General features: G+C 59.5%; 47 protein-coding genes. 21 read left to right on the top strand and 26 right to left on the bottom strand.

The genetic code is table 11. The features are described 5' to 3' along the window. The 3 genes from gmhB to glyQ all read right to left on the bottom strand — a co-directional run. On the bottom strand, positions 1–399 hold a 399-nt coding region (gene gmhB, locus VF672_RS12030), incomplete at its 3' end, for a D-glycero-beta-D-manno-heptose 1,7-bisphosphate 7-phosphatase (protein WP_331104817.1). Positions 400–410: 11 nt separating this feature from the next. Continuing rightward, positions 411–2,465 carry a glycine--tRNA ligase subunit beta gene (gene glyS, locus VF672_RS12025; protein ID WP_331104816.1) on the bottom strand — a complete coding sequence of 685 codons (2,055 nt, stop codon included), beginning with the start codon at positions 2,463–2,465 and terminating at the stop codon, positions 411–413. Then, positions 2,462–3,409 (bottom strand): glycine--tRNA ligase subunit alpha, encoded by a 948-nt coding sequence (glyQ, locus tag VF672_RS12020; RefSeq protein ID WP_331104815.1) that lies wholly within the window; start codon positions 3,407–3,409, stop codon positions 2,462–2,464. Before glyQ ends, glyS begins: the two co-directional genes overlap by 4 nt. 82 nt (positions 3,410–3,491) lie before the next feature. On the opposite strand from glyQ, the gene VF672_RS12015 reads away from it, so the two are divergent. Both VF672_RS12015 and VF672_RS12010 read left to right on the top strand, forming a co-directional pair. Further along, entirely contained in the window at positions 3,492–4,064 is a 573-nt protein-coding gene (locus VF672_RS12015; protein ID WP_331104814.1) for a DNA-3-methyladenine glycosylase I, read from the top strand. A 39-nt stretch (positions 4,065–4,103) separates the two neighbouring features. Next, the gene (locus VF672_RS12010) at positions 4,104–4,991 is read left to right on the top strand and encodes a lysophospholipid acyltransferase (protein ID WP_331104813.1); all 888 of its coding nucleotides are present in this window, start codon (positions 4,104–4,106) and stop codon (positions 4,989–4,991) included. Between the two features lie 4 nt (positions 4,992–4,995). Here the strand turns inward: VF672_RS12010 and trkA are convergent, their stop codons facing one another. The 4 genes from trkA to def form a co-directional block, all read right to left on the bottom strand. Beyond that, positions 4,996–6,369 carry a Trk system potassium transporter TrkA gene (gene trkA / locus VF672_RS12005; RefSeq protein WP_331104812.1) on the bottom strand — a complete coding sequence of 458 codons (1,374 nt, stop codon included), beginning with the start codon at positions 6,367–6,369 and terminating at the stop codon, positions 4,996–4,998. 47 nt (positions 6,370–6,416) lie between these two features. Then, entirely contained in the window at positions 6,417–7,736 is a 1,320-nt protein-coding gene (rsmB, locus tag VF672_RS12000) for a 16S rRNA (cytosine(967)-C(5))-methyltransferase RsmB (RefSeq protein WP_331104811.1), read from the bottom strand. After that, positions 7,733–8,692, bottom strand: coding sequence for a methionyl-tRNA formyltransferase (fmt, locus tag VF672_RS11995; RefSeq protein WP_331104810.1), 960 nt, complete (start codon positions 8,690–8,692; stop codon positions 7,733–7,735). The genes rsmB and fmt overlap by 4 nt, the downstream gene beginning before the upstream one ends. A gap of 130 nt (positions 8,693–8,822) precedes the next feature. After that, positions 8,823–9,329: a peptide deformylase gene (def, locus tag VF672_RS11990; RefSeq protein ID WP_331104809.1), complete on the bottom strand. Its 507-nt coding sequence runs from the start codon at positions 9,327–9,329 to the stop codon at positions 8,823–8,825. Positions 9,330–9,470: 141 nt separating this feature from the next. On the opposite strand from def, the gene VF672_RS11985 reads away from it, so the two are divergent. From VF672_RS11985 to VF672_RS11975, 3 genes are all read left to right on the top strand, one after another. Further along, positions 9,471–10,496, top strand: a complete 1,026-nt coding sequence (locus VF672_RS11985; protein WP_331104808.1) for a LysM domain-containing protein — start codon at positions 9,471–9,473, stop codon at positions 10,494–10,496. 124 nt (positions 10,497–10,620) lie between these two features. Next, positions 10,621–11,733: a DNA-processing protein DprA gene (gene dprA / locus VF672_RS11980; protein WP_331104807.1), complete on the top strand. Its 1,113-nt coding sequence runs from the start codon at positions 10,621–10,623 to the stop codon at positions 11,731–11,733. A gap of 41 nt (positions 11,734–11,774) precedes the next feature. After that, positions 11,775–12,332: an L-threonylcarbamoyladenylate synthase gene (locus VF672_RS11975; RefSeq protein WP_331104806.1), complete on the top strand. Its 558-nt coding sequence runs from the start codon at positions 11,775–11,777 to the stop codon at positions 12,330–12,332. A 28-nt stretch (positions 12,333–12,360) separates the two neighbouring features. Here VF672_RS11975 and VF672_RS11970 read toward each other — a convergent pair whose 3' ends face one another. Next, positions 12,361–13,338: an NADPH:quinone reductase gene (locus VF672_RS11970; RefSeq protein ID WP_331104805.1), complete on the bottom strand. Its 978-nt coding sequence runs from the start codon at positions 13,336–13,338 to the stop codon at positions 12,361–12,363. A gap of 225 nt (positions 13,339–13,563) precedes the next feature. Here VF672_RS11970 and hemF point away from each other — a divergent pair, with 225 nt between their 5' ends. Both hemF and aroE read left to right on the top strand, forming a co-directional pair. Then, on the top strand, positions 13,564–14,484 hold the full coding sequence (hemF, locus tag VF672_RS11965) for an oxygen-dependent coproporphyrinogen oxidase (RefSeq protein WP_331104804.1): 921 nt from the start codon (positions 13,564–13,566) through the stop codon (positions 14,482–14,484). After that, positions 14,484–15,314, top strand: a complete 831-nt coding sequence (gene aroE, locus VF672_RS11960) for a shikimate dehydrogenase (protein WP_331104803.1) — start codon at positions 14,484–14,486, stop codon at positions 15,312–15,314. Before hemF ends, aroE begins: the two co-directional genes overlap by 1 nt. A 222-nt stretch (positions 15,315–15,536) precedes the next feature. Here the strand turns inward: aroE and choX are convergent, their stop codons facing one another. Both choX and betC read right to left on the bottom strand, forming a co-directional pair. Further along, positions 15,537–16,463, bottom strand: coding sequence for a choline ABC transporter substrate-binding protein (choX, locus tag VF672_RS11955; protein ID WP_331104802.1), 927 nt, complete (start codon positions 16,461–16,463; stop codon positions 15,537–15,539). Positions 16,464–16,502: 39 nt separating this feature from the next. Continuing rightward, positions 16,503–18,008 carry a choline-sulfatase gene (betC, locus tag VF672_RS11950; RefSeq protein ID WP_331104801.1) on the bottom strand — a complete coding sequence of 502 codons (1,506 nt, stop codon included), beginning with the start codon at positions 18,006–18,008 and terminating at the stop codon, positions 16,503–16,505. A gap of 114 nt (positions 18,009–18,122) precedes the next feature. On the opposite strand from betC, the gene VF672_RS11945 reads away from it, so the two are divergent. Further along, on the top strand, positions 18,123–19,073 hold the full coding sequence (locus VF672_RS11945) for a choline sulfate utilization transcriptional regulator (RefSeq protein WP_331104800.1): 951 nt from the start codon (positions 18,123–18,125) through the stop codon (positions 19,071–19,073). A gap of 223 nt (positions 19,074–19,296) precedes the next feature. Here VF672_RS11945 and VF672_RS11940 read toward each other — a convergent pair whose 3' ends face one another. The 3 genes from VF672_RS11940 to trpB form a co-directional block, all read right to left on the bottom strand. After that, on the bottom strand, positions 19,297–19,803 hold the full coding sequence (locus VF672_RS11940; protein ID WP_331104799.1) for an anti-virulence regulator CigR family protein: 507 nt from the start codon (positions 19,801–19,803) through the stop codon (positions 19,297–19,299). Positions 19,804–19,878: 75 nt separating this feature from the next. Continuing rightward, a complete protein-coding gene (gene trpA / locus VF672_RS11935; protein ID WP_331104798.1) occupies positions 19,879–20,739 on the bottom strand; it encodes a tryptophan synthase subunit alpha in 861 nt (286 codons plus the stop codon). Beyond that, entirely contained in the window at positions 20,739–21,965 is a 1,227-nt protein-coding gene (gene trpB, locus VF672_RS11930) for a tryptophan synthase subunit beta (protein WP_331104797.1), read from the bottom strand. The genes trpA and trpB overlap by 1 nt, the downstream gene beginning before the upstream one ends. Positions 21,966–22,083: 118 nt before the next feature. On the opposite strand from trpB, the gene VF672_RS11925 reads away from it, so the two are divergent. Further along, positions 22,084–22,983 carry a LysR family transcriptional regulator gene (locus VF672_RS11925; protein WP_331104796.1) on the top strand — a complete coding sequence of 300 codons (900 nt, stop codon included), beginning with the start codon at positions 22,084–22,086 and terminating at the stop codon, positions 22,981–22,983. Here VF672_RS11925 and VF672_RS11920 read toward each other — a convergent pair whose 3' ends face one another. Further along, the gene (locus VF672_RS11920; RefSeq protein ID WP_037017008.1) at positions 22,984–23,307 is read right to left on the bottom strand and encodes a DUF883 family protein; all 324 of its coding nucleotides are present in this window, start codon (positions 23,305–23,307) and stop codon (positions 22,984–22,986) included. A gap of 193 nt (positions 23,308–23,500) precedes the next feature. On the opposite strand from VF672_RS11920, the gene VF672_RS11915 reads away from it, so the two are divergent. Continuing rightward, positions 23,501–23,716, top strand: coding sequence for a dodecin (locus VF672_RS11915; protein ID WP_331104795.1), 216 nt, complete (start codon positions 23,501–23,503; stop codon positions 23,714–23,716). 161 nt (positions 23,717–23,877) lie between these two features. Continuing rightward, entirely contained in the window at positions 23,878–24,102 is a 225-nt protein-coding gene (locus VF672_RS11910; protein WP_331104794.1) for a DUF1161 domain-containing protein, read from the top strand. An 86-nt stretch (positions 24,103–24,188) separates the two neighbouring features. Here the strand turns inward: VF672_RS11910 and VF672_RS11905 are convergent, their stop codons facing one another. Next, positions 24,189–25,190, bottom strand: coding sequence for an LLM class flavin-dependent oxidoreductase (locus tag VF672_RS11905; protein WP_331104793.1), 1,002 nt, complete (start codon positions 25,188–25,190; stop codon positions 24,189–24,191). Between the two features lie 283 nt (positions 25,191–25,473). Between VF672_RS11905 and VF672_RS11900 the strand changes: the two genes are divergently transcribed. Together VF672_RS11900 and VF672_RS11895 are read left to right on the top strand one after the other, a co-directional pair. Then, positions 25,474–25,905: an OsmC family protein gene (locus VF672_RS11900; RefSeq protein ID WP_331104792.1), complete on the top strand. Its 432-nt coding sequence runs from the start codon at positions 25,474–25,476 to the stop codon at positions 25,903–25,905. A 132-nt stretch (positions 25,906–26,037) separates the two neighbouring features. After that, entirely contained in the window at positions 26,038–26,271 is a 234-nt protein-coding gene (locus tag VF672_RS11895; RefSeq protein WP_331104791.1) for a DUF1161 domain-containing protein, read from the top strand. A 66-nt stretch (positions 26,272–26,337) separates the two neighbouring features. Here the strand turns inward: VF672_RS11895 and VF672_RS11890 are convergent, their stop codons facing one another. Further along, positions 26,338–26,754, bottom strand: a complete 417-nt coding sequence (locus VF672_RS11890; RefSeq protein ID WP_331104790.1) for a hypothetical protein — start codon at positions 26,752–26,754, stop codon at positions 26,338–26,340. A 103-nt stretch (positions 26,755–26,857) separates the two neighbouring features. Here VF672_RS11890 and VF672_RS11885 point away from each other — a divergent pair, with 103 nt between their 5' ends. Continuing rightward, a complete protein-coding gene (locus tag VF672_RS11885; protein ID WP_331104789.1) occupies positions 26,858–27,925 on the top strand; it encodes an aminopeptidase in 1,068 nt (355 codons plus the stop codon). 41 nt (positions 27,926–27,966) lie between these two features. On the opposite strand, the gene VF672_RS11880 is transcribed toward VF672_RS11885, so the two are convergent. Both VF672_RS11880 and VF672_RS11875 read right to left on the bottom strand, forming a co-directional pair. After that, positions 27,967–28,638 carry an HAD family hydrolase gene (locus VF672_RS11880; RefSeq protein ID WP_331104788.1) on the bottom strand — a complete coding sequence of 224 codons (672 nt, stop codon included), beginning with the start codon at positions 28,636–28,638 and terminating at the stop codon, positions 27,967–27,969. An 8-nt stretch (positions 28,639–28,646) separates the two neighbouring features. Beyond that, positions 28,647–29,195 carry a gamma carbonic anhydrase family protein gene (locus VF672_RS11875; RefSeq protein ID WP_331104787.1) on the bottom strand — a complete coding sequence of 183 codons (549 nt, stop codon included), beginning with the start codon at positions 29,193–29,195 and terminating at the stop codon, positions 28,647–28,649. A gap of 90 nt (positions 29,196–29,285) precedes the next feature. Between VF672_RS11875 and prlC the strand changes: the two genes are divergently transcribed. Both prlC and VF672_RS11865 read left to right on the top strand, forming a co-directional pair. Next, the gene (gene prlC, locus VF672_RS11870; protein ID WP_331104786.1) at positions 29,286–31,337 is read left to right on the top strand and encodes an oligopeptidase A; all 2,052 of its coding nucleotides are present in this window, start codon (positions 29,286–29,288) and stop codon (positions 31,335–31,337) included. Further along, positions 31,334–31,621 (top strand): YheV family putative zinc ribbon protein, encoded by a 288-nt coding sequence (locus tag VF672_RS11865; RefSeq protein WP_331104785.1) that lies wholly within the window; start codon positions 31,334–31,336, stop codon positions 31,619–31,621. The genes prlC and VF672_RS11865 overlap by 4 nt, the downstream gene beginning before the upstream one ends. Positions 31,622–31,684: 63 nt before the next feature. Here VF672_RS11865 and VF672_RS11860 read toward each other — a convergent pair whose 3' ends face one another. Further along, on the bottom strand, positions 31,685–33,325 hold the full coding sequence (locus tag VF672_RS11860; protein WP_331104784.1) for a hypothetical protein: 1,641 nt from the start codon (positions 33,323–33,325) through the stop codon (positions 31,685–31,687). Positions 33,326–33,533: 208 nt separating this feature from the next. After that, positions 33,534–34,175, bottom strand: coding sequence for a dual specificity protein phosphatase family protein (locus VF672_RS11855; RefSeq protein WP_331104783.1), 642 nt, complete (start codon positions 34,173–34,175; stop codon positions 33,534–33,536). A 193-nt stretch (positions 34,176–34,368) separates the two neighbouring features. On the opposite strand from VF672_RS11855, the gene VF672_RS11850 reads away from it, so the two are divergent. The 3 genes from VF672_RS11850 to VF672_RS11840 all read left to right on the top strand — a co-directional run bounded on the left by VF672_RS11850 (position 34,369) and on the right by VF672_RS11840 (position 38,059). Further along, positions 34,369–35,427 (top strand): PA0069 family radical SAM protein, encoded by a 1,059-nt coding sequence (locus tag VF672_RS11850; protein WP_331104782.1) that lies wholly within the window; start codon positions 34,369–34,371, stop codon positions 35,425–35,427. A gap of 305 nt (positions 35,428–35,732) precedes the next feature. Continuing rightward, positions 35,733–36,398 carry a carbonic anhydrase gene (locus VF672_RS11845; RefSeq protein WP_414705598.1) on the top strand — a complete coding sequence of 222 codons (666 nt, stop codon included), beginning with the start codon at positions 35,733–35,735 and terminating at the stop codon, positions 36,396–36,398. A gap of 131 nt (positions 36,399–36,529) precedes the next feature. Beyond that, positions 36,530–38,059, top strand: a complete 1,530-nt coding sequence (locus tag VF672_RS11840) for a SulP family inorganic anion transporter (protein WP_331104780.1) — start codon at positions 36,530–36,532, stop codon at positions 38,057–38,059. 24 nt (positions 38,060–38,083) lie between these two features. Here the strand turns inward: VF672_RS11840 and VF672_RS11835 are convergent, their stop codons facing one another. Continuing rightward, positions 38,084–38,734 (bottom strand): hypothetical protein, encoded by a 651-nt coding sequence (locus VF672_RS11835; RefSeq protein ID WP_331104779.1) that lies wholly within the window; start codon positions 38,732–38,734, stop codon positions 38,084–38,086. 208 nt (positions 38,735–38,942) lie between these two features. On the opposite strand from VF672_RS11835, the gene VF672_RS11830 reads away from it, so the two are divergent. After that, on the top strand, positions 38,943–39,575 hold the full coding sequence (locus VF672_RS11830) for an SCO family protein (RefSeq protein WP_331104778.1): 633 nt from the start codon (positions 38,943–38,945) through the stop codon (positions 39,573–39,575). Positions 39,576–39,669: 94 nt separating this feature from the next. Here the strand turns inward: VF672_RS11830 and VF672_RS11825 are convergent, their stop codons facing one another. From VF672_RS11825 to VF672_RS11815, 3 genes are all read right to left on the bottom strand, one after another. Continuing rightward, complete coding sequence (locus tag VF672_RS11825) at positions 39,670–40,443, bottom strand: MetQ/NlpA family ABC transporter substrate-binding protein (RefSeq protein WP_331104777.1); 774 nt, start codon at positions 40,441–40,443, stop codon at positions 39,670–39,672. Between the two features lie 65 nt (positions 40,444–40,508). Next, entirely contained in the window at positions 40,509–41,183 is a 675-nt protein-coding gene (locus VF672_RS11820; RefSeq protein ID WP_331104776.1) for a methionine ABC transporter permease, read from the bottom strand. Further along, complete coding sequence (locus VF672_RS11815; protein WP_331104775.1) at positions 41,183–42,190, bottom strand: methionine ABC transporter ATP-binding protein; 1,008 nt, start codon at positions 42,188–42,190, stop codon at positions 41,183–41,185. The genes VF672_RS11820 and VF672_RS11815 overlap by 1 nt, the downstream gene beginning before the upstream one ends. A gap of 382 nt (positions 42,191–42,572) precedes the next feature. Here VF672_RS11815 and katE point away from each other — a divergent pair, with 382 nt between their 5' ends. After that, positions 42,573–44,732 (top strand): catalase HPII, encoded by a 2,160-nt coding sequence (gene katE / locus VF672_RS11810; protein ID WP_331104774.1) that lies wholly within the window; start codon positions 42,573–42,575, stop codon positions 44,730–44,732. Positions 44,733–45,191: 459 nt separating this feature from the next. Here the strand turns inward: katE and VF672_RS11805 are convergent, their stop codons facing one another. Further along, positions 45,192–45,623 carry a hypothetical protein gene (locus tag VF672_RS11805; protein ID WP_331104773.1) on the bottom strand — a complete coding sequence of 144 codons (432 nt, stop codon included), beginning with the start codon at positions 45,621–45,623 and terminating at the stop codon, positions 45,192–45,194. After that, positions 45,620–46,798 (bottom strand): RHS repeat-associated core domain-containing protein (locus VF672_RS11800; protein WP_331104772.1); only part of this gene is annotated, 1,179 nt, incomplete at its 5' end. The genes VF672_RS11800 and VF672_RS11805, both read right to left, overlap by 4 nt.

Below are 46,798 nucleotides of genomic sequence, written 5' to 3'. Positions count from 1 at the left end.
CAGGTCACCCTTGCTGTCGCCCACAAACCACACGCCGCGCAAATCGACGCCGTAATGGCGGGCAATTGTCTTCAGCATGCCCGGCCTTGGTTTGCGGCAATCGCATCCCGCGTCCGGCCCGTGAGGACAATAAACAACAAGCCCGACTTCGCCGCCCTCCCCCGCCACACGTTCACGAAGGCGCGCGTGCATGGCATCAAGGGTCGCAAGATCGTAGTAACCGCGAGCGATGCCGGACTGGTTAGTGGCCACGGCCACCGTCCAGCCGGCTTTGCTTAGTTGCGCAATGGCCTCGATAGAGCCGGGAATCGGAACCCACTCGTCAACCGACTTGATGTAAGCGTCGGAATCCTGATTGATTACCCCGTCCCGATCGAGAATCAGCAACTTCACTGGCATGCGCTCCGCGGTTAGCTCAACAGGGAAATGTCGGCGACGCCGAGGAACAGATTGCGCAAACGGGCGAGCAAGGCGTAACGGTTGGCGCGTACGCTGGCGTCTTCCGCGTTGACCATCACGGCTTCGAAAAACGCATCAACAGGCTCGCGAAGCGCCGCAAGGCGTGTCAACGCTTCGTTGTACTGACGGCTGGCAGACATGGGCGCTACCGCCTGATCCGCCTGCTGAATCGCGGAGTACAGCGAAAACTCGTTGGCATTGTCGAAGTACTTCGGCTCGACGGTCTGGGCGATGTTGCCGTCCGCTTTGCTTAGGAGGTTGGAGACGCGCTTGTTCACGGCAGCCAGTGCCGCAGCCTCCGGCAACTTGCGGAAAGCCTGAACAGCTTGAACACGCTGGTCAAAGTCCAGTGCCGACGCGGGCTGCAACGCGCGAACCGACAGGTAAACCGAAACGTCGACGCCTTCGTCTTCATAACGGGCGCGCAGACGATCAAAGATGAACTCGAGGACCTGCTCTGGCAGACCGGCGGGTTTGATCTTCACACCGAACTGAGCGACGGCGAACTGCACGGTTTTGACCAGGTCAAGATCCAGCTTCTTCTCGATCAGGATGCGCAGGATGCCGAGCGCGGCGCGGCGCAAGGCGTACGGGTCTTTGCTGCCGGTCGGCAGCATGCCGATGCCGAAAATGCCCACAAGTGTGTCGAGCTTGTCGGCCATGGCAACAGCGGCGCCGGTCAACGTGGCGGGCAGTTCAGCACCAGCGCCGCGCGGCATGTACTGCTCGTTCAGTGCCAGTGCAACATCTTCAGGCTCCCCGTCGGCCAAGGCGTAGTAGTAGCCTGCTACGCCCTGCATCTCAGGGAACTCGCCGACCATCTCGGTCGCCAGGTCGCACTTGGACAACAAGCCTGCACGTGACGCGCGCTGAGCGTCGCCACCAATGCGCGGCGCGATGAACGCGGCCAGCTTGGACACGCGCTCCGCCTTGTCGAACACAGTGCCCAGTTGCGCCTGGAATACCACGTTCTGCAGGCGCTGGTTGAACGTCTCGAGCTTTTGCTTCTTGTCTTGCTTGAAGAAGAATTCGGCATCGGTCAGGCGTGGGCGAACGACTTTCTCGTTACCCTGGACAATCTGGGAAGGGTCCTTGCTGTCGATGTTCGCGACCGTGATGAAACGCGGCAGCAACTTGCCCTCCGCATCCAGCAGGCAGAAATACTTCTGGTTGTCCTGCATTGTGGTGATGAGGGCTTCCTGTGGGACTTCAAGGAAACGCTCCTCGAACGAGCACACCAGCGGCACTGGCCATTCGACCAGCGCGGTCACTTCATCCAGCAACGCCGGTGGCACGATGGCTGCGCCTTCGTGTTGTGCGGCAAGCTCTTCGACGCGCTTGCTGATCAACTGACGACGCTCGTTGAAGTCCGCAAGCACATGGGCCGCACGCAGGTCGCTGGCGTAGTTGGCTGGCGAGGTGATGCGCACATTTTCCGGATGATGGAAACGATGGCCGCGAGATTCACGGCCAGACGTTTGCGCGAGGATGGTGCAGTCCACCACTTGGTCGCCAAACAACATCACCAGCCATTGAGTCGGACGTACGAATTCTTCTTTGCGCGCGCCCCAGCGCATGCGCTTCGGAATCGGCAAATCGTTTAGCGAATCTTCGACAATGGTCGGCAGCAAACTCAGAGTAGGCTTGCCGGCAATGCTCTGGCTGTAACGCAGCTTGGGGCCGCTTTGATCGATCTCGCTCAGGTCAACGCCGCATTTCTTGGCGAACCCCAAAGCAGCCTGGGTCGGATTGCCCTCGGCATCGAATGCCGCCTGACGTGGCGGACCATCCAGGTTGACGCTGCGATCCGGCTGCTCGGTGGCGAGCTGAGTGATCAGCACCGCCAGCCGACGTGGTGCGGCATAGACTTGCTTGGCGCTGTAGGTCAGCCCGGCCGCCTGCAGGCCTTTTTCAATACCGGCCAGAAACGCATCGGCCAGTGTGTTCAATGCTTTGGGTGGCAGTTCTTCGGTGCCCAGTTCAACCAGAAAATCTTGAGCACTCATTGTGCAGCCTCCAGCTTGGCCAATACTTCATCGCGAATATCAGGCGCGGCCATCGGGAAGCCGAGCTTGGCCCGGGCCATCAGGTACGCCTGGGCCACGGAGCGAGCCAGTGTGCGGACGCGCAGGATGTATTGCTGCCGCGCCGTCACGGAAATCGCGCGACGGGCATCCAGCAGGTTAAAAGTGTGGGAGGCCTTGAGGACCATTTCGTAGCTCGGCAGTGGCAGCTCGAGCTCAATCAGGCGTACGGCTTCGCTCTCATAGAAATCGAACAGCTCGAACAGCTTGTCGACGTTGGCGTGCTCGAAGTTGTAGGTCGATTGCTCCACTTCGTTCTGGTGGAACACATCGCCATAGGTCACTTTGCCAAACGGGCCGTCAGTCCAGACCAGGTCGTAGACCGACTCGACACCCTGCAGGTACATCGCCAGACGCTCGAGGCCATAGGTGATTTCGCCGGTGACCGGGTAGCACTCGATACCACCGACTTGCTGGAAATAAGTGAACTGCGACACTTCCATGCCGTTCAGCCAGATCTCCCAACCCAGGCCCCAAGCGCCGAGGGTCGGTGATTCCCAGTTGTCTTCGACAAAGCGTACGTCGTGCACCAGCGGGTCGAGACCCACATGCTTCAGTGAGCCGAGGTATAGCTCCTGGAAATTGTCCGGGTTTGGCTTGAGGACAACCTGGAATTGATAGTAATGCTGCAGGCGATTCGGGTTCTCGCCGTAGCGGCCATCGGTGGGGCGACGGCTCGGCTGTACGTAGGCGGCGTTCCAGGTTTCCGGGCCGATGGCGCGCAGAAACGTAGCGGTGTGGAAAGTGCCGGCGCCCACTTCCATATCGTAGGGCTGAAGTACCACACAACCTTGCTCAGCCCAGTACTGCTGGAGGGCGAGGATCAAGTCTTGGAAGGTACGCACGGCTGGCGTAGGCTGGCTCACGAAATTCACCTGTACTGGGGGGCTGCGATTTAAAGAGCGGGAGTATACCCGATTCGGCCGCGCCTCCACCCTTGGGAGCCCTATGCCACGCTGCTTTTGGTGCAACGAAGATCCGCTTTACATGGACTACCACGATCAAGAGTGGGGTGTGCCGTTGCGCGATGCGCAGATGTTGTTCGAGTTCCTGTTGCTTGAAGGGTTCCAGGCTGGGCTGTCCTGGATCACTATCCTGAAAAAGCGCGAGCGCTACCGCCAGGTGATGTTCGGCTTCGACGTCCAGCGCATCGCTGCGATGACCGATATCGAGATCGAAGCACTGATGCTGGAGCCCGGCATTGTGCGCAACCGTCTCAAGCTCAACGCCGCGCGCAAGAATGCCCAAGCCTGGTTGCGGCTGGATGACCCGGTCGCGTTTGTCTGGTCATTTGTCGGTGGCACGCCGAAGGTCAATCACTTCAAGGACCGCAGCGAAGTCCCGGCCATTACGGCAGAGGCCGAAGCGATGAGCAAAGCGCTGAAGAAAGCCGGCTTCACTTTCGTCGGCCCGACCATCTGTTACGCCTACATGCAAGCGACCGGAATGGTAATGGACCATACGGTTGATTGTGATCGGTACGCCGAGCTGGTGGGTCATGTGGATGATCGTTTCGCATGAACGGTTACAATGGCCGCCTAAAGTATTCGGGAGTGATCTGTGGATAAGTTCAAAGGGGCCTTGATGGTGGGGGCACTGCGCCTGTTTGCCCTGTTGCCGTGGCGCGCAGTGCAATGGGTCGGCACCTGCATTGGCTGGCTGATGTGGAAGTTGCCTAACCGATCTCGCGAGGTTGCCCGCATCAACCTTTCCAAGTGCTTTCCCGAATTAAGCCCTGCTGAACTCGAAGCGCTTGTCGGCCGCAGCCTGATGGACATCGGCAAGACCCTGACCGAGAGCGCCTGTGCCTGGATCTGGCCAGCGCAGAAGTCGATCAATCTGGTTCGCGAAGTTGAAGGGCTTCAAGTGCTTAAAGATGCGTTGGCATCGGGCAAAGGCGTGGTCGGCATCACTAGCCACCTGGGGAACTGGGAAGTGCTTAATCATTTCTACTGCAGCCAATGCAAACCGATCATCTTCTACCGGCCGCCCAAGCTCAAGGCCGTGGATGATTTGCTGCGCAAGCAGCGCGTGCAGTTGGGTAACCGCGTCGCGGCGTCTACCAAGGAGGGGATTCTCAGCGTGATCAAGGAAGTGCGCAAAGGCGGCTCGGTCGGTATCCCTGCGGACCCGGAACCTGCCGAGTCCGCAGGCATCTTCGTGCCCTTCTGCGGGACGATGGCGCTGACGAGCAAATTCGTGCCGAACATGCTGGCGGGCGGCAAAGCCGTAGGCGTTTTCCTCCACGCGATGCGTCTAGAGGATGGCTCTGGCTACAAAGTTGTCCTCGAAGCCGCCCCAGACGACATGTACAGCACCGACACCGCGACCTCAGCGGCGGCCATGAGCAAGGTAGTCGAAAAGTACGTTCGGGCTTATCCAAGCCAATACATGTGGACCATGAAGCGCTTCAAGAAACGGCCCGAGGGTGAGAAGCGCTGGTATTGAGCTTTCAGAAAAAGCTCAAACCTACCTGGAACAAGCGCTCCACGTCGCGGATGTACTTTTTATCCACAAGGAACATGACCACGTGATCGCCCGATTCAATCACCGTGCTGTCATGGGCGATGATCACTTGATCGGCGCGTGTGATGGCGCCGATGGTCGTGCCGGGCGGCAAGTTGATGTGCATGATCGCTTTGCCGATCACCTTGCTGGATTTGGGGTCGCCATGGGCGACGATCTCGATGGCCTCCGCCGCGCCTCGGCGCAGTGAATGCACGCTCACAATATCGCCACGACGCACGTGCGCCAGCAACGTACCGATGGTGGCGAGCTGAGGGCTGACAGCGACATCAATCTCCCCGCCCTGGACGAGGTCGACGTACGCCGGGTTGTTGATGAGGGTCATCACCTTCTTTGCGCCCAGCCGTTTGGCCAACAATGACGACATGATGTTGGCCTCGTCGTCGTTGGTCAGCGCCAGAAACAGGTCGGCGTTATCGATGTTCTCCTCCACGAGCAGGTCGCGATCGGACGAGCTGCCCTGCAGGATCACCGTGTTGTTCAGCGTGTCAGAGAGGTGACGGCATCGAGCAGGATTCATCTCGATGATTTTGACCTGATAGCGGTTCTCGATGGCTTCCGCCAGTCGCTCTCCGATCTGACCGCCGCCAGCGATGACGATGCGCTTGTAGCTTTCATCCAGACGACGCATCTCACCCATCACGGCGCGAATGTCCGCCTTGGCGGCGATGAAGAAGACCTCGTCGTCCGCCTCGATAACCGTATCGCCCTGAGGAATTATCGGACGGTCGCGACGGAAAATGGCAGCAACCCGCGTGTCGACATTCGGCATGTGCGTGCGCAGCTGGCGAAGTTGCTGACCCACCAGCGGCCCCCCGTAGTACGCCTTGACCGCCACCATCTGGACCTTCCCCCCGGCGAAGTCGATGACCTGCAGGGCGCTGGGGTATTCGATGAGCCGCTTGATGTAATGGGTTACTACTTGCTCGGGGCTGATCAGCACGTCCACGGGAATGGCGGCGTTGGCGAACAAACCTGAGCGGGTCAGGTACGCCGACTCGCGAACCCGGGCAATTTTGGTCGGGGTCTGGAAGAGCGTGTAAGCGACCTGACACGCAACCATATTGGTTTCGTCGCTGCTGGTCACGGCCACCAGCATGTCGGCGTCGTCGGCGCCCGCCTGCTGCAGCACGGTCGGGAACGAGCCCCGCCCATGGACGGTGCGGATGTCGAGGCGATCACCCAACGCGCGCAGACGGTCTTGATCGGTGTCCACCACAGTGATGTCGTTGGCTTCGCTGGCCAAGTGTTCGGCCAGCGTGCCGCCGACCTGCCCTGCACCGAGAATGATGATCTTCAATCAGTCTCTCCTTGAAATGATGATGCCGTCATACAGGGTCGTCGTGTTCACGCTGCAGCGATCTTGATCAGTTTGGCGTAGTAAAACCCGTCATGCCCGCCTTCCTGTGCGAGCAACTGCCGGCCATGTTGCTGCTTCAAGCCGGGGGGCGGATTGCCTTGCTGACCGGCAATGTCCAGCTCCCTGGCGCCAGAGGTACGCGCCAGGAATGCAGCGATGACCTCGGTGTTTTCAGTTGGCAGTGTCGAGCACGTGGCGTACAGCAACATGCCGCCGACCTGTAGGGTCGGCCACAGGGCGTCGAGCAATTCGCCTTGCAGCGTGGCGAGCGCAGGAATGTCATCCGCTTGCCGCGTCAGCTTGATGTCAGGGTGGCGACGAATCACGCCGGTCGCCGAGCAAGGCGCGTCGAGCAAGATGCGCTGGAATGGTTTGCCGTCCCACCATTGATCGGTGGCGCGAGCGTCGGCGGCGATGAGTTCAGCACTCAGGCCCAGCCGATCCAGGTTCTCTTTGACGCGCACCATGCGCTTGGCTTCGAGGTCCACCGCGACGACGCCCGCCAGCCCCGGTTGTACTTCAAGCAGGTGGCAGGTCTTGCCACCCGGCGCGCAACAGGCATCCAGCACACGGTGACCCGGCGCCAGCTCCAGCAAGTCGGCCGCCAGTTGTGCCGCTTCGTCCTGAACGCTGATCCAGCCGTCGACGAAACCCGGGAGCGAGCGGACATCGCCCGGTTCGGTGAGCACGATGCCGTCCTGGCTGAACGTGCAGGGTGTCGCGGCGATGCCTGCGTCCTGCAACAGTTCAAGGTACTGCGCGCGGGTTTTGTGTCGGCGGTTGACCCGCAAAATCATCGGCGGGTGGGCGTTGTTCGCCGCACAAATCGCTTCCCAATGCTCGGGCCAAGCGGCTTTGAGCGCTTTTTGCAGCCAGCGTGGATGAGCTGTGCGCACCACTGGATCGTGTTCCAGCTCCGCCAGCAACGCCTCGCCCTCGCGCTGGGCGCGACGCAGCACGGCATTGAGCAACGCTTTGGCCCACGGCTTTTTCAACTTGTCGGCGCAACCCACGGTTTCGCCGATAGCGGCATGGGCCGGGACGCGCGAATAGAACAGTTGGTACAGGCCCACTAATAGCAGCGCCTGCACATCGTTATCGGCGGCTTTAAAAGGCTTCTGCAACAACTTTGCCGCCAGCGCGGACAGCCTCGGCTCCCAGCGAGCGGTGCCAAATGCCAGGTCTTGAGTCAGCCCGCGGTCGCGGTCTTCAACCTTGTCCAGTTGCGTGGGCAAAGAGCTGTTCAGCGATGCCTTGCCACTCAATACGGCAGCCAGAGCCTTGGCAGCGGCCAGACGCGGGTTCATTGCGCATCCGCCGCTTGGCCGAGAACGGTACCGACGGCGAACTTCTCGCGGCGGCTATTGAACAGGTCGGCGAAGCCCAGAGGTTTGCCGCCCGGGAGTTGCAGACGAGTCAGACGCAGCGCGCCGTCCCCGCACGCGACCAGCAAGCCTTCTTTGCTCGCATCAATAATGCTGCCCGGAGCGCCCTGCCCGTCGGCGATCTGCGCGGCCAACACCTTGAGTGCTTCGCCGTTCAGTGTGCTGTGACAGATCGGCCATGGGTTGAAGGCGCGTACCAGTCGCTCCAGCTCGACGGCCGGGCGGGTCCAGTCGATGCGTGCTTCGTCCTTATTCAGCTTGTGCGCATACGTGGCGAGACCGTCATCCTGTACTTCGCCCGTCAGCGTGCCTTCAGCCAGCCCGGTGATGGCTTGAATCACCGCCTTCGGACCGAGCTGCGCAAGCCGATCGTGCAGCGTACCGCCGGTGTCCTCGGCGGTGATCGGGGTCGTCACCTTGAGCAGCATCGGGCCGGTGTCGAGCCCCGCCTCCATCCGCATGACGGTTATGCCGCTTTCAGCGTCACCCGCCTGCACAGCCCGCTGAATCGGCGCGGCACCACGCCAGCGTGGCAGTAGCGAGGCGTGGCTATTGATGCAGCCCAGACGCGGAATATCCAGCACGACTTGCGGCAGGATCAGGCCGTACGCAACCACGATCAGCAGGTCTGGCCTTAATGCGGCAAGCTCCGCCTGCGCTTCAGGTGCGCGCAATGTGGGCGGCTGCATGACAGGGATGTTGTGTTGGAGGGCAAGCTGCTTGACCGGGCTTGGCATCAGCTTCTGACCACGACCGGCCGGGCGATCCGGCTGGGTGTACACCGCAACGACGTCGTGGGGAGTGTCGAGCAGGGCTTTCAAATGCTCTGCAGCAAATTCCGGGGTGCCGGCGAACACGATGCGCAGTGGCTCAGTCATGGGCTTCTCTGTGGAGGTATGACGGTAGAGGCGCGCTCGCCCGCGTTGGCGCGGTGTCAGCCGACGATGCATCAGAGGACAGTTCGCAGCGGGCGATCACGCTCCTACAGTAGAAAGGAGGATGGCGGGATCAGGCGTTTTGCTTGTGAAGTTTTTCCAGCTTCTTCTTGATCCGGTCGCGCTTGAGATTGGACAGGTAATCTACGAACAGCTTGCCGTTCAGGTGGTCGCATTCGTGCTGGATGCACACGGCGAGCAGGCCCTCGGCAATGAATTCGTAGGGCTGGCCGTCACGGTCCAGCGCCTTGACCTGCACCCGTTGTGGGCGATCCACGTTTTCGTAAAAACCTGGAACGGAAAGGCAGCCTTCCTGGTACTGATCCATCTCATCTGTGAGTGGCTCGATCTCGGGGTTAATGAACACCCGGGGCTCGCTGCGATCTTCGGAGAGATCCATGACCACCACGCGCTTGTGTACGTTAACCTGCGTCGCGGCCAGACCGATGCCAGGCGCTTCGTACATGGTTTCAAACATGTCGTCGACCAACTGGCGAATGCCGTCGTCCACTTCGGCCACCGGCTTGGCGATGGTGCGCAGGCGCGAATCGGGAAACTCGAGGATGTTTAAAATGGCCATATACGTAAGGGATGCACTGTAGGGTAAAGTCAAAATCGGCTGCTAGGCTTGGGACGTCACAAGCTGCAGCCCTAGTAAAACCTGAAGTCTTGCAAGACTCAGCGTTTCACGCGTAGCCAACATGATAAAGGGATTCACCGCATGAGGAAATCACTACTCGCCCTGCTGCTGTTGGCCGCGACAGGCCTTGTCCAGGCGCAAGTACAGCTCAGGGATGGCCATCCACAGAGTTACACCGTTGTCGCCGGTGACACACTTTGGGACATTTCCGGCAAATTTCTAAACCAGCCCTGGAAGTGGCCGCAGCTCTGGCGCGCCAATCCACAGGTTCACGACCCGGACCTGATCTACCCCGGCGACACGCTCAACCTGATCTACGTCGATGGTCAGCCGCGCATTGTGGTCAACCGCGGCGAGTCCCGGGGCACCATCAAACTGTCCCCGCGGGTGCGCAGCACACCGATTGCGGAGGCGATCTCCACTATCCCACTGGGCGCGATCAATGCGTTCCTGCTGAATAACCGCATTATCGACGACGCTCATCAATTTGAAGTCGCGCCTTATGTGGTCGCGGGCAATGGCGAGCGGGTGCTCAGTGGCGCCGGTGACCGGATCTATGCGCGTGGACGTTTCGAGCCCGCCCACGTCTCGTATGGCATCTATCGCAAGGGCAAGACGTACGTCGATCCGGTGAGCGGCACTGTGCTCGGGATCAATGCCGATGACATTGGCAGCGGCGAAATCGTTGCCAGCGAAGGCGACGTGGCAACGCTGCAACTGCAACGCTCGACCCAAGAGGTGCGCCTTGGCGACCGGCTCTTCGTCAGTGAAGAGCGGGGGATCAATTCCACCTTTGTCCCCAGCGAACCTCAACAGCCCGTCGATGGCACAATCATTGATGTGCCACGGGGCGTGACCCAGATCGGTGAGTTCGACGTGGTGACCATTGATCGTGGTCGGCGTGATGGCTTGGCTGAAGGCAACGTACTGGCGATCTTCAAAACCGGCGAGACGGTTCGCGACCGGGTCAGTGGCGATCAGGTCAAGATCCCGGACGAGCGTTCGGGGCTGCTGATGGTCTTCCGCACTTACGAGCGACTGAGCTACGGCATGGTTTTGCATGCAACCCGATCTCTGGCGGTGCAGGACAAAGTGCGCAATCCGTAATGCTATGTATCAGCTGCAAATCACTTTTCTCCACCGGCGTGCTTCACTTATCAAATTGTTGTTAACAGAGTTATCCACAGCTTGGCCCACTGATTGAGGTGGGCCACAGATCAGGGAAGATCTCATGCCGTTGTTCGAAAAGGCCGGTCAGTCACCGGCTGAGCTGGAAGCACGCCTGCGTTTACACCGGCTGCCGGAAGTCGGTCCAAAACGTTTCCACACCCTCATTGATGCGTTCGGCAGCGCCTCTGCTGCATTGAGTGCGCCGGCTTCAGCGTGGCGATCCTTACGGCTGCCGGCGGCCAGTGCCGAGGCTCGACGCAGCCCTGAAGTGCGTGACGGCGCAAGCGCTGCGCTGGCCTGGCTAGAGCGTCCGGGCCAGCATTTGCTGATGTGGGACGACCCTGACTACCCTGCACTGCTGGCAGAAATCCCTGACCCACCGCCCCTGCTTTTCGTCGCCGGGAACCGCACATTGCTCGATCGTCCGCAGTTGGGGATGGTGGGCAGTCGACGCGCTTCGAGGCCCGGACTGGACACGGCGGCAGCCTTCGCCCGAAGTCTGGCCGGAGCCGGTTTCGTCATCACCAGCGGACTGGCGCTGGGCATCGACGGCGCCGCCCATCAAGGCGCGCTGGACGTAAAAGGCGGAACAATCGGGGTGCTTGGTACTGGCATCGAAAAACTTTATCCACAGCGGCATCGTGACCTTGCAGCACGCATGGTTGCCGAGGGCGGCGCGGTGGTTTCGGAGTTACCGCTGGACGCTGGACCCCACGCCAGCAATTTTCCCCGGCGCAACCGGATCATCAGCGGCTTGTCCCTTGGCGTGCTGGTGGTCGAAGCCAGTGTTGCCAGTGGATCACTGATCACAGCGCGCCTTGCTGCCGAGCAGGGCCGTGAGGTCTACGCGATTCCGGGTTCAATCCATCACCCGGGGGCCAGAGGTTGTCACCAGCTGATCCGGGAAGGGGCCGTGCTGGTGGAGACCATCGACCATATCCTTGAAGCGTTGCAGGGCTGGAAAAACATCGCGCCCAGTGCAGACGTCGTTACTCGACCGTCGACGCCACTCCATCCCCTGCTGGTGCTCTTGCACGCAGCGCCTCAGACCGGCGAGGCCTTGGCACATAACAGCGGTTGGCCTCTGCCCGAGGTGCTTGCGGCGTTGACCGAGCTTGAGCTCGACAGCAGCGTGGCCTGTGAAGCCGGACGATGGTTTGCCCGGGCACCCTAAGGTTAAACTGCGCCCGTCAGCGTATTTTGGGAGAGCGAACAATGGTCAGCAGTTGGCGAGTGCAGCAAGCGGCGCGGGAAATTCGGGCCGGGGCGGTGATTGCCTATCCAACCGAAGCAGTATGGGGGTTGGGCTGTGACCCTTGGGATGCGGAGGCGGTGTATCGCCTGCTGGCGATCAAGGCACGTCCTGTTGATAAGGGCTTGATCCTCATCGCAGACAACATCCGTCAGTTCGATTTCCTCTTCGAGGACTTCCCTGAGCTGTGGATTGATCGCATGGCCAGCACCTGGCCGGGGCCCAACACCTGGCTGGTGCCCCATCAAGGCCTGTTGCCGGAATGGATCACTGGAAAGCACGACACCGTCGCCCTTCGGGTCAGCGACCACCCGACCGTGCGAGAGCTGTGCGCCTTGACCGGCCCGCTGGTGTCGACGTCCGCGAATCCAACCGGTCGCCCCGCCGCCCGCTCGCGACTGCGGGTGGAGCAGTATTTCCACGAGCAACTGGATCTGGTGCTGGGTGGCAGCCTTGGCGGGCGTCGCAATCCAAGTGTCATCCGGGATCTGGTGACAGCAGAGGTGGTAAGGGCGGGGTAATGCCCTCCCACCTCCAGCGGGGTTGTGGTCAAGGCACTAGGATGATCGACCCAACCGTTCTGCGCCCAGACAGTTCGGTATGCGCCTTGGCGGCATCCTTGAGGGCGAACTTCTGGATGTCGTCGACCTTCACTTTGCCGCTGGCAACCATCTCGAACACTTCATCGGCCATCGCCTGCAGAGCTTGTTGGCTGTTCGCGTATGAGCCCAATGTCGGGCGGGTGACGTACAAAGAGCCCTTCTGCGCAAGCACCCCAAGGTTGACCCCGGTCACCGCGCCTGAGGCGTTGCCGAAGCTGACCAGCAGGCCCCGCAATTCAAGGCAATTGAGGGACGTCTCCCACGTGTCTTTGCCCACGCCGTCGTAGACCACCGGGACCTTCTTGCCGTTGGTGAATTCAAGCACGCGCTGTACGACATCTTCGTTGCTGTAGTTGATGACTTCCCACGCGCCGTGAGCTTTGGCATGCGCGGCTTTCTCTGCCGAGCTGACCGTGCCGATGAGCTTGACGCCCAAGGCGTTGGCCCATTGGCAGGCGATAGACCCCACGCCGCCGGCTGCGGCGTGGAACAGGATGGGTTCTTCAGGACGGATTTCGTAGGTCTGGCGAAACAGGTACTGCACGGTCAGGCCTTTGAGCATGACCGCGGCGCCCTGCTCGAAGCTGATGCCGTCGGGCAGTTTCGCGATATTCGCAGCCGGCGTTACGTGAAAGTCCCCATAGGCTCCCAATGGGCCTGTGCCGTATACCACCCGGTCGCCGACGTTGACGTGGGTGACTTCACTGCCGACGGCCTCAACCAGCCCTGCCCCTTCGTTGCCCAGTCCCGATGGAAACGAAGGCGCCGGGTAGAGGCCGCTGCGGAAGTAGGTTTCGATGAAGTTCACGCCAATCGCCTTATTGCGCACGAGCACTTCTTTAGGGCCCGGCGCCGGCGGTTCGAAGTCAACGTAGTTGAGCACTTCAGGGCCGCCGTACTGGTCGAACTGGATACGTTTTGCCATTTGCTTTCTCCGTCATGGATCGGAACTGCAGGGGATGACTGTCGGTGCGAAAGGGCTCTATCGGACTCCTTCGGTGAGCCTTCGTCAACTGCGGCATCCGCCATGCGGGTGATATGCTACGGGCCGAATTTCGCCGACGGGTTTTGCTCAGCGAGGTGTCCTTTGACGTCACGCCTACGCTAATCCCGCGTCCCGATGCACGTTTCAGTTTATTCAGGTACCGCCATGTCCTTTCGCACCGATGCCGTCAAAGCCTACCTGCTCGATCTTCAAGACCGCATTTGCGCCGCGCTGGAAACCGAAGACGGCGGCGCCCGCTTCGTCGAGGACGCCTGGGAGCGGCCTGCCGGCGGCGGCGGACGGACTCGAGTGATCGAGAATGGCAAGCTCCTCGAGAAAGGCGGGGTCAACTTTTCCCACGTCTTCGGCGCGGGCCTTCCCCCGTCGGCCAGCGCCCACCGACCGGAACTGGCAGGTCGAGGGTTCGAAGCGCTCGGCGTGTCCCTGGTGATGCATCCGCACAACCCTCATGTGCCGACTGCCCACGCCAATGTCCGGTTCTTCATCGCCGAAAAAGAGGGCGAAGAGCCGGTGTGGTGGTTCGGCGGTGGCTTCGACCTGACACCCTATTACGGCGTCGAGGAAGACTGCGTTCACTGGCACCGTGTTGCCGAGCAGGCCTGCGCCCCGTTCGGTGCCGACGTCTATCCCCGCTACAAGGCGTGGTGTGATCGCTACTTTCACATCAAGCACCGCAACGAGCCGCGGGGCGTGGGTGGACTGTTCTTCGATGACCTCAACGAGTGGGATTTCGACACCAGCTTCGCCTTCATTCGCGCCATCGGTGACGCATTCGTCAACGCCTACCTGCCCATCGTTCAGCGCCGCAAAGACACGCCGTACACGCCGCAGCAGCGCGAGTTTCAGGAGTTTCGGCGAGGGCGCTACGTTGAGTTCAATCTTGTCTACGACCGCGGCACCTTGTTCGGCCTGCAATCGGGTGGTCGTACTGAATCGATCCTTATGTCGCTGCCGCCGCACGTGCGCTGGGGCTATGACTGGAAAGCCGAGCCGGGCAGCGAAGAGGCACGCCTGACCGAGTACTTTCTGCAGGACCGTGACTGGCTGGCCGAGGCGGCAGAGTGATGACTGACCACTACGTTGTTTTCGGCAATCCCATTGCCCACAGCAAATCCCCGCTGATCCATCGCCTGTTCGCCGAGCAGACCGGTCAGGCGCTCGACTACCAGACCTCGCTGGCGCCGCTGGACGGATTCCCGGCATTTGCCAAAGCGTTCTTCAAGACCGGCCGTGGCGCTAACGTGACTGTGCCCTTCAAGGAAGAAGCGTACCGGCTGGCCGATCAGCTGACCGAGCGTGGCCGCCGCGCCGGTGCGGTCAATACCCTGGCCGTTCAAGCGGATGGCAGCGTGCTGGGCGACAATACCGACGGAGCCGGCCTGGTTCGGGACCTGACGGTCAATCATGGCGTGACGCTCAAGGACAAGCGCATCCTCGTGCTGGGTGCGGGTGGTGCGGTGCGTGGCGCGCTTGAACCGTTACTGGCGCAAGACCCCTATGTGTTGGTGGTCGCCAATCGGACGGTGGAAAAGGCTGAACGGCTGGCGCAGGAGTTCGCTGACATCGGGCCGGTGCTGCCCGCAGGATACGACTGGCTGGAGGAGCCGGTGGACGTGATCATCAACGCCACGTCCGCCAGTCTATCGGGCGAGGTGCCGCCGATTGCGCCCAGCCTGATTCAGGCGGGCGCGACCTTCTGCTACGACATGATGTATGCCAAAGAGCCCACCGCATTCTGCCGCTGGGCCACTGGGCACAACGCCGGACAGGCAGTGGATGGTCTGGGTATGTTGGTCGAACAGGCCGCCGAGGCGTTCTACCTATGGCGCGGCGTGCGCCCGGAATCAGCGCCAGTACTGGCGGAACTGCGGCGGTTGATGGCGCAGAACGGGTAACGCACCACTCATCAGAGATCCAACACTGCAGCTCTACCCGTCGACACACAACGTGTGGGAGCGAGCTTGCTCGCGAAGACGCCATTCCGGCCGCTGAAAATCTAGCGAATGTACCGACTTCTTCGCGGGCAAGCTCAGTCCCACAGTTCATCTCTCGGCAGGGACATCAGCTTTGTCGTCACGCCTGATGAGTAAGCCTGGTTGCGATGCTTGCCCTAACCGTTACAACTTGGCTTTCACCGCTGGCAGCGCATCCCTGTCGTCCATGGTTTTCACGCCGCTCAGCCATTTTTCCAGCACCGCTGGATTCGCTTTCAGCCACGTTTTTACCGCCTCGGTGTTGCTGACCTTCTTATCCACCACGGTTTGCATGATGGCGTTTTCCATGTCCTGGGTGAACATCAGGTTGGAAAGCAGCTTGGCCACATTCGGGCAAGCATCGGCATAACCTTTACGGGTCACGGTGTAAACGCTGCCAGTATCGCCGAAGTATTTCTCGCCGCCTTTGAGGTAGTGCATGCCTTTGATCTGCACGTTCATGGGGTGCGGCGTCCAACCGAGGAATACGACGAATTCTTTCTTCTTCACGTTGCGCTGCACTTCAGCCAGCATCGCCTGTTCGCTGGATTCCACCAACTTCCAGTCACCCAGTTCGAACTCGTTCTTTTTGATGATCTCCTGGATCGATGCGTTGGCCGGAGCGCCCGAGCCGATGCCGTAAACCTTCTTGTGAAACTTGTCGGCGAATTTGTTGAGGTCGGCGAAGGTGTGCACGCCCGCGTCATAGACGTAATCGGGAACCGCGAGGGTGAACTCCGTGCCCTCCAGGTTTTTTGCGTACTGCGTCACGTCGCCTGTGGCGATGAACTTGTCATAGAAGCCCTGCTGCGCCGGCATCCAGTTGCCCAGAAAAACATCGAGTTGCCCGTCTTTCAGACCGCCGTAAGCAATCGGGACTGCGAGGGTGTCGATCTTGGTTTTGTAGCCCATGCCATCGAGCAAAAAGCCTGCGGTGGCGTTGGTCGCAGCGATATCGCTCCAGCCCGGATCGGCCATGCGTACGGTGTTACAGCTAGCGTCGGCGGCATAGGCCACGACGCTGCTCAAGCTCAAGACCCCAACCGCCAGCGATGTGAACAGCTTATTCATGGTGTGCCCCTTTTTTGGTTTTCTAGGTGTTGGCAGGGTTCAAGGTTGCGGATAACGGGCCTTGCGCTCCAGATCGTCCAGATCGATATGGTTGCGCATGTACTGCTGACTGGCGTCGACCAGCGGCTGGTGATCCCAACTCTTCAGCTTGCCGATGGCCAGCGACTCGGCGACGAAACGCCGGCGACGCTGGCTGGCGAGCACCTGGTGGTGTATCGCCGGAATGTCCCACTTGGCCTTTGCTTCGGCCAGGAACGCAGTGAACAGGTCGCGATGGGCCTCGGATTGGCTCAGCTCTTCCTGCTCCTTCGGATCGTTATGCACGTCGTACAGCAGACATGGGTCGCGCTCCGAATACATGAATTTGTACGGCCCCCGCCGAATCATCATCAGCGGGCTGTTGGTGCCTTCGGCCATGTATTCGCCAAAGACCTCGTCATGTCCGCCCTCTCCTTTCAGATGCGGTAACAATGAACGGCCATCGAGCGGCAAGCCGGCCTCCAGCTGGCCGTCAGCCAACGCAACGAACGTCGGCAGCAGATCCGCCGTAGACACCGCAGACTGCACACGCCCGGCCTTGAATTGCCCCGGAGCGTACACCAGCAGCGGCACCCGCGCCGACATCTCAAACCAGTGCATTTTGTACCAGAGCCCGCGCTCACCCAGCATGTCGCCATGGTCGCCGGAGAACACGATGATGGTGTCGTCGGCCAGGCCGGTTTCCTCCAGGGTTTTCAATAGTTTGCCGACGTTGTCATCAATGTAGCTGCAGGCGCCGAAATAGGCGCGGCGCGCATCACGAATTTTCTGCTCCGGCAGCGGCTTGTCCCACAGGTCGTAAACCTTTAGCAGGCGCTGGGAATGCGGGTCCAGCTCGGACTGGGCCCATGGCACGTGCGGCATCGGGATTTCGTCGTCGCTGTACAGATTCCAGTAAGACTTCGGGATGGTGTACGGGTCGTGGGGATGAGTCATCGATACCGTGAGACAAAATGGCTGATCGCCTTCTTCGCGCACGTGATCAAATAAATATTGCTGAGCCTTGAACACCACCTCTTCGTCGAAATCCAGCTGGTTGGTGCGCACGCAAGGTCCGGCTTGCAGCACTGAGGACATGTTGTGGTACCAGGTCGGGCGCACGTCCGGCTCGTCCCAGTTCACCGCCCACCCGTAGTCGGCCGGATAAATGTCACTGGTCAGGCGCTCTTCGTAGCCATGCAATTGATCGGGCCCGCAGAAATGCATCTTGCCGGACAGCGCGGTGCGATAGCCGAGACGGCGTAGATAGTGGGCATAGGTCGGCACATCGGCGGGGAAGTCGGCGGCATTGTCGTAGGCGCCGATCTTGCTCGGCAACTGACCGCTGACGAGGGTGAAACGCGACGGTGCGCAGAGTGGGCTGTTGCAGTAGGCGGCGTCAAAAACTACGCCCTCAGCGGCGAGGCGACTCAAGTGGGGCATTTTGATAGGAGAAGTGGCGTAAATCGGCAACATGGGCGCGGCCATCTGATCGGCCATGATGAAAAGAATGTTCTTGCGCTTCATGTATTCGCTGCACCCCATAGTCATTATTTATGCGAAAGTACTTCGATCGAGAATGAGGTCCATGCCCGCTGCGGTAAAGCCCATGAGAAGCAATGCCTAGGATAAGTACAGCTTATGTTCGAAGCCCTTGGTGCCATTTCGCTTGATCTGCTTCGCGGCTTCGAGGCCGCCGCTCGGCTGCGCAGCTTCACCGCAGCGGCCATTGAGCTCGGGACCACTCAACCTGCGATCAGCCAGCAGATCAAGCGGCTGGAGGAGCAACTGGCGACCCGGCTTTTTGATCGCATCTATCGCGGCATCGAGCTGACGGATGCCGGTCTGATTCTCTTTAACCATGTACAGGCCGGGCTGGAGTCCATGGACGCAGGCCTTAGCGCAATTACTGAACAGCATCAGCACGAGGTGCTGCAAGTGGCAACTGACTTCGCCTTTGCTGCTTACTGGCTGATGCCTCGCCTGCACCGTTTTCACAGGGACAACCCCGACGTCGACGTCAGCCTCGTTACCAGCGAACGCAGCCACAGCATGCTGCGTGCGGATATCGATGTGGCCGTGTTGTTCGGTGACGGGCGATTCAAGCAGGGGGAAAGCCACTGGTTGTTCAGCGAAGAAGTGTTCCCGGTGTGCAGTCCGCAGTTGGTGAAGAGGCGCGACCTGCCCTTGCCCACCGAGGCGCTGAAAGACTTCGCGCTGCTGCATCTTCGCGGCGAAGGCGGCAACAACTGGTTTGACTGGAGTGGCGTGTTCCGCGCCTTGAATATCCCTCAGGCACCCGCGCCGGGCCAACTGCGATTCGACAACTACACGCTGTTGATTCAAGCCGCGATCGGCGGTCAGGGCATGGCCATCGGCTGGCGACATCTGGTGGATGATTTGCTGAAGCAGGGTTTGTTGTGCCGCCCGATCGAAGCCAGCGCCGTCTCCGGATACGGTTATTACATCGTCCTGCCGCAACGCAAACGGCGCGTGCAGATCGTGCAGCGATTCGTGGACTGGTTAAGAAGTGAACAGGCGTTGAGCGGGGATTTGCTGAAGGGCAAGGCGCTGCCGTCGATTGCAGTTTAGGGCCTTGGTGACAAACATCCACGCTGGTCTGGCGACATATTGATCTGGGGCCAGCGGGCTGCTGTGACGGTACCGCAGATGTATCTGCCGACGCATGAATTGTGAGAGCGAGCTTGCTCGCGAATGCCGATAGATCCGCTAGATCCGCTAGATCCAGCGTTGCAAATGCCGTATTCGCGAGCAAGAAGGAGCGCCGCCCCGGTCACTCTCACATGAACGTGCCTTAATTCAGTACGCCATCCAGGATTTCATAAACAATTCCACTGCCGATTGCGATCAGCACAACGTCCGGGCCCAGGCGGCGCCATTCGTAGCCATCGTATTGCGGCAGGTATTGCAGCGAGCGTTGGTCCAGTCGACGGCCATAACCGCGTGGCAGCGGGTGGCCTTTGACGATGTGGACGCCAGGGGGTAGCGGCTGGCCGCGACCAATGACTTCACGGTGTTCGCTGATGGTCCGGCGCACGTCGCCGAAATCGGCTGGAGGACGTCCACCACGTTGATTGCCACGATTGTCGGCACGCGGTTCGTTGCGATGGTCGTTGCCGTTGTTATTCCCGTTGCCATTGCCGTGATCGCCCTGCGGACCGCCTTGCTGGCCGTGGTCCTGATGCTGGCCCGGGCCGTTGTCATTGCCCCCGCGTTGATCCGGTGGTGCAGCTTGAACCAGTGCGCTGGCGCTGAGCATCAACACGCCCAACCCGGCAATCAAACGATTCGAGACTTTCATGTAGCGTGCTCCTCAGCAAATACGGGCAGCAAAAAGGGGCTCAGGACGTGGTCCTGAACCCCTTCGCTGTACGGCTTAGTGTGCTGCCAGGGACTGAGATTCCTCTGTATCAGAAACTTTACCTTCGGCTACGCGGGCTTTACGCACGCCTTCCGACAGCTCCGCGCACAATCCCAGTACGCCGCTGACCGCTTGTTCTGGCGAAGACGCATTGGCGATCTGGTCAATCAGCGCCGAGCCGACGACGACACCGTCGGCCACGCGCGCAATGGCCGCTGCCTGATCAGCCGTGCGAATACCGAAGCCGACACTGATTGGCAGATCCGTGTGGCGACGCAGGCGTTGCACGGCGTCTTTCACATGACTGATCGTTGCTGACCCTGCGCCCGTCACACCCGCTACCGACACGTAATAAACGAATCCGGAACTGCCGTTGAGCACGGTAGGCAAACGAACGTCGTCGGTGGTCGGTGTGGTCAGACGGATGAAGTCCAGGCCAGCATCCTGCGCAGGGTCGCACAGCTCGGCATTATGCTCAGGCGGCAGGTCCACCACGATCAGGCCGTCGACGCCGCAGGCGTGGGCGTCGGCAATGAAACGCTCGACGCCGTAGTTGTGGATCGGGTTGTAGTAACCCATCAACACCAGCGGCGTGGCGCTGTCTTCCACCCGAAATTCACGCACCATCTGCAGCGTTTTCGCCAGGTTTTGCCTGGCGTTGAGCGCGCGGATGTTGGCCAGCTGAATCGCCGGGCCGTCGGCCATCGGGTCAGTGAACGGCATGCCCAGCTCGATCACATCGGCACCCGCTTTTGGCAATCCCTTAAGGATGGCCAGCGAGGTGTTATAGCCCGGGTCGCCTGCTGTGATGAACGTCACCAGGGCGGCACGATTTTGTTCTTTCAGTTCGGCAAAACGCGTTTGCAGGCGGCTCATCAGTGTTTCTCCTGCTGGGACAGATCCAGGTGGTGCATCACGGTTTGCATGTCCTTGTCGCCACGACCGGACAGGTTGACCACCATCAGGTGATCTTTTGGCAATGCCGGAGCCCGTTTGAAGACTTCAGCCAGAGCGTGAGCGGTTTCAAGCGCCGGAATGATCCCTTCGAGGCGGCAGCATTTGTGGAACGCAGCCAGCGCTTCATCATCAGTGACCGAGGTGTATTCGACGCGGCCAATGTCATGCAACCACGCGTGCTCCGGGCCAATGCCTGGGTAGTCGAGGCCGGCGGAAATCGAGTGAGCATCAATGATCTGACCGTCATCGTCCTGCAGCAGGAAGGTGCGGTTGCCGTGCAGCACGCCCGGAACCCCGCCGTTGAGGCTGGCGGCATGCTTGCCGGTTTCGATGCCGTGACCGGCGGCTTCCACGCCGATGATGCGCACGGTGGTGTCATCCAGGAACGGGTGGAACAGGCCCATCGCGTTCGAGCCACCGCCGATGCACGCCACCAGGCTGTCCGGCAGACGACCTTCCTGTTCCTGCATCTGCACGCGGGTTTCCTTGCCGATCACCGCCTGGAAATCACGGACCATCGCAGGGTACGGGTGCGGGCCTGCCACGGTGCCGATCAGGTAGAACGTGCTGTCGACGTTGGTCACCCAGTCGCGCAGTGCCTCATTCATGGCGTCTTTCAGCGTGCCGGTACCAGCGACGACCGGGATGATCGTAGCGCCCAGCAACTTCATGCGAAACACGTTGGCCTGCTGACGTTCGATGTCGGTAGTGCCCATGTAAATGACACATTCCAGGCCAAAGCGCGCAGCCACCGTGGCCGTCGCCACACCGTGCATGCCGGCGCCCGTCTCGGCGATGATGCGTTTTTTGCCCATGCGCCGTGCCAGCAGGATCTGACCAATGCAGTTGTTGATCTTGTGCGCGCCGGTGTGGTTAAGCTCTTCACGCTTCAGGTAAATCTTGGCGCCGCCGCAGTATTCGGTCAGACGCTCGGCGAAGTACAGCGGGCTTGGACGGCCCACGTAATCGCGCTGGAAGTAAGCCAGATCCTTGAGGAAAGAAGGATCATTCTTCGCGATTTCATATTCGCGGCTCAGATCGAGAATCAGCGGCATCAGGGTTTCAGCGACGTAGCGGCCGCCGAAAGCGCCGAACATGCCACGGTCGTCCGGGCCGTCGCGGTATGCAGTTTGGGTCTGGGTCATAAGGACCTCCGGAGATGCGAATAGAATGAGCCGTGAGGCAGTGAATACACTCTACCAGCGCCAGCGACGATGAAAACCGATAAGATCTGCGCAACCTGTCAGGAAAACTCACACGTTCATGAGCCGAGACCTTCCCCCCCTCAACGCATTGCGTGCTTTCGAAGCCACCGCCCGGCTGAACAGTATCAGCCAGGCGGCCGAGCAATTACACGTCACCCATGGTGCCGTGAGTCGTCAGCTGAAAGTGCTGGAAGAACACTTGGGCGTGAGCCTGTTCAGCAAAGACGGGCGTGGCCTGAAACTCACAGATGCCGGCATTCGTCTGCGCGATGCGAGTGCCGATGCGTTTGATCGTCTGCGCAGTGTTTGTGCCGAGGTCAGCAGGGGCAGCGCTGATGCACCCTTCGTGCTGGGCTGCTCGGGAAGCCTGCTGGCGCGTTGGTTTATTCCGCGTCTGGGGCGGTTGAATGCGGACCTTCCCGACCTTCGCCTGCACCTGTCGGCGGGCGAAGGAGATCTGGATCCGCGACGTCCCGGGCTGGACGCACTGCTGATCTTCGCTGAGCCGCCCTGGCCCGCGGACATGCAGGTGTTCGAGCTGGCCAGCGAGCGCATCGGGCCGGTGATGAGTCCGCGGTTTGCACGGTTCGAGGCACTGCGGACCGCGCCGGCCCATGCACTGATGGGCGAGCCCCTGCTGCAGACCACTTCGCGACTGCAAGCCTGGCCTGCATGGGCGATACAAAATGGAATCGAGCCGGACGCACTGAGCTACGGGCAGGATTTCGAGCATTTATATTATTTACTGGAAGCGGCGGTGGCTGGCCTGGGAGTGGCAATCGCGCCGGAGCCTTTGGTGGCTGACGACTTGAAGGCCGGACGCCTGGCTGCGCCGTGGGGTTTCAGTCAAACCCCGGCGCAACTGGCGCTATGGGTACCGAAGCGCGCCGCAGACGGACGCGCTCAGCACCTGGCTCGATGGCTCAAGCAGGAACTCGAGCAATCGGGGCGTGCTTGATCAGCCGCGCTTGCACAGCAAGTAAGCTGCCAGCAGACCGATTGCGCCTACAGCGACGCCTGCGGTGGTCCAAGGGTGCTCTTGTGCGTAGTCACGGGTCGCAACGCTGGTCTCGCGCGTTTTGACTTTGACGTCTTCGTAAACATCGCTCAACAGGCTGCGCGAGTGGCTCAGGGCGCTTTCAGCGTTGGCTTTCAGGTTCTTCAGGGTTTTGCGCGACTCGTCGGAAGCGTCAGACTTCAAGCCTTCCAGCGATTTAAGCAGACTCTCAATCTCCGCTTCCATGCTTTGCAACGACGCTTTACGCGATGACGTGAATGCCATGGTTTGACTCTCCTGCTGTGATGAGTGGCGTGTGTTGTTCCGACTACAGGGTTTCGAGAAAGTGCAGTGCGCAATGACAAGTACACGCGAACTACCGTTTCTTCTGAACTTTTAGGCCGCATTTCGCCACAGAGATAGTGGACACAATCACTACGGCGCTGCCACCGCGCACTGCCATTTCTGGAGAACTGCCATGTCTGATCATCACACCTACAAAATGCTGGAGCTGGTCGGCTCATCGACTGTGAGCACCGACGACGCGATTCAGAACGCGATTGCCCAGGCCGCCAAATCCGTGAAACTCATGGAATGGTTCGAAGTACTGGAAACCCGTGGCCACATTCAGGACGGCAAGGTGGGACACTTTCAGGTGACCATCAAGGTCGGTTTCCGCATCGACAACAGCTGAGTCGCTGAACTTTTGCAGTGGCCGAGTGCCACAACCTTCGCTATACATACCGCGCTGTCGTGACTTCCACCAAGGTTCATGACGCAGGTTCATGTAGTCAGGCCGCCCTATCGGAGCGGCCTTGTCGATCCGAAAAATGCGCCTGACGAGGGGATGCACAGATGAAAAAAGTTCTGTTGGCCATAGGCTTGTTGAGCATTGCGGGCACCACGATGGCCGCTGGCAAATCGTGCGATGACGTGAAAGCCGACATCGACGCGAAGCTCAGCGCCAAGGGTGTTACGTCCTATACGCTGGAAGCGGTTGAGAAAGGCAGCTCGGCAGACGCCAAGGTTGTCGGCACCTGCGAGGGTGGCAGTAAGGAAATCGTTTACAAGCGCGGCTGATACCAGCTCGCTGTCATAAAAAAACCGACGCATCTGGCGTCGGTTTTTTTGTTTGGAGGGGACGGATGGCGACGTGCTGACTTGAATCAGCCCTTCGCCGCTTGCGCCAAAATCTCGTACGAGCGCAGGCGGTCCGCGTGTTCGTACATGTCGCAGGTGAAGATCAGCTCGTCTGCGTCGGTCTGTTCAAGCAGCACGTCCAGCTTCGCGCGAATCTTCTCCGGTCCACCCACGACCGCCAGTCCCAGGAAATCCATCACCGCGTCGCGCTCATGGGGCAGCCACAGGCCATTCATGCTGTCGACGGGTGGCTTTTGCATCAGGCTCTGCCCACGCATCAGGCTCAAAATGCGTTGGTACACCGAGGTCACCAGGTATTCAGCTTGCTCGTCGGTCTCTGCGGCGGCCAGCGGTACGCCGAGCATCACGTAGGGCTTGTCGAGGACTTCAGAAGGCTGGAAGTGATTGCGGTAGACGCGTATCGCTTCGTGCATGAAACGTGGCGCAAAGTGCGATGCAAACGCATACGGCAGCCCACGCTCACCTGCCAGCTGAGCGCTGAACAGGCTGGAGCCGAGCAGCCAGATTGGCACGTTGGTATTGGTGCCCGGCACAGCGAGGACTCGCTGATGAGGCTGACGTGGCCCGAGGTAGTTGACCAGTTCCGTCACGTCATCCGGGAAATCATCGGAGCTGCCGGAGCGTTCGCGACGCAGCGCGCGGGCGGTCATTTGATCGGAACCCGGCGCGCGGCCCAGGCCCAGATCGATACGGCCCGGGTACAAGCTTGCCAGCGTGCCGAACTGCTCGGCGATCACCAACGGCGCATGGTTGGGCAGCATGATCCCGCCCGACCCCACTCGAATGGTCGAGGTGCCACCGGCAAGATAGGCCAGCAGAACTGACGTTGCCGAACTGGCGATGCCATCCATGTTGTGGTGCTCGGCTACCCAGAAGCGGTTGTAGCCCCACTTCTCGACGTGTTGAGCCAGATCCAGCGCATTACGCAGCGATTCTGCCGGGCCTTTGTCTTCACGGACGGGTACCAGATCGAGCGTCGAAATCTTCACATCAGCTAATCGTTTCATAGGCCGTTGGTGATCCTCTTGAGGCTTGAACGGGTATCCATTGGGGACATCACTCGAGCAAACCGGCATTAAGACTAAATATTTGCGTTAAGCCATAGGATAAGGCCGGATTTCTGAGTTGCAATGGGCAATGCAAAATTTCCGACTAAATTGGTCGGATTTAGTTTTGGGATTCTCAGCAAAAAAGCACAGGCGGCATACGCGTTGAACTAACTCGCGCCTACACTCCTCAGAACTTTGGTCCGCGTGCGAGCGAAATCGCACTTTTCATTGAGGAGACACCATGAGCATCGTCAAGAAAGCATCCGCCCACTGGGAAGGTGACCTGAAGTCGGGTATCGGCAGCATCTCTACTGAAACCGGCGTCCTGCGTGAAGCGCCTTACGGCTTCAAGGCGCGTTTTGAAGGCGGCAAGGGCACCAATCCGGAAGAACTGATCGGCGCAGCCCACGCCGGCTGTTTCTCGATGGCGCTGTCGATGATCCTCGGCAATGCGAACCTCAAAGCAGACAGCATCGACACCGCAGCTGACGTGACTCTGGATCAAGTCGATGGCGGCTTCGCGATCACCGCGGTGCACCTGACCCTGAAAGCCAAGATCCCAGGCGCGACTCAGGAACAGTTCGAGAAACTGACGAACGATGCGAAGGAAGGCTGCCCGGTTTCGAAAGTGCTGAACGCCAAAATCACGCTCGATGCCACGCTCGTGAGCTGATGTAACGTCACTGCAGCACTCGATGGCCCGCAATTGCGGGCCATCTTCGTTATGGAGCTCTCAGAACCGGCGTGCGGCCGTACGGTCACATGCAAGGCCCATGCGTATCGCAGGGCGTTGAAGGAGTCGACCATGAAACGTATCGCCGCAATCCTGATGCTCGGGGCACTCACCACCAGCGCTTTCGCTGCGCCCCTTCCATGTGAATCGCTCAAGGACGAGATCGAAGCCAAGATCCAGGCCCAGAACGTCAGCTCTTACACCCTGGAAATCGTGAGCAACGAAGAGGTCCATGATCAGAACATGGTCGTCGGCACCTGCAACAACGGCACGAAGAAGATCATTTATCAGAACAACGATCGTTAAGCCTCGGCGTGAGCTGAAGCATTCCGTCAGCTTCTGGCAGGCTCGCGCAGACGTCGCGATCATGCCTCACGGGATACAGAAAATATCCCCCTCTTCCGCCAGCACGTTGCGTTGCTCGTCCCGCAACTGCGCGTCGATACTGTTCGTGATGTTGCGCACGTCCAGGCGATAGCGGTGCCCAGCTTCAAAGCGGTCAAAGTTGATCGTCACGTAGCAGGTTCGCTCGTTGTAGATGTCCATCGAGAGCCCCATCGCGCCGGGTGCGTACTCGTAGTCGTAACGCACTTCGAGCTTATGCTTGCCGGGCGTCACCTGAAAAAAGCGACCATCGTAGGTGCGCACACCGTCGAGCTTGTCGGCCATTAGTGTCTTGCCGGTGAATGTGTGCAAATCGACCCAAGCCTGCTGCGGGTCAACCGCAGGCAACGGCCCTGCGCACCCGGCCAGGAAACTCAGGGCAATGATGGACAGAGGCAAGCGCATGACAGTCTCCGCAGTACGAAATTAACGAGGTGGTTGCGTCAGAGGCGGGCTGTCCGGCATAACGCTGGGTATGGAATTCCTATATCGACGTTAAGGCTGCAGCATGATTCGATCGAAAACGGGCTGGCTGCAGCGTGGCCTTCCGGTGGTGGTGACTTTACTTCTCGGCGGCTGTTCCAGCCTTACTTATTACTCGCAATTGGCCAGTGGCCAACTCTCGCTTTTGCGTGCGCGCGAGCCGGTTGCCGACGTGATTGCCGATCCGCAGCGCGACCCGAAGCTGCGCGTTCATCTGCTTAAATCGCAGCAGGCGCGTGCCTTCGCCACCGAGCACCTGCATCTGCCGGACAACCGCAGCTACCGGCTTTATGCCGATATCCATCGGCCGTATGTGGTCTGGAATGTCTTCGCGACCGGCGAATTTTCGCTTGATCCGGTTACCCATTGCTTTCCCATTGCCGGCTGCGTGGCCTATCGCGGCTATTACAGCCAGGGCGCCGCGCGAGGAGACGCTGCCCTGCGCAAGCTCGAGGGCAAGGACGTCTACGTCAGCGGCGTTGAGGCCTATTCAACCCTTGGATGGTTCGATGATCCGATCATCAGCTCGATGATGAACTGGGGTGACGAACGGCTTGCAACGCTGATTTTTCACGAACTGGCGCACCAGCGGTTTTACGTAAAAGACCACAGTGAGTTCAACGAATCCTACGCCAGTTTTGTCGAGCAGGAAGGCACACGTCAGTGGCGCGCGGCGCGTGGGTTGCCTGCAGAAGCCGAGTCTTCGGAAACGCGGCGACGCGACCAGCTTACGCGGCTGGCGCTCGACACCCGCGACAGGCTGAAGGCGCTCTATGCCCAGCCGTTGAGCCCGCAGGTGATGCGAGAACGCAAAGCGGCTGAGTTCAAGCGTCTGCGCAGCGAGTATCGGCAGTTGCGCGACAGTCAGTGGGGCGGTGATAAACGCTTCGACAGCTGGGTGTACGCGCCCATGAACAACGCGCGATTGCTGCCCATCGGCTTGTACGATCAATGGGTGCCAGCATTTGAGGCGTTATTCAGGCAGGTCAACGGCGATTGGCCTGCGTTCTATTCGGCGGTTGAAAAGCTGGGCGGATTGCCCAAGGACGAACGCAAGGCTGCGTTAGAGCGGCTCGCCAAATCATCTGCCTAACGCTCGAACTGTGATTGCTCCCACGCTCCGTGTGGGGACTATCAGCGTAAATTGCCGAGCGTTTGAGGTTCTGAGAACGCACGATGCAGCGCACTCAACGAATCAAAATGATACGTCGGCGCCTCAGCCTCCAGTTCTTCACGGCTCCCGAACCCGTACCCCACCGCTGCCACGTCCAATCCGTTGCGCTTGCCGCCAATCAAGTCATGTTTGCGGTCGCCGATCATCAGCGTCTGCTTCGGATCAAGCTGCTCTTGATCCAGCAGGTGCCGAATCAGTTCGACCTTATCCGTGCGCGTACCGTCCAGTTCGCTGCCATAAATCAGTTTGAAATGACGTGCGAAATCGAAATGCCGGGCGATCTCATGGGCGAAGACCCAGGGTTTGGATGTCGCGATAAACAGCGTCCGGCCTTGGTCCGAGAGCAAGTCCAGCAATTCGAACACGCCGTCGAACACCAGATTTTCATACAGGCCGGTGACCTTAAAGCGTTCGCGATAAAAGCCGACGGCTTCCCAGGCCCTGGCTTCGTCGAAGTCGTAAGCGCGCATGAACTGCTGCAACAGCGGCGGGCCAATGAAGTGCTCAAGGCGCGTGATGTCGGGTTCGTCGATGCCCAGCTTGCTCAAGGCAAACTGGATGGAGCGGGTGATGCCTTCGCGCGGATCGGTCAGGGTGCCGTCCAGGTCGAACAGAATATTCTGGTAATGCACGAGTGCTCTCAGCAGGGTTTGTCGAAGCCTTCGGCCAGGTGCTGGTCTTTCAGCTTGACGTAATTGGTCGCGCTGTAGGGGAAGAAGGCGATTTCCTTTTCAGTCAGCGGGCGCACCTGCTTTACAGGCCGCCCGACGTAGAGAAACCCGCTCTCGAGGCGTTTGCCGGGCGGGACCAGACTGCCTGCGCCGATGATTACCTCGTCCTCCACCACCGCGCCGTCCATGATAGTGGTGCCCATGCCGATCAGAATGCGGTTGCCGACGGCACAACCGTGCAGCATGACCTTGTGGCCGATGGTGACTTCATCACCGATCAACAGCGGGAAACCGTCCGGATTGAATGGGCCTGCGTGGGTGATATGCAGCACGCTGCCATCCTGGACACTGGTGCGCGCGCCGATACGAATGCGGTGCATGTCGCCACGGATAACAGTCAACGGCCAGACCGAACTGTCGACGCCGATTTCGACATCACCGATCACAACCGCCGAGTGGTCGACAAACGCCCGCTCGCCGAGGGTCGGGGTGTGGTGCTGGAACGTGCGAATGGTCACGATAGGCTCCTTCTCTGGCGCCGATAGCTGCGGTCAGCGTCGATTGTAATTAAGATGCGTGAGTGTTTCTTTTAGCCAAGGTGCCAAACCGTGAGCGCGAACAACCCTCTGTTGCAATCCTACGACCTGCCACCTTTCTCGGCGATTCGCGCCGAGCATGTAAAACCTGCCATTGATCAGATCCTCGCAGACAACCGCGCTGCGATTGCCGACATCCTTGCCAGGCAGGGTTCGCAGCCTACATGGGCTGGCCTGGTGCTGGCGATGGACGAACTAAATGACCGTCTGGGTGCCGCCTGGAGTCCGGTCAGCCACCTGAATGCTGTGTGCAACAGCCCCGAGTTGCGCGAGGCCTATGAGTCCTGCCTGCCGGCGCTGAGTGCCTACTCGACCGAGATGGGTCAGAACCGCGAGCTGTTCCAGGCCTTCGAAGCCTTGGCCAACAGCCCGGAAGCCGCACACTTCGATGTCGCACAGAAGACCATTCTGGAGCAATCGCTGCGCGATTTCCGCCTGTCGGGTATCGATCTGCCGCCTGAGCAACAGAAACGCTACGCCGAGGTGCAAAGCAAACTGTCCGAGCTGGGCAGCCAGTTCTCCAACCAGTTGCTCGACGCGACCCAGGCCTGGAGCAAGCACGTCACTGACGCTGCCGCCCTCGCCGGCCTGACCGAATCGGCCAAGGCGCAAATGGCCGCCGCGGCGAAGGCGAAAGACCTCGACGGTTACCTGATCACGCTTGAGTTTCCAAGCTACTACGCCGTCATGACCTATGCCGAAGACCGCGCGTTGCGCGAGGAAGTCTACGCGGCGTACTGCACCCGCGCATCGGATCAAGGCCCTAACGCCGGCAAAAACGACAACGGCCCGATCATGGAGCAAATCCTGGATCTGCGTCAGGAGTTGGCCAGACTGCTGGGTTTCGCCAGCTTCTCCGAACTGAGCCTGGCCACCAAAATGGCCGAGTCCAGTGACCACGTGCTCAGCTTTCTGCGTGATCTTGCCAAGCGCAGCAAGCCGTTTGCCGTTCAGGATTTGCAGCAACTGAAAGCCTATGCCGCTGAGCAAGGCTGCCCCGACCTGCAGAGCTGGGACAGCGGCTTCTACGGCGAGAAGCTGCGCGAGCAGCGGTACAGCGTTTCTCAGGAGGCCCTGCGCGCTTACTTCCCGGTCGATAAAGTGCTGACCGGCCTGTTCGCGATCGTGCAAAAACTGTACGGCATCGAGATTGCCGAGCAGAAGGGCTTCGACACTTGGCACCCCGACGTGCGCTTGTTCGAGATCAAGGAAAACGGCCAGCACGTCGGTCGCTTTTTCTTCGACCTCTATGCTCGCGCCAACAAGCGTGGCGGCGCATGGATGGACGGCGCGCGCGATCGTCGTCGCACCGCCCAAGGCACGCTGCAAAGCCCGGTGGCCAATCTGGTCTGCAACTTCACCCCGGCAGACAGCGGCAAGCCCGCGCTGCTCACCCACGATGAAGTCACCACCCTCTTCCACGAATTCGGCCACGGCCTGCACCACCTGCTGACCCGCGTCGAGCATGCGGGCGCGTCGGGCATCAACGGAGTGGCGTGGGACGCGGTCGAGCTGCCAAGTCAGTTCATGGAAAACTGGTGCTGGGAGCCGGAAGGCCTGGCACTGATTTCCGGGCATTACGAAACCGGCGAGCCGCTGCCTCAGGACTTGCTGGAAAAAATGCTGGCGGCGAAGAACTTCCAGTCCGGCCTGATGATGGTCCGCCAACTGGAATTCTCGCTGTTCGACTTCGAACTGCACGCCACTCACGGCGACGGCCGCACCACGCTGCAAGTGCTCGAAGCCGTGCGTGACGAGGTGTCGGTAATGCGTCCGCCCGCGTACAACCGTTTCCCGAACAGCTTCGCGCACATCTTTGCCGGCGGTTACGCAGCGGGCTATTACAGCTACAAGTGGGCTGAAGTGCTGTCTGCCGATGCATTCTCGAAGTTCGAGGAAGAAGGCGTGTTCAACGAGCAGACCGGTCGCGCCTTCCGTGAGGCCATTCTGGCGCGCGGCGGATCCCAGGCGCCGATGGTGCTGTTCGTCGACTTCCGCGGACGCGAGCCGTCGATTGACGCACTCTTGCGACATTCGGGCTTGAGTGAGGAAGCAGCAGCATGACCGAAACACCGCAGGTTGTTACCAAGAAGCGCTTTATCGCCGGGGCTGTTTGCCCGGCGTGCAGCGAGCCTGACAAGTTGATGATGTGGAACGAAGACGACGTGCCGCACCGTGAATGCGTGCACTGCGGTTATTCCGACACCCTCAATGCGCAGGGTCAATCGATCCCGAAAGAACTCGGCACGCGGGTTAACAAGCCCGCGGTAAAGCCGGCGGATCCCAAGGTGCAGGGCGTGCAATTCTTCCCGAATCCGAAGCTGAAGAAGCCGGTTGATCCGAGTTGACGTGATTTCGGAAAAGGAAAAGGGATACCCATCGTAGGTATCCCTTTTTTCTTACGTACTGGTTTAACGGGCGCCGTTGATATAAGCGAAAGACACCTTGCCGCCAACGGCCTTGCTGTAGTTGGTTACTTTAACGTCGGCGTTTGAATAGCTGCTGTTAAAAGTTGCGATGACGACGGGCAGGGTAATGTCACGCAGAACCTCCACGGTCGTACGCCCCTCTTTGAAGTCACCTTGGGGATGGCCGGTGAGCGTGAAAGAGGTCCCCGCTTTGGCCTTGATGATTCTGGCCGACTTGATCTCGTCGTTGGAGCAACCATAGCTGTTGCGGGTCATCTTCACGGTGTAGCGGGAGCTGAAAGGGATGACGCAATCGAGGTTTTCACCGGCGTTAACGCCCTCGTAGAACGCCACGGAGGCGTCGGAAAAGTCGGTTGGGGTCCTGCTGATGACGATGCGCGAGGTCTTGCCGTCGAGCCCGTTGTTCCGGTTGTAAACCGCCTGGTAATCACTGTTGCTCACGTCGGACTCGAAACTCCCAAGAACCACGCGTTCGCGAATGCCAATGTCGCGCTTCACATCGATGGTGATGTGATCGTCCTGGGTATTGCCGCTGCCACTGTCGAATAACTGAATGCGGGTACCCCTTTCGACGCCCGACAAGGACATTGATCTCGCCTCGTCGTTTTCACAACCGTTAGCCTTGCGATCGACCGCTCCAGCGCGAACGGGGATCACACAGACGATGTCTTGTGCCCGAGTTGCCTGCCGGCCTTCATGGAGGTAAATCCCGCCATTGTTAAGCGCTGCGGTGTATCGGTGTGTTTCGCCGCTTCTGTAGTTGTTGATGCCAACGTAGTTGGGGGTAACTGCACAGTTGTCTTCGCGGCGTTTGAGGTAGGTGAGGTTGTTGTCGTAGCTGGCCGAGTCGAAGACGGTGCTCGTGCCGGGGTGAAACTGATTCATCAGGAACAATCGCTTCCAATGCTTGCCCGTCGATGTGGCGACCTTTTCAGTGTTGAGCGGTAAGTTGCCCCAGCGAGTGGGACAAGACCAGTCGTGAGTGCTCTCGATGCTGCTCGCAACATTGCCAAGAGTGTCCCACCTGTTTTGCACGATCCAGTCCTGATCAAACAGCACCGTTATTTTTTTGCCCTTAACCCAATAGTCGCCAGTGACGCCGCGTTTGTCTGTCAAAAGGATCAGACGGTTGTTACGCGCCGCCATCTGAGCGATCGTCGGCCACTGATCCGGCGCAAAGTTGGCTGGATCAAATGAAACATCTGCCAGCGCCGGCAGCGTGTCGAAGACTTCCTGGAGGTGCTGGCGCTCAACGTAGGTTTCGAGAAATAACGTCACTACTTCCTGCGGGTTGTTCTTGAGAAACGGCAGGAACTCCTTTTTCAGCTGAGCAGATAGCGGGCCGTAGCAGGCGAGCTGCTTGTGGCAGACCTTGATACGTTGTTCAGGGCGGGGGTCGAAGGTATCAACGTAGAGATCAAGCATGAAACCTCGTACCCCGTCCTGAAGTTGTGCGGGTATTTCTTTCAGATTCTGATTGATCTTTTCATACGAGTTATGGGTGGTGACCCAACTGTATTCGTTGAACGGCTTGTTCCTTGAGTCCAGCGAGGCGGCGTGTGCGGTGACCGTTGCGAAGCTGAACAGCGTCGCCAATAGGGAGAGCGGGTAATTGATCTTCACTGTCGAAATCCTTTTCGATAGAGGTGGTTGAGTTAAAGCACGTCATAAACCTGTGCCAATCCCGGCACGTCGATAAGTAGTAGATGTGATTGGAACTCTTGCCGCAAAAAGTGCCGATCGGGTGTGTTGCAAAATACGAGTACTCTGCCGTGCGTATCGTTTCAGCGCGCAACTGAGAGGCGCCACGAGACCGTCTGCAACCCATTACCTACACTTTCTGAAACCACCCTTTAATCGCGCAGCGGGCAAGCGCACTGGTGCTGCACGCGCCGTTGTCCAGTGCCGCTTTCAACGCCGCCACATCCACCTTGTCGATGTACTCAATGCCCCGCTTGAGGCTGTCTTCGTCGCCATAACCGCCGTGCTCCATCTCATCCAGCGCTGCCTGTTTGCTCCAGCCTTGAGCGACGATGCGGTACATCGCGGCCACCAGACCGGTTCGGTCCAGGCCGTGCTTGCAGTGAATGAGCACCGGCCCGTTTTGCTGCGCGGTCTGGATGGCCCGCAAGCTCTGAATCACATCGGCGTCGTCGATGTGCACCACCTGCAACGGAATCTGCACCTGCGCCACGGCTGCATCGGACAGCCATGTGCTGTCACTTTGCTTGATGAAGTTGATCACCGTATGGACGCCAAGCTGTTCCAGAAGCGGCTGGGCAGCGGCGTCTGGCTGGCGGCTGCGATAAAGCGTTGGCGTGATCTGGTAAAGGTTGTAATGCCGATCAACGAGCTGCGCCCATTGCGCCGGCCGCGGCGATTGCTCAGGAGAAACTTCATCGGCCTGAGCGAAAGGCACAGATGACACGGCCAGTAGCAGGAGCAGTTGAGCAGCGAGCGGATGAAGGCGCATGGAAGACGTACCGTGAGAACCAGCCATTATGGATGGGGCAAGTCTTCGCTGCGCTGGGTCAAAGCGCTGTGAGGCCGGTGTCAAAAGTTGGTGAAAGCCGTTGATCGGTAGCGGCGTGTTTTTCCGGGTCTGCGCGTGAAGGTGAAGGGCGTTTCGCGATACTGTATGGATAAACAGCTATCGAGGAGCCGGCATGTCTACCCAGTTGCCCCCACGCGGGCGCGGCACCGCCACTAACCCGCATAACCGTTTTGCGCCCAATCGGTCCGTGGCCGAGGATGATGGCTGGTATCAGGAAGTGCCGCTGACCCAAGGCACCACCGTCACGCTGGAAACCGCCAAGACCATCATCGCGCGCAACTCGTCGCCCGACATTCCCTTCGACCGCTCGATCAACCCCTACCGTGGCTGCGAACACGGCTGCATCTATTGTTACGCCCGGCCAAGCCACGCTTACTGGGACATGTCGCCGGGGCTGGACTTCGAGACCCGGCTGATCGCCAAAACCAATGCTGCCGCGCTGCTGGAGCAGCAGTTGTCCAAGCCAGGCTATAGCGTTGCGCCCATCACGCTGGGCGCGAACACCGATCCGTATCAACCCATCGAGCGCGAATACGCGCTCAGCCGGGCAACGCTTGAGGTGCTGCTGCGCTACCGTCATCCAGTCACGATCATCACCAAAGGCTCGCTTATCCTGCGCGATCTGGATTTGTTGGTCGAGCTGGCGAAGCTGAGGCTGGTGTCGGTGTTCATCAGCCTCACCACGCTGGACGATGAGCTCAAGCGCATCCTCGAACCCCGGGCTGCCGCACCCAAGGCCAGGCTGCGAGCGATCCGGGTCTTGCGCGATGCCGCAGTGCCGGTAGGCGTTTTGCTGGCGCCGATGATCCCGATGATCAATGACATGGAACTGGAGAAGCTGATGGCCGAGGCCAAGGCCGCTGGCGCATTGAGTGCGAGTTACGTGATGCTGCGCCTGCCGCTGGAGGTTGCCCCGTTGTTCGAAGAGTGGCTCCAAGCGCATTATCCGCAAAGGGCCGAGCATGTGATGAGCCTGGTGCGGCAGAGCCGAGGCGGTCAGGTGTACGACAGCCAGTTCGGCTCACGGATGCGGGGCGAAGGCGTTTTTGCAGAGTTGCTGGCGCAGCGGTTCAGCCTCGCGGTCAAAAAGCACGGCTTGAACCGACGCGACAGTTTTCAGCTCGACAGCAGCGCGTTTTGCCCGCCTGGCGGTCAGATGTCGCTGTTGTGACTCAGGGCGCGTCTTAAGGGTGTTGCGTGATGACAGGCGCGAGCGGGTTAGATTTTCTAACCCAAGACCCGCGATCTAGAGCCACGCATTCAGTTTGAATTAAGTTTGCGTCGCTAAGGTGAGTCGGAAGTGACCGATTGGCCTTGTAGGAAAGATTCGCCCGAAGGCCAGAAAAAAGTGGGTCATCCACAGGATTCGCCGGAAAATCCACTTCAATCCGTCAGAGAGGATGAAACATGAGTGAGCAGGATAAGCAGTCTCAGGCTGCGACGACAGGCGTAACGCCTCAGGTGGAAACCGCCGAGATGGCGCTTCAGCACATCGTTGATGGCTTCAAGCATTTCCGCCATGACGTCTTCCCTCAGCAGGAAGAGCTGTTCAAGAAACTCGCCACCGCCCAACATCCACGGGCCATGTTCATCACCTGCGCCGACTCGCGCATCGTTCCGGAACTCATCACTCAAAGCTCGCCGGGCGACTTGTTCGTCACCCGTAACGTCGGCAACGTCGTCCCGCCCTATGGCCCCATGAACGGTGGCGTTTCGACTGCCATCGAATACGCCGTTCTGGCGCTGGGCGTTCAACACATCATCGTGTGTGGCCACTCGGATTGCGGGGCGATGCGCGCCGTACTCAACCCCGACACCCTCGAGAAGATGCCGACGGTCAAAGCCTGGCTGCGCCACGCCGAGGTCGCCAAGACAGTTGTGCAAGACAACTGCAATTGCACCAGCGAGCACGAAACCATGCACGTACTCACCGAAGAAAACGTCATTGCTCAGCTGCAGCACTTGCGCACGCACCCTTCCGTGGCATCCAAGCTGGCCAGCGGTCAGCTGTTTATCCATGGCTGGGTCTACGACATCGAAACCAGCGAGATCCGCGCTTACGATGCCGAGCAGGACTGCTTCCTGGCGCTGGATGGCGACCACCCGGTGCCCATGGCGTCGATTCCCCGCGGGCGATATTGATCGCTGGCTGACCCGCTGCGCCTGAGCGCACCGGCGTCGGCCCTGACGGTTCCACCCTCATACAAGCTCGTAGCGGCCGCGTTCAACGCGTGCCGCCGGGCGTTGTCACGTCTGAATTCCGGAGAGTCGTCATGGCTACTACTGATCTCAAAGCGTTGTTACCACGGGAGCTGCTGGCTTCCGTGGTGGTTTTTCTCGTGGCCCTGCCGCTGTGTATGGGGATCGCCATCGCTTCGGGCATGCCGCCGTCCAAAGGGTTGATCACCGGCATCATTGGCGGTCTGGTGGTGGGCTGGCTGGCGGGTTCGCCGTTGCAGGTCAGCGGCCCTGCAGCAGGCTTGGCGGTGCTGGTGTTCGAGCTGGTTCGTGAGCATGGCATGGCAATGCTCGGCCCTATTTTGCTGCTTGCCGGTGCGCTTCAGTTACTCGCGGGTCGCTTGAAGCTCGGTTGCTGGTTTCGCGTCACGGCGCCGGCAGTTGTGTACGGCATGCTGGCGGGCATTGGCGTGCTGATCGTGCTTTCCCAGGTTCACGTGATGTTCGACAGTGGGCCCAAGCCGTCCGGGATCGACAATTTGGTGGCGTTCCCGCAGACCCTTATCGGCGCGATGGGCCCCGGTAGCGCCATGCAGGCCGGGCTTCTCGGGCTGGGTACGATTGCCGTGATGTGGCTGTGGGAAAAGCGCCGGCCCCATGCGCTTCGGTTTGTGCCGGGCGCTCTGCTTGGTGTGGGGATCGCCACGGTGGTGAGCCTGGTGATGAGCTTGCAGGTCAAGCGCGTCGAGGTCCCGGCCAATCTTGCAGAAGCCATCGACTGGCTGCGACCCGCAGACCTGATGAACCTGGCCGATCCCGCCATCCTGATCGCAGCGATTGCAGTAGCGTTTATTGCCAGCGCCGAAACCCTGTTGTCGGCAGCGGCGGTGGATCGGATGCACGACGGTCAGCGTTCCGATTTTGATAAAGAACTCAGCGCCCAAGGCGTGGGCAACATGCTCTGCGGTCTGGTTGGCGCACTGCCGATGACGGGCGTCATCGTGCGCAGTTCGGCGAACGTGCAGGCGGGTGCGAAGACGCGTCTGTCGGCGATGTTCCATGGTTTGTGGCTGCTGGCGTTCGTGCTTTTGTTGTCCAGCGTGCTGCAAAGCATTCCGGTGGCGAGCCTGGCCGGCGTGCTGGTTTACACCGGCGTGAAGCTGGTAAACATTCAAGCGCTCAAGGGACTGGGCCGCTATGGCCGCATGCCGATGTTCATCTACGGCGCGACCGCCAGCGCGATTGTGCTGACTGACCTCTTGACCGGTGTGTTGATTGGCTTTGGCCTGACGCTGGTGAAGCTGGCGCTCAATGCATCGCGCCTGAAGATCAATCTGGTCGACCTGCCGGCCGAAGGTGAAATGGAGCTGCGCCTCAACGGTTCGGCCACGTTCCTCAAGGTGCCGGCCCTGACCCAGACGCTGGAGACCGTTCCGCCAGGTACCACGCTGCATGTGCCGCTGGGTAACCTGACCTATATCGACCACTCTTGTCTGGAGTTGCTGGAAGAATGGGGCCGTGCCAATGCGGCGCAGGGCTCACGTTTACTGCTGGAACAACGCCTGCTCAAGCGTCGCGTAGAGGGAAGGATTCGTACGTCGATCGGAGGTGCAGCCCTCCACTGAGGACTGCACCAGGGATGTGCGGGATCAGTCTTTCCCGCACTCCAGTTCCAGCCCAACGCCTAACTGGCGAGACAGGCTGGGCCAACGCTTCCAGGCTGCGTCAGTGTCCGGGCTGGCGAGGCGCTCGCGGTAGGCTTCTACCGATTCCAGCGAGAAGCTGTCGTCGTTCAGCATTTCATCGATGGCGTGATGCACCACTTCGTCCAGTTGGTTGGCAAACGCTTCGCCGATCAACTGGTGGGCGATGACGCTGGCCACTGTGGTGTTCATTGGAATCAGCGGCTGGCCCAGATGCCTGATGTACAGATCATTCACTTCCTCCACCAGCCGGTGTGCCAGATACGCTTCGTCCAGCAGCCCGTCGAGCCCCTCGTGGCCCGCCATGATGGCGGGCGGCGCGCTGAAGAAGTGCTCGGCGATTTTCAGGACCGGCTTGATCTGGCTTTCGATGCCCGCCTGTAACGCGACGTCATGGGCGGCCTCCAGCAAATCCGGCACCTGACCGATGTAGGCAATGACGAAACGCGTCAACACGCCTCGTGCATCTACGTCAGGCAGATGAATGGAGGGGTGCAGATGAGCAAGTTGCGACTCCAGCCGGCGCGATAGCTGACCGGATTGATTTTCGTGTTCCTGAGCTCGGGTAATCTGCTCGCGCAATGCGGCGGTGTTCATGAGTGCTCCATAGGCAATGAAACCAGACGGTCATTATAGAGAAGTCATACCTTAGCTTGCTCACCCACGAGGTTAAGACGAATATGTCATAACCCGTTCATGGCTATGTGCATCCGTTCTTACAGGCTCTTTCTGCGAGAGCCGAATGGCGGGGGAAGTGTGCGTTACCATTCCCGATCTGTCCCGGATCACTCAGCGTGTTGGACTCATGACCCGAACCCAAAAAACCGTCTTCATCCTTGTTGCGCTCGTGTCGCTGGTGCTTGGCGTGATCGTCAACCGTGTGCTCTCCGGAACGGATCAGGGTGACCAGACCGCGCTGATCGACGCAGGCATCATCCTTCTCCCGCAGAGCCGTGCTGTGCCGGACCTGACGTTCACCGATCAGGATGGGCAACCCGTCTCGATGAGCCAGATGAAGGGCAAATGGACGCTGCTGTTCTTCGGCTACACCTTCTGCCCCGACATCTGCCCGACCACGCTCGCCCAGCTGCGTCAGATCAAAAGCGAGCTGCCCAGGGATGCCGTCGATAAAGTGCGCGTCGTGCTGGTCAGCGTCGATCCCGATCGCGACACCCCGCAACATCTCAAGCAATACCTGGGGTATTTCGACAAGCAGTTCCTTGGCCTGAGGGCGCCGGTCGCTACGCTGCAGAAGCTGGCGAATGCCGTGAGCATCCCCTACATTCCGGCGGACACAAGCAAGCCGAATTACACCGTCGACCACAGCGGCAACCTCGCCCTACTTGGGCCCGACGGCACACAGCGTGGATTCATCCGCGCACCGCTCAACGGCCAGAAACTGGCGGCGCAGTTGCCGGGATTGGTTGAGAGGAAGTAAGGCGGATGATCCCGGCGTTGCGCTGAGATCAGTGTTGCGTGGAAAACGAGTATGGGTACCGGGCGATAGCTGCATCGCCCGGGCAGCAGCTCTATCAGAACGCCGGGACCACGGCGCCTTTGTACTTCTCGACGATGAATGCCTTGGTTTCCGGACTGTGCAGCGCGGCGACCAGCTTCTGGATGGCAGGCGAGTCCTTATTGTCTTCGCGGGTCACCAGGATGTTCGCATAAGGCGACTCCTGGCCTTCGATGATCAGCGCGTCTTTGGTCGGATCAAGCTTTGCGGTCAGGGCGTAGTTGGTGTTAATCAGCGCCAGGTCCACCTGCGTCAGCACGCGAGGCAGGGTTGCGGCTTCAAGCTCGCGGAACTTCAGGTTTTTCGGGTTTTGCTGCACGTCGCCCGGCTTGGCGGTGATGCTGGTCGGATCTTTCAGGGTTATCAAGCCGGCCTTGACCAACAGCAACAGCGCGCGGCCCTCGTTGGTGGCGTCATTGGGAATCGCCACGTTAGCGCCATCCGGCAGCTCGGCCAGACTTTTGAGCTTGTCCGAGTAAGCGCCAAACGGCTCGATGTGAACCTTGGCGACGCTCACCAGGTGCGTGCCCTTCCCTTTGTTGAACTCATCCAGATACGGTTGGTGCTGGAAGAAGTTGGCGTCCATGCGCTGCTGGTCAACCTGCACGTTCGGCTGAATGTAGTCGTTGAAAACCTTCACGTTCAGCGTCACGCCTTCCTTCGCCAGCATGGGCTTCACGAATTCCAGGATCTCGGCGTGGGGCACGGCGGAGGCCGCGACGGTCAAGGTGTCGTCCGCGTGGGCAGACAGGGCTGCAACGGCAGCGAATACAGCCAACAACTTCTTCATTTCTCTTACTCCTGGAATGCACGCGCAGTGGCGTGCATCTGCCGGCCAGCGGCCGGCGAATTCGGTTAACGGTGTGAAAAGTGCGCGACCAGTCTGTCGCCAACGGTTTGCAGGATTTGCACCAGCACCAGCAGCAATACGACCGTTACAAACATCACATCGTTCTGAAACCGTTGGTAACCGTAGCGAATCGCAAGATCGCCCAGGCCGCCGGCCCCGACCGCACCGGCCATGGCCGTAAACGACACCAACGCGATGGCGGTAACGGTGATGGCCGCGAGGATGCCCGGTCGTGCTTCAGGCAGCAGCGCCTTGACCACGATTTGCCGAGTGGTCGCGCCCATGGCCTGAATGGCTTCGATGATGCCGCGGTCCACTTCCCGCAGCGCGGTTTCCACAAGGCGCGCGAAGAACGGCGTAGCGCCTGCGATCAATGGCGGCAGCGTGCCAAGAATGCCCAGCGAGGTGCCGGTGATGATTTCTGTCAGCGGCATCATCACGATCAGCAGAATGATGAATGGCAGCGCGCGCAGCATGTTCACGATCAGGCCAACGGTGGCATAGACCGGCTTGTTCTCGAGCAATTGACGCGGCGATGTCAGGAACATCAACACACCGAGCGGCAAGCCCAGCAGAACGGTGAATGCCAGCGACACGCCGAGCATGATCAGCGTGTCGCCGGTCGCGAGCCAGATTTCGTACCAGTCGACGTTGGAAAACAGGTTGAGAAAGGTATCCATCAACGCAGGATCTCCATGTGAACGTCAGCGGCGGTGAAGCGGGCGAATGCGGCGTCCATGTCACCACCGGTGATGGCCAGCGTCAGTTGCCCGTAAGGCGTGTCTTTAATGCGATCGATACGGCCGGCCAGGATGCTGTAGTCCACGCCGGTTTCCCGCGCGACGGTGCCCAGCAGCGGCGCATAGGTTGCTTCGCCCTGGAACGTCAGGCGCACGATGCGGCCTTGGACATGGGCGAAATCGCTGTTCTGCTCGTTTTCGTCGACCTGCTCGTCTTCTTGCACAAAGCGGCGGGTGGTGGGGTGCTTGGGATGAAGAAACACATCGGCCACAGGGCCCTGCTCGACAATGACGCCGGCATCCATGACCGCCACCTGATCGCAGACGCGGCGGATCACGTCCATTTCGTGAGTGATCAGCACGATGGTCAGCTTCAGCTCTCGATTGATCTCGGCCAGTAACTGCAACACCGACGCCGTGGTTTGCGGGTCGAGGGCGCTGGTGGCCTCGTCGCACAGGAGAATCTTCGGCTTGGTGGCGAGCGCACGGGCGATGCCGACGCGTTGCTTCTGCCCTCCGGACAATTGGGCCGGGTATTTGTTGGCGTGATCGGACAGACCCACGCGGGCGAGCAATTCGGCCACGCGCTGATCGATCTGCGTGCGGGACATGTCCCCGGCGAGTGTCAGCGGCATGGCGACGTTGTCGGCCACCGTCTTTGACGACAGCAGATTGAAGTGCTGGAAGATCATGCCCACCTGGCGGCGGAAGCCGCGCAGACCGTCGGCATCCAGTGCGGTGACGTCAACGTCATCGACCAGAATCGTGCCGCCGCTCGGCGCTTCAAGGCGATTGATCAGGCGCAGCATCGTGCTTTTGCCGGCACCGGAATGGCCGATCAGGCCAAACACCTGGCCATTTTCGATGCGCAGGCTGGTGGGGTGCAGCGCGGGAATTTCCCGGTCGGCGACCCGATAGGTTTTATGGACGTTCTGAAACTCGATCACGGAGCGAACCTTGTGGGGCGCGTTGAAAAATCAGCGTGGGGACTCATGCCTTTCACACGCTGCTGAGCGATGCCATTTCGGCTTCGGCTGGGTAAACCGGGCGCGCATTTTAGCCTGCACAATCAAGATTGGGCCCAGCCTTCTTAGCATTTATTTCTCACTGTCCCTGCCGAATGGTCATATCGGTGGCCGACTGTCAGTCTGACGGTGGAAATCGAAGAATCGGGAAAACAAACGGAACGGCTGTTTTCATCGTCAGTCATTTACTTAGCGCCTGAATATTGCCTGGCTTCGTGTCAAGCATTTCCGCCTACGAGCTTCTGCTGCTTCCACTCCGTTGGAGGCGAGAAAAGGAGCCGTCCGAACTGAGGAGTTTTGTCTGATGAGTAAGAACACCAATCCACCTGTTAGCGCCAATGCCAACAGTGAACTGGCTGGCACTGACACGCTGGATCGTGGCAACACCAATGCCAAGGTCGAAAGTCTTGAGACGTTCCGCTCCGACGCTACCGGCGAGGCATTGCGCACCAATCAGGGCGTAAAGATCTCCGACAACCAGAACACGTTGAAAGTCGGATCGCGCGGCCCCTCGCTGCTCGAAGACTTCATCATGCGCGAAAAGATCACCCACTTTGACCACGAGCGTATTCCAGAGCGCATCGTCCACGCGCGCGGCACGGCGGCTCATGGTTACTTCCAGACCTACGAAAATCATTCCGCCCTGTCCAAGGCTGAATTCCTTCGCGATCCGGGTAAGAAAACCCCGGTGTTTGTGCGCTTTTCCACGGTTCAAGGCCCACGCGGTTCCGGCGATACAGTCCGTGACGTACGCGGTTTTGCGGTCAAGTTCTACACCGGCGAAGGCAACTACGACCTGGTCGGCAACAACATGCCGGTATTCTTCATTCAGGACGCGATCAAGTTTCCCGATTTCGTACACGCGGTGAAGCCAGAGCCCCATAACGAAATCCCAACGGGCGGCTCGGCCCACGACACCTTCTGGGACTTCGTGTCCCTGGTGCCGGAATCCGCGCACATGGTGCTCTGGACCATGTCGGACCGTGCGATCCCGAAAAGCCTGCGCTCCATGCAGGGCTTCGGCATCCACACCTTCCGCATGATCAACACCGAGGGTAAATCCTCGTTCGTGAAATTCCACTGGAAACCCAAGTACGGCACGTGCTCGCTGGTGTGGGACGAAGCGCAGAAGTTGGCGGGCAAGGACACCGACTTCCATCGCCGCGACCTGTGGGAATCCATTGAGACAGGCGATTACCCGGAATGGGAACTGGGCGTGCAGATCGTCGCCGAGGAAGACGAGCACAAGTTCGACTTCGACCTTCTGGACCCGACCAAAATCATTCCGGAAGAGCTGGTGCCGGTAACACCACTGGGCAAGATGGTGCTCAACCGCAACCCCGACAACTACTTTGCCGAGACAGAGCAGGTCGCATTTTGCCCAGGTCACATCGTGCCGGGTATCGACTTCTCCAACGATCCGCTGCTGCAAGGTCGGCTGTTTTCCTACACTGATACGCAGATCAGCCGACTGGGCGGGCCGAACTTCCACGAGATCCCGATCAACCGTCCGGTCTCGCCGAACCACAACAATCAGCGCGATGCTCAACACCGCACCACCATCGACAAGGGCCGCGCTTCCTACGAGCCTAATTCGATCGATGGGGGCTGGCCGAAAGAAACCCCTGCAGGGCCGCAGGACGGTGGTTTCGAAACCTACCAGGAGCGCGTCGAAGCGCACAAAGTGCGTGAACGCAGCCCTTCGTTTGGCGATCACTTTTCGCAAGCCACGCTGTTTTTCAACAGCATGAGCGAGCACGAAAAAGAGCACATCATCGCGGCGTACAGCTTCGAGCTGGGCAAGGTTGAGCGTGAGCACATTCGCGCACGTCAGGTGAACGAGATCCTCACAAACATCGACCTCACGCTGGCGCAACGTGTGGCTGCAAACCTTGGCTTGCCAGCGCCAACCGCCCCAACTGTCAAAGCGCAAAGCAACGGCAAGCTGAGCGTAGATAAGTCGCCGCTGCTGAGTCAGGCGAACCTGCTGCCTGCCGACATTGCTTCGCGCAAAGTCGCGGTACTGGTCGCCAATGGTGTTGACGACAAGGCTATAGCCGTCATGAAGGCTGCGCTGGAAGCTGAAGGCGCCCACGCCAAGGTGTTAGGCCCTACCTCCGCGCCGGTCAAGACCGCGAGCGGTGCAACGTTGGCCGTCGATGCTTCGATGGAAGGTCTGCCATCGGTCGCTTTCGACGCAGTGTTCATCCCTGGCGGAGACGCGTCGATCACGGCTCTGAGCGGCGACGGTGTGGCATTGCATTATGTGCTTGAGGCCTACAAACACCTCAAAGCCATTGCCTACGCAGGCGATGCACAGAAGCTGATCGACCTGCTGCGACTGGAAGCGGATGCCGGCTTGCTCGCCGTTTCGGACAGCGCTTCGTTCAAGGCGTTTTTCGAGGCGATCCAGCAGCATCGCGTTTGGGCACGTGAGCCAAAGGCGAAGGCAATTCCTGCGTAATTTGCAGGCGTAGCGCGCAACAAAAAGGCGTTGCCCGCGAGGGCAACGCCTTTTCTTTGCTCAAAAAACGATCAGAGCTGGGCGGGTTTCAACACGATTTTTGCCGGCTCGGTGCGCTCGATTTCACGCTGCATCTGCAACTCGAAATCTGGGTTGATCTTCGTGACGCGTCCTATTGCGTGCTCTGGGGGTATTGTCGGCGTAACTCGAGCAGGGTCTCCCCCTCTAATTCCTGGGGCAGGCTAGCGCACCTGAAACATGAAGTATTCTATCTCTTAGTTTCGAACTTATGAGTCTACAGGGACAGCCTCTCAATCACACGCGGTGAAATATTAAGCATAGCTGAAGGAGGACGGCTGCCTTTATCGAACATAGTAAGGCTCCGTCTCTGAGCTGTATCGCTCCATAATTTAAGCGTAGTGAATCAAAAGTGGCCGATCTATTTAACTTACGAACTAGTTATCGATATTCAAAATATCTTATCATCATGTTAGTTGGTATGTTCGTATCGACCCCTAAGGCGTCAAGCACCTCAAGAAACCATGACAGATTATCCCCTAGCGCCGAATCATTAGTGTCATCGTGATAAAGAAGGCAGATAGCAAGTCTAGCTATTAATATATTGCGCTCTCGAAATTCACGCATTGCTGCTCGATCATCAATGAATGACCACCAAACTGACGCTTTATCAGTGAGTGTTTCAATGGGAATTCTGTCATGTATGTAATCGTTTATTAACTGCCTCGGATCGTTTTCGTCGTCTGGAAAATAAATTTCCAACGCATCCAAAACGCTGACAAAGAAGCCCAGCTGATGCTTAAATGCATTAGAGTGGCCGGCAGGTCGAACTATCGAGTTGATACTGTATTTTTTAAAGTGCTCGCGGTTCATACTTTAACTCCGAAGTGCGTTAAAACGTCTACACAGGTTGGACATGCGGGCTTAGGCGTTCCGTGTCCTTTCCCAGAGTACCCAATATTGACTGTGCTGATAGTGCCGCCGGCAGGATCGATTCCGGCGTTAAAAGCTTTATCTAGGCATACGATCTCTGCGCACCCACCGTGCCATGGAGCTTGCCGTTCTAAAGGTGTTCCCATTAGCGCACCTGTCACTTGTGGATTATGAGGTACGACTTCCCCACTAACGCCGGTAATTGATTGATCTCCAGCGCGTAGTTCAGCCGCAGCGCCGGATTTCCTCCCCTTTGAGAACGCTTCATCTGCCACATCCTCTGCAGAACGTGATTTTTTTGGTGCAGGATGCGCGCTCCGTGTCATTCCTAACGCATCCGACCAACCCGTAGGGTTGGGGGCGTACTGGAAGGGATTTAATCCACCACTGTACCCAATCGGATCCTTACTGATGAAGCGCCCGATCCTTGGATCATAGTACCGATGCCGGTTGTAGCGCAGGCCTGTCTCGTGGTCGTGGTACTGACCCTGGAAGCGGATCGGGTTGGTCAGGCCGACGTGTTGGGCGAATTCCGAGCGCTGTTCTTGGGCTTTGCCCCATGCTTTGTATTGCCCGCTCCAGGCGGTGTTTCCGTTTTGGTCGGTGAGTTCTTGCGGCGTGCCGAGGTGGTCGCATTGGTACCAGGCAAGGACGTCGATCGGCAGCGCTTTGGGTTTATAGGTCCAGAGTGGATCTTCTTTGAAGTCGTAACGACCTTCGTAGGCCGGTTGGCTAACGAGGCGGATGGTTTCGTGGCGGATGGCCTGGGCGACCGGGACGAAGGTGCCGGGCTCGTGGATGTAATGAACGGTTCGACCACGTCCGTCGGCGTATTGGGCGGGGCTGCTTTCCCACGCCAGGTTGTCGCCGTCCCAGCCGTACAGGGTGAAGCCGCAGCCAAGTTCCCGTTCCTTGCGGGCGTGTTCGTTTTCGTTCCAGCCGGTGCCGGCTTCAGGGCGCGGTTTGTGGTGCGATTTGGAGAGTTTGTAGAGGCGGCGTCCGAGGGGATCGTAGGCAAAGTCGACGGTGAGGCGCGGATCGCGGAAATGTACGAGGCGGCCGAAGAGGTCCCAGTTGAGGTCGCTGCGCACGGCGTTGTTCCAGCGCTCGATCTG

The sequence above is a fragment of the Pseudomonas sp. genome (genome assembly GCF_036387035.1).
Lineage (GTDB): Bacteria > Pseudomonadota > Gammaproteobacteria > Pseudomonadales > Pseudomonadaceae > Aquipseudomonas.
This window is presented reverse-complemented; position numbering and strand designations above follow the sequence as displayed.

Coding starts and splice junctions, on each gene's coding strand:
- VF672_RS11825 (WP_331104777.1), bottom strand. CDS start 40,443: ATGAAGAAGTTGTTGGCTGTATTCGCTGCCGTTGCAGCCCTGTCTGCC.
- VF672_RS11895 (WP_331104791.1), top strand. CDS start 26,038: ATGAAACGTATCGCCGCAATCCTGATGCTCGGGGCACTCACCACCAGC.
- VF672_RS11835 (WP_331104779.1), bottom strand. CDS start 38,734: ATGAACACCGCCGCATTGCGCGAGCAGATTACCCGAGCTCAGGAACAC.
- VF672_RS11885 (WP_331104789.1), top strand. CDS start 26,858: ATGATTCGATCGAAAACGGGCTGGCTGCAGCGTGGCCTTCCGGTGGTG.
- trpA (WP_331104798.1), bottom strand. CDS start 20,739: ATGAGCCGCCTGCAAACGCGTTTTGCCGAACTGAAAGAACAAAATCGT.
- betC (WP_331104801.1), bottom strand. CDS start 18,008: ATGAAGCGCAAGAACATTCTTTTCATCATGGCCGATCAGATGGCCGCG.
- def (WP_331104809.1), bottom strand. CDS start 9,329: ATGGCCATTTTAAACATCCTCGAGTTTCCCGATTCGCGCCTGCGCACC.
- VF672_RS12015 (WP_331104814.1), top strand. CDS start 3,492: ATGCCACGCTGCTTTTGGTGCAACGAAGATCCGCTTTACATGGACTAC.
- VF672_RS11920 (WP_037017008.1), bottom strand. CDS start 23,307: ATGGCATTCACGTCATCGCGTAAAGCGTCGTTGCAAAGCATGGAAGCG.
- VF672_RS11840 (WP_331104780.1), top strand. CDS start 36,530: ATGGCTACTACTGATCTCAAAGCGTTGTTACCACGGGAGCTGCTGGCT.
- hemF (WP_331104804.1), top strand. CDS start 13,564: ATGTCCTTTCGCACCGATGCCGTCAAAGCCTACCTGCTCGATCTTCAA.
- trpB (WP_331104797.1), bottom strand. CDS start 21,965: ATGACCCAGACCCAAACTGCATACCGCGACGGCCCGGACGACCGTGGC.
- VF672_RS11940 (WP_331104799.1), bottom strand. CDS start 19,803: ATGAAAGTCTCGAATCGTTTGATTGCCGGGTTGGGCGTGTTGATGCTC.
- VF672_RS11925 (WP_331104796.1), top strand. CDS start 22,084: ATGAGCCGAGACCTTCCCCCCCTCAACGCATTGCGTGCTTTCGAAGCC.
- VF672_RS11850 (WP_331104782.1), top strand. CDS start 34,369: ATGTCTACCCAGTTGCCCCCACGCGGGCGCGGCACCGCCACTAACCCG.
- VF672_RS11975 (WP_331104806.1), top strand. CDS start 11,775: ATGGTCAGCAGTTGGCGAGTGCAGCAAGCGGCGCGGGAAATTCGGGCC.
- VF672_RS11945 (WP_331104800.1), top strand. CDS start 18,123: ATGTTCGAAGCCCTTGGTGCCATTTCGCTTGATCTGCTTCGCGGCTTC.
- rsmB (WP_331104811.1), bottom strand. CDS start 7,736: ATGAACCCGCGTCTGGCCGCTGCCAAGGCTCTGGCTGCCGTATTGAGT.
- VF672_RS11845 (WP_414705598.1), top strand. CDS start 35,733: ATGGCGCTTCAGCACATCGTTGATGGCTTCAAGCATTTCCGCCATGAC.
- dprA (WP_331104807.1), top strand. CDS start 10,621: ATGCCGTTGTTCGAAAAGGCCGGTCAGTCACCGGCTGAGCTGGAAGCA.
- VF672_RS11890 (WP_331104790.1), bottom strand. CDS start 26,754: ATGCGCTTGCCTCTGTCCATCATTGCCCTGAGTTTCCTGGCCGGGTGC.
- VF672_RS11905 (WP_331104793.1), bottom strand. CDS start 25,190: ATGAAACGATTAGCTGATGTGAAGATTTCGACGCTCGATCTGGTACCC.
- VF672_RS11910 (WP_331104794.1), top strand. CDS start 23,878: ATGAAAAAAGTTCTGTTGGCCATAGGCTTGTTGAGCATTGCGGGCACC.
- katE (WP_331104774.1), top strand. CDS start 42,573: ATGAGTAAGAACACCAATCCACCTGTTAGCGCCAATGCCAACAGTGAA.
- glyS (WP_331104816.1), bottom strand. CDS start 2,465: ATGAGTGCTCAAGATTTTCTGGTTGAACTGGGCACCGAAGAACTGCCA.
- VF672_RS11985 (WP_331104808.1), top strand. CDS start 9,471: ATGAGGAAATCACTACTCGCCCTGCTGCTGTTGGCCGCGACAGGCCTT.
- fmt (WP_331104810.1), bottom strand. CDS start 8,692: ATGACTGAGCCACTGCGCATCGTGTTCGCCGGCACCCCGGAATTTGCT.
- VF672_RS11915 (WP_331104795.1), top strand. CDS start 23,501: ATGTCTGATCATCACACCTACAAAATGCTGGAGCTGGTCGGCTCATCG.
- VF672_RS11970 (WP_331104805.1), bottom strand. CDS start 13,338: ATGGCAAAACGTATCCAGTTCGACCAGTACGGCGGCCCTGAAGTGCTC.
- choX (WP_331104802.1), bottom strand. CDS start 16,463: ATGAATAAGCTGTTCACATCGCTGGCGGTTGGGGTCTTGAGCTTGAGC.
- VF672_RS11900 (WP_331104792.1), top strand. CDS start 25,474: ATGAGCATCGTCAAGAAAGCATCCGCCCACTGGGAAGGTGACCTGAAG.
- VF672_RS11865 (WP_331104785.1), top strand. CDS start 31,334: ATGACCGAAACACCGCAGGTTGTTACCAAGAAGCGCTTTATCGCCGGG.
- VF672_RS11805 (WP_331104773.1), bottom strand. CDS start 45,623: ATGAACCGCGAGCACTTTAAAAAATACAGTATCAACTCGATAGTTCGA.
- VF672_RS11830 (WP_331104778.1), top strand. CDS start 38,943: ATGACCCGAACCCAAAAAACCGTCTTCATCCTTGTTGCGCTCGTGTCG.
- VF672_RS11855 (WP_331104783.1), bottom strand. CDS start 34,175: ATGCGCCTTCATCCGCTCGCTGCTCAACTGCTCCTGCTACTGGCCGTG.
- VF672_RS11820 (WP_331104776.1), bottom strand. CDS start 41,183: ATGGATACCTTTCTCAACCTGTTTTCCAACGTCGACTGGTACGAAATC.
- aroE (WP_331104803.1), top strand. CDS start 14,484: ATGACTGACCACTACGTTGTTTTCGGCAATCCCATTGCCCACAGCAAA.